The organism is Methanolapillus africanus, from assembly GCF_032714475.1.
GTDB lineage: Archaea > Halobacteriota > Methanosarcinia > Methanosarcinales > Methanosarcinaceae > Methanolapillus > Methanolapillus africanus.
The window spans coordinates 1-45,295 of sequence record NZ_JAWDKD010000005.1 but is presented as its reverse complement, the minus strand read 5'-3'; the positions used below and the strand labels follow the sequence as shown (position 1 = coordinate 45,295).

33 protein-coding genes are annotated in these 45,295 nt (G+C 43.9%); 13 read left to right on the top strand and 20 right to left on the bottom strand.

The window, feature by feature from the left end; all coding sequences use genetic code 11:
- Positions 1-594: 594 nt before the first annotated feature.
- Both MsAg5_RS01430 and MsAg5_RS01425 read right to left on the bottom strand, forming a co-directional pair.
- Entirely contained in the window at positions 595-3,573 is a 2,979-nt protein-coding gene (locus MsAg5_RS01430) for an STT3 domain-containing protein (protein WP_338098834.1), read from the bottom strand.
- A gap of 145 nt (positions 3,574-3,718) precedes the next feature.
- Positions 3,719-4,405, bottom strand: coding sequence for an IS1595 family transposase (locus MsAg5_RS01425; protein ID WP_338098837.1), 687 nt, complete (start codon positions 4,403-4,405; stop codon positions 3,719-3,721).
- Positions 4,406-4,675: 270 nt separating this feature from the next.
- Here MsAg5_RS01425 and MsAg5_RS01420 point away from each other — a divergent pair, with 270 nt between their 5' ends.
- Complete coding sequence (locus MsAg5_RS01420) at positions 4,676-6,217, top strand: flippase (protein WP_338098833.1); 1,542 nt, start codon at positions 4,676-4,678, stop codon at positions 6,215-6,217.
- Positions 6,218-6,327: 110 nt separating this feature from the next.
- Here the strand turns inward: MsAg5_RS01420 and MsAg5_RS01415 are convergent, their stop codons facing one another.
- The 3 genes from MsAg5_RS01415 to gdhA all read right to left on the bottom strand — a co-directional run bounded on the left by MsAg5_RS01415 (position 6,328) and on the right by gdhA (position 8,819).
- Positions 6,328-6,681, bottom strand: a complete 354-nt coding sequence (locus MsAg5_RS01415; protein WP_338098836.1) for a HEPN domain-containing protein — start codon at positions 6,679-6,681, stop codon at positions 6,328-6,330.
- A gap of 70 nt (positions 6,682-6,751) precedes the next feature.
- Positions 6,752-7,129: a hypothetical protein gene (locus tag MsAg5_RS01410; RefSeq protein WP_338098832.1), complete on the bottom strand. Its 378-nt coding sequence runs from the start codon at positions 7,127-7,129 to the stop codon at positions 6,752-6,754.
- Positions 7,130-7,475: 346 nt separating this feature from the next.
- A complete protein-coding gene (gene gdhA / locus MsAg5_RS01405; protein ID WP_338098831.1) occupies positions 7,476-8,819 on the bottom strand; it encodes an NADP-specific glutamate dehydrogenase in 1,344 nt (447 codons plus the stop codon).
- A gap of 489 nt (positions 8,820-9,308) precedes the next feature.
- Here gdhA and MsAg5_RS01400 point away from each other — a divergent pair, with 489 nt between their 5' ends.
- Together MsAg5_RS01400 and MsAg5_RS01395 are read left to right on the top strand one after the other, a co-directional pair.
- Complete coding sequence (locus tag MsAg5_RS01400) at positions 9,309-12,335, top strand: SpaA isopeptide-forming pilin-related protein (RefSeq protein WP_338098830.1); 3,027 nt, start codon at positions 9,309-9,311, stop codon at positions 12,333-12,335.
- Positions 12,336-12,809: 474 nt separating this feature from the next.
- On the top strand, positions 12,810-15,464 hold the full coding sequence (locus tag MsAg5_RS01395; RefSeq protein ID WP_338098829.1) for a vWA domain-containing protein: 2,655 nt from the start codon (positions 12,810-12,812) through the stop codon (positions 15,462-15,464).
- A 206-nt stretch (positions 15,465-15,670) separates the two neighbouring features.
- On the opposite strand, the gene MsAg5_RS01390 is transcribed toward MsAg5_RS01395, so the two are convergent.
- The 7 genes from MsAg5_RS01390 to MsAg5_RS01360 all read right to left on the bottom strand — a co-directional run bounded on the left by MsAg5_RS01390 (position 15,671) and on the right by MsAg5_RS01360 (position 24,925).
- On the bottom strand, positions 15,671-17,125 hold the full coding sequence (locus MsAg5_RS01390; RefSeq protein ID WP_338098828.1) for a right-handed parallel beta-helix repeat-containing protein: 1,455 nt from the start codon (positions 17,123-17,125) through the stop codon (positions 15,671-15,673).
- A 426-nt stretch (positions 17,126-17,551) separates the two neighbouring features.
- Positions 17,552-18,244 carry an HAD family hydrolase gene (locus MsAg5_RS01385; protein WP_338098827.1) on the bottom strand — a complete coding sequence of 231 codons (693 nt, stop codon included), beginning with the start codon at positions 18,242-18,244 and terminating at the stop codon, positions 17,552-17,554.
- 196 nt (positions 18,245-18,440) lie between these two features.
- On the bottom strand, positions 18,441-19,763 hold the full coding sequence (locus MsAg5_RS01380) for a right-handed parallel beta-helix repeat-containing protein (protein WP_338098826.1): 1,323 nt from the start codon (positions 19,761-19,763) through the stop codon (positions 18,441-18,443).
- A 599-nt stretch (positions 19,764-20,362) separates the two neighbouring features.
- Positions 20,363-21,769 carry a hypothetical protein gene (locus MsAg5_RS01375; RefSeq protein ID WP_338098825.1) on the bottom strand — a complete coding sequence of 469 codons (1,407 nt, stop codon included), beginning with the start codon at positions 21,767-21,769 and terminating at the stop codon, positions 20,363-20,365.
- A 704-nt stretch (positions 21,770-22,473) separates the two neighbouring features.
- The gene (locus MsAg5_RS01370) at positions 22,474-22,821 is read right to left on the bottom strand and encodes a nascent polypeptide-associated complex protein (protein ID WP_338098824.1); all 348 of its coding nucleotides are present in this window, start codon (positions 22,819-22,821) and stop codon (positions 22,474-22,476) included.
- Positions 22,822-23,080: 259 nt separating this feature from the next.
- Entirely contained in the window at positions 23,081-23,401 is a 321-nt protein-coding gene (locus tag MsAg5_RS01365) for a HesB/IscA family protein (protein ID WP_338098823.1), read from the bottom strand.
- Between the two features lie 279 nt (positions 23,402-23,680).
- A complete protein-coding gene (locus tag MsAg5_RS01360; RefSeq protein WP_338098822.1) occupies positions 23,681-24,925 on the bottom strand; it encodes a hypothetical protein in 1,245 nt (414 codons plus the stop codon).
- A gap of 506 nt (positions 24,926-25,431) precedes the next feature.
- Between MsAg5_RS01360 and MsAg5_RS01355 the strand changes: the two genes are divergently transcribed.
- From MsAg5_RS01355 to MsAg5_RS01345, 3 genes are all read left to right on the top strand, one after another.
- The gene (locus MsAg5_RS01355; protein WP_338098821.1) at positions 25,432-26,187 is read left to right on the top strand and encodes a mechanosensitive ion channel family protein; all 756 of its coding nucleotides are present in this window, start codon (positions 25,432-25,434) and stop codon (positions 26,185-26,187) included.
- Positions 26,188-26,528: 341 nt separating this feature from the next.
- The gene (locus MsAg5_RS01350) at positions 26,529-27,254 is read left to right on the top strand and encodes an NAD(P)-binding domain-containing protein (RefSeq protein WP_338098820.1); all 726 of its coding nucleotides are present in this window, start codon (positions 26,529-26,531) and stop codon (positions 27,252-27,254) included.
- A 271-nt stretch (positions 27,255-27,525) separates the two neighbouring features.
- Complete coding sequence (locus tag MsAg5_RS01345; RefSeq protein ID WP_338098819.1) at positions 27,526-28,845, top strand: glutamine synthetase family protein; 1,320 nt, start codon at positions 27,526-27,528, stop codon at positions 28,843-28,845.
- Here the strand turns inward: MsAg5_RS01345 and MsAg5_RS01340 are convergent.
- Positions 28,836-28,988, bottom strand: a complete 153-nt coding sequence (locus MsAg5_RS01340; protein ID WP_338098818.1) for a hypothetical protein — start codon at positions 28,986-28,988, stop codon at positions 28,836-28,838. The two genes, MsAg5_RS01345 and MsAg5_RS01340, sit on opposite strands and share 10 nt — an antisense overlap.
- A 308-nt stretch (positions 28,989-29,296) precedes the next feature.
- Between MsAg5_RS01340 and MsAg5_RS01335 the strand changes: the two genes are divergently transcribed.
- From MsAg5_RS01335 to folP, 5 genes are all read left to right on the top strand, one after another.
- Entirely contained in the window at positions 29,297-30,355 is a 1,059-nt protein-coding gene (locus MsAg5_RS01335; protein WP_338098835.1) for a M42 family metallopeptidase, read from the top strand.
- A gap of 149 nt (positions 30,356-30,504) precedes the next feature.
- Positions 30,505-32,208 (top strand): hypothetical protein, encoded by a 1,704-nt coding sequence (locus MsAg5_RS01330; RefSeq protein WP_338098817.1) that lies wholly within the window; start codon positions 30,505-30,507, stop codon positions 32,206-32,208.
- A gap of 916 nt (positions 32,209-33,124) precedes the next feature.
- Positions 33,125-34,375, top strand: a complete 1,251-nt coding sequence (locus MsAg5_RS01325) for a serine hydroxymethyltransferase (RefSeq protein ID WP_338098816.1) — start codon at positions 33,125-33,127, stop codon at positions 34,373-34,375.
- A gap of 180 nt (positions 34,376-34,555) precedes the next feature.
- Entirely contained in the window at positions 34,556-35,419 is an 864-nt protein-coding gene (locus MsAg5_RS01320) for a bifunctional 5,10-methylenetetrahydrofolate dehydrogenase/5,10-methenyltetrahydrofolate cyclohydrolase (RefSeq protein ID WP_338098815.1), read from the top strand.
- Positions 35,420-35,468: 49 nt separating this feature from the next.
- Positions 35,469-36,314 carry a dihydropteroate synthase gene (folP, locus tag MsAg5_RS01315; RefSeq protein WP_338098814.1) on the top strand — a complete coding sequence of 282 codons (846 nt, stop codon included), beginning with the start codon at positions 35,469-35,471 and terminating at the stop codon, positions 36,312-36,314.
- Positions 36,315-36,397: 83 nt separating this feature from the next.
- On the opposite strand, the gene MsAg5_RS01310 is transcribed toward folP, so the two are convergent.
- The 3 genes from MsAg5_RS01310 to MsAg5_RS01300 all read right to left on the bottom strand — a co-directional run bounded on the left by MsAg5_RS01310 (position 36,398) and on the right by MsAg5_RS01300 (position 40,928).
- Positions 36,398-37,951: a DNA-directed DNA polymerase II small subunit gene (locus MsAg5_RS01310; protein WP_338098813.1), complete on the bottom strand. Its 1,554-nt coding sequence runs from the start codon at positions 37,949-37,951 to the stop codon at positions 36,398-36,400.
- 101 nt (positions 37,952-38,052) lie between these two features.
- The gene (locus tag MsAg5_RS01305; RefSeq protein WP_338098812.1) at positions 38,053-39,273 is read right to left on the bottom strand and encodes an ATP-binding protein; all 1,221 of its coding nucleotides are present in this window, start codon (positions 39,271-39,273) and stop codon (positions 38,053-38,055) included.
- Between the two features lie 308 nt (positions 39,274-39,581).
- Positions 39,582-40,928, bottom strand: a complete 1,347-nt coding sequence (locus tag MsAg5_RS01300) for a tetratricopeptide repeat protein (protein WP_338098811.1) — start codon at positions 40,926-40,928, stop codon at positions 39,582-39,584.
- 219 nt (positions 40,929-41,147) lie between these two features.
- Between MsAg5_RS01300 and MsAg5_RS01295 the strand changes: the two genes are divergently transcribed.
- Positions 41,148-41,675 carry a S26 family signal peptidase gene (locus MsAg5_RS01295; RefSeq protein WP_338098810.1) on the top strand — a complete coding sequence of 176 codons (528 nt, stop codon included), beginning with the start codon at positions 41,148-41,150 and terminating at the stop codon, positions 41,673-41,675.
- Between the two features lie 122 nt (positions 41,676-41,797).
- On the opposite strand, the gene MsAg5_RS01290 is transcribed toward MsAg5_RS01295, so the two are convergent.
- From MsAg5_RS01290 to MsAg5_RS01280, 3 genes are all read right to left on the bottom strand, one after another.
- The gene (locus MsAg5_RS01290) at positions 41,798-42,067 is read right to left on the bottom strand and encodes a hypothetical protein (protein WP_338098809.1); all 270 of its coding nucleotides are present in this window, start codon (positions 42,065-42,067) and stop codon (positions 41,798-41,800) included.
- A gap of 255 nt (positions 42,068-42,322) precedes the next feature.
- Entirely contained in the window at positions 42,323-42,769 is a 447-nt protein-coding gene (locus tag MsAg5_RS01285; protein ID WP_338098808.1) for a hypothetical protein, read from the bottom strand.
- Positions 42,770-42,900: 131 nt separating this feature from the next.
- On the bottom strand, positions 42,901-43,176 hold the full coding sequence (locus MsAg5_RS01280) for a hypothetical protein (RefSeq protein WP_338098807.1): 276 nt from the start codon (positions 43,174-43,176) through the stop codon (positions 42,901-42,903).
- 345 nt (positions 43,177-43,521) lie between these two features.
- On the opposite strand from MsAg5_RS01280, the gene glmM reads away from it, so the two are divergent.
- Positions 43,522-44,958 carry a phosphoglucosamine mutase gene (gene glmM / locus MsAg5_RS01275; protein ID WP_338098806.1) on the top strand — a complete coding sequence of 479 codons (1,437 nt, stop codon included), beginning with the start codon at positions 43,522-43,524 and terminating at the stop codon, positions 44,956-44,958.
- A 151-nt stretch (positions 44,959-45,109) separates the two neighbouring features.
- Here the strand turns inward: glmM and MsAg5_RS01270 are convergent.
- On the bottom strand, positions 45,110-45,295 hold a 186-nt coding region (locus MsAg5_RS01270; protein WP_338098805.1), incomplete at its 5' end, for a hypothetical protein.

The window sequence follows — 45,295 nt, the reverse complement described above, 5'->3', positions numbered from 1 at the left end:
CCGTTTTGCATCATCTGTTTCTGAACAATACAGGTTTTTCCTGTTCCCGTTTTGCATCATCTGTTTCTGAACAATACAGGTTTTTCCTGTTCCCGTTTTGCATCATCTGTTTCTGAACAATACAGGTTTTTCCTGTTCCCGTTTTGCATCATCTGTTTCTGAACAATACAGGTCTTTCTTGTTCCCGTTTTGCATCTTCTGTTTCTAACAATACAGTTTTTTTCTGTTTCCGTTTTGTACCTTTCAGTTTCCAACAATACAGTTGTTCACTTGTTCCAATTTGTACCTACTATTAACTATTCCAATCTCAAAAGCGTGCGGTATCCGTTTAAACAGACGCAAAGCGTCTGTTTAAACGGGATGGTTTGCTTGGAATGATGAAAAAAGTGAACCTCAAATCTTAAAGAACAAAAATAAAAAAGCAGACACCTATATTTTAAAGAAAATTAAACAAAAATCACCAACGGGTTTTGAAATCCAAACGAAAAATGCGTGCCATAACGCGCGCGCCGCCCGCTCGCCACAAAAAAATGAAAAAAAGAAAAGAAGAAACCGGAAAATCCCGGTTTCATTTTTTAAATTTTATTCTTTGAATCAGGTCACTTGAACCGTTTGTCCCTGCAAAACCGCTTGCTCGGAAACCTCAACCTTTTTGGTTGCGCCGTCGGCTGTCAGCGTGTACGCGCCGGTCGGCTTGACGACGAAGTTGGTTTGTCCGGAAATCGGTCCGCTTGTGGAATACGGCACAGTGAACGAATATTGTCCGTTTGCGTCGGCTGTCGTTTCCTGAGAGTAGGTGAACGTCCGTCCCTGGTTAGTTTGAATCGTCGTGTAGATCGAAACCGTCGAGTTCGGCGTTGCCGTTCCGGTCACATTGGCGCCCTTCACGTATTCAAAGATTTTCACGTATCCGCTGCTCTGGTTGCTGATGTTTGCGGTGTGCAGGTAGTTGTACAAATTCTTGTAGTAAATTTCCTGCTGCCGCATGTTGCCGTTGTCCATTTCGGATTCGTAAACCATGCGGTATTGCTTCATGTGCTGGGCGTCAAACAAGTGCAGCTGAACAACTTGGGAGTTGAAGTAACGGTCGCTGCCGATTAAGGTGATATTTCCTTCACTGGTCGGCACCGTCACGGTGTAGCCGGTCGTGTCCAAAGTCCACGCGGTCATCGCATAGAATTTGCTCATCCCCGACGCCATCTCAATGTCCGTCACAATGTAGCGGGCGCCCGACATGTTTTCGCGCGGGTCGATGGCTTCCAAGTAGTAGGTGGCCATCGATTCGTTTTCCGCCGTAAAGTACGGGGCAGATCCCGGAATCATCGGGTCCGTCACATTGCCGCGGCGTCCACCGACACCGAACTGGAACGGATTGGAGTTGGGCATACGTTCGCCGATCACTTCAATCCAGTGACCGTAATCCCACCACGACATAATACCGTAACAGCCGTCCGGATAATCAAACGGCACTGTGCTGACTTGGTTTTCATAGAACTCAATACCGGATCCGGAAACACGGTCTGCTTTGCCGTCGCCGTCTAAGTCAACGAACGGTTGCGTGTATGTGCCGTACGGATCAAGCGTCGGCGTCGGCGTGTTGTTGGCCATCCAAGTGGTGGCGTTAATCCACGGCATGTTCGGGCCGCCGGTTCCGTACGTGTATTGAACGGTCATCAGAGCGGTCGGCACCAAAATGATCAGGAGCGCGACAACCATAATGACTGCGCCGGTGATCGCTTTTTCAGACGTCGATTTCTTCTTGGGTTTGGCCGGCTGGCGGGCCGCTTCGGACCGGGCAGCCTGCTTAGCAGCTTTGGATTCCGGGCGGTGGCCTTTCGAGTCGGCTTTTTCAGCGTGAACCGGTTCCGGTTTCGCGTCAGCCTTTTGGCTTTCGCCGCTGCCGTTCATCTTGCCCAAAATATCTTTTTTCCATTCGGCGGCCGCCACGTCTAACTTGTAGTAGTGGGCCAGCTCGTACAGAAGGTACATCGCCAAAATGATAATCGGAACAATGAAGTAGTACGCAAAACGGTTCTGCTGAACCAGCGCCCACAAAATGACCATCGTCCAAACGACCAAGAAGATGTGTTCCATCTTATTGTCTCGAATGGCTTTGTAAGTCAAAAGCGGAAGCGCGATCAGCCAAATGTATCCGAAAACGGAGAAGCTGCCGTAAAGTTTGACGAATCCGTCGCCGGAAACCATCATCAAAATCAAGAACGCCACGGTCCAGCAAATCAGATAAACCGCTTTGGTGTAGTCTTTCTTAATGTACGGCGTTCCCAAGAACGGCAGGACGATTAAGAAGACGGCGATCAATGCCGTAAACGCAATCGGCGGGATGGATGTTCCGAAGAACGGCGAAGCTTCGCCGATCGTCAGCGCGCCGCCTGTTCTCGTAAAGAAGCCGACGACGCCGAAAACCGCGTTTTTGACGGTATCGGAAATCAAACTGCCGGCAATAGCGGCCGCGGCGCCGAGAACGATCAAAATAACCGGGTAGTAGAGCCGGTTAAGGTTTTTCTTCTCCAGCAGGTAGGACAAAATCGCCATGGCGAGAATCGCAATCAATCCGGCGCTGAGCGCTAAAATGTGAAGGGATTTGTATTCGCCAATCTGCGGGGTGATGACCACCAAGATCAAGTTAATGGCAAAGATGATCATGCCGGTAATCGCAATGAAGACCGTGCTTTCTTTTCTCATGTGGTTGGCCATCATTTGAACGACCACGAAAAGGCCGATCATAAACGCAAAGAGAAGCGCGCCTTCCCAAATGAGGGCGTAAAGGCCGAGGAAAATACCCGTTAAGACCGCATACGGAATAATCGGTTTTAAAGCGGACACATTCTTGTTTTTCAAATCGGCATACGTAATGACCTTGTCTTTCGCCTTCAACAGCGTGACAATTAAGAAGAAAATGGCGATGGAGCTGAACAGAACTTCGGCAATGTGGTGGTCGGAGAATCCGATAATACTTCTGGACAAAATCTGTCCGGGCACAATCGCGACGAAGAACGCGGATCCGAGACCCACGGCGCGGCTGTTAAAGATTTTCTTCGCGACGAAGTAAATCACAATCACGCAAAGCGCTGCCAAAAGACAGGGCCAGTAGGCGAAAATTGTCATCGCGTAATCGGAAGACGTGTTGCCGGTCAAGAATTGAAGAATCTTAATAAAAGTCGCCGCCATCATGTCAAAAAGTGGTGCGAACGCTTGGTTGGTGCCGTACGGGTAAGTGGTGGACGGGTCGAACCAGGACATGTGCGGATAATTATGAAGCAGATAGTCGATGTTTCTCCAGTGGTACCAAGGATCGTTTTCACCGAGCCGGATGAACCCGTTGCTTAAAAAAACGCCCTCGCGGGGAGCGATACGGATGACAAACGCCAAAATTGCGGAAATCAAAAGCAAAACACCGTAAAAAACGCTTGTTAAGATGGAACTTTTGTCTCCGAGGTATTTGTGCGCCAAGTCATCAGATTTTGAATCTTTGTGAGCCGTTTCGGTTGAAACCGGCGCCGCCGGTTTTTCGTCAACCGGTTTTGCGGGCTCATGATTACTTTTCTGTGCCAATTTTATACCTCTCAAATCATTGGTATGATTAAAATTAAACCAATAAAATAAAAAATAAAAACAATATGAAGTCAAACTCCAAATAAAAAGCCAATATTCAGGCAAGTTATTTAATTCTATTTATTCTCTACGAATTTGTTTTGGGTCATGATAAGAATAGAGGATTTTCTCTGATAATTTCCAGGATTTTCAGATATAAATTCTCATTCCTATAATTGTACCTAAATTCACATTCTTTTAAGTAAAGATTAAAATATCTTTTATCAATCCCTCTGTACTTACTCATTCTGGTTTTAGAAAAACCCCAGAATCCTTCAATCCCATTAATATGGGATTTTCCATTGACAAATTCATCTTTTCCATGGTCCACACGATAGTGTTTATCATATCCCACATCAACCAATCCATCATATCCGTGCCAGTTGTCAGAGTAAATAACACTATCCGGCTCAACTTTTCCTTTAATGATTGACTGTAATGTTGATTTGGAACAATCCGGAACGATTTCCGTGTAAACCTTCCCTTGCCGTTTTACTAATCCAAATACGATTGTTTTGCTGCCGGCACCGCGTCCTCTCTTTCCCTTTACACGTTTTGGGCCAAAGTAAGACTCATCAACTTCAACTTCTCCCTGAAAAGGAGATTCCAATTCACAATATTCGGCAATCCGCTCGCGGATTGCCATCAAATATCGGTTGATGGTAACCCGACTTAAACCAACAATTTGGGATATTTGGGTTGCATCCAGATCTAAGGCAAAAAGCTTCACAATTTGCCGAAATTTGGATTCAGAAATTTTAGAACGGTAAATGTATTTGTTTTTCATCTGCATGATCATGATTTGAACACCATTTTATTTGGTTGTTCTTATCGTGACCCTTTGTTTTTACATTCTTTTGACTTCCGTTTCTATTTTTTTGATTTCTTTTTTCCCGCCTTTTCCATCTTTTCCATCTTTTTCATCTTTTTTATTTTTTTCATCCTTGTCCATTCTTTTGTTTCCTTTTCCATTCCTTTGACTTCTGCTTGATTTCTTTTGACTTTCCTTTTTGCCGGCAGCAATCCCCAACTGTTAAATACCTTCACGGCGGTTTAAAAATGGATGGCTCAGACGGCAGACATTTTTTCGAATTTCGGAAACAGAGACAAAAACAGAGGTCAAAGCGGCGGTTCCGGCCGCGACGACGCTTCCAAGCGTTCACAAACGCTTCGGACTCAATCGCTCGTGTCGCTGATTTCCCAATTCGGTTTGACAGCCATCGGGTTTCTAAGCACGATTTATTTTACAAGGACGGTCGACCCATCGATTGTCGGCGTTTACTTTTTATTTTTCTCTTACAACGCGCTGTTTTACCTGTTTTCCGAAAGCGGAATCGGTGAAGCCGGCGTCAAACTCATTAGCGAAGGCCGGACGAAAAACGAATATTATTCGGCGTCCATGGTCTTGCGTCTGGTTTATTTGATGCTGGTCGTTGCGCTGCTGCTCATCTCGTCGGTCCTGTTTCCGGAATCCACCATTGTTAAAACCGGTATCCTCTGGTGGATTATCGCCGCCCTGCTGATCGATTATTTCTACAACAGCCGGATTTACGCGGCGTACAGCGACGGCAAAGTCAACGCGTTTCAAGTGTCGCTTTTCTTGAATACGGCGGTCCGTTCCCTGTTCCAAATTGTTTTCGTCTGGCTCGGATACCATTCATTCGGACTGATGGGCGGATTTTTGGCCGGTATGATTGCGGCCGCCGTTTTCGCACAATTCTACACGAGTTTGAAGCTGGTGACATTCTCCAAAGATATTTTTAAGCGCTTGTTGACCTACGCCGTTCTCATCTTTTTAGTGATGAGCTGCTATCTGGTCTATCAAAATATCGACGTCGTATTCATCGGTGAATATCTGGGTGAAACCGAAGCCGGTATTTACCGGATCGTTTACCAGTTTTCCATGCTGGCCGGGCTGGCCGCCATCTCGATGAAAGCGGTCCTGTATCCGAAATTCAGCGCCTGGAATGAAAACGGCCAAATCAAAGAAATTACAATCGGTCTACAGGTGGGGACGAACATTTCTCTGATGTTGGCGATTCCGATCTTTTTCAGCTTTTTGGTTCTCGGGTCCGATTTCATTTCCCTTTTTTACGGAGCAGCTTACATGCCGGGCGTCGTTCCGCTTTACTTGCTGTCGTTTATTCAAGTCATTACCGTTTTTATGTATCTGCAAGGCATTTGCCTCAACGCCGTCAGCCACCCGAAATTCGCGTTCCTGTCCATTGCCGCCGGCATTTTGGCAAACATTGTTCTCAACGCGGTTTTGATTCCGGACTACGGTATGGAAGGCGCAGCAATCGCCACGATTATTGCCATGACCCTCAACTCGGTTTTATCGTACCTCTTCCTCAAAAAAGTGATTCCGGTGTCATACAACTGGAAATCGGCCGCCAAAATGGTTGCAGCGTCCCTTATTATGTGCGCATTCCTGCTGACGGTCACGTATTTCATCCCGGTTTCAAACATTCCTTGGCTGCTTGTCGTTTTTACGGCCGGCGGGCTCTTGTACGGTTTGATTTTGTTGAAAATAGACAAGCCGGTTCATGATGAAGTGGCAAGCATGGTGAAATCGTTTGGCGTTCCTTGGCCGAGATGGCTGTAAGGGTCAATTGTTTTCAATTATGAATAAAAATGACGAATAAAGTTGGAGCTGTAATCGTTTTTTAGAATGAATGTTTATGTTATGAGAAGGCATTTTTAACTGAAACGTAATTAATTGAGTTTTGAAAATATTTTCATGGAATGCGTAATCGCGTCTTTTGCTTGTTCTTTAATTGGCATTTTGAATTCTGCCGGTATGTCATAATCACTGATCGTTCTCCATTTTTTCAATTTAAACAAATACTCGCCGATATATCGAATCGTGCCATCTTTCGAATTTTTATAAAAATCAGCTAAATTCGTATGATCTTTTCCGGTTTTTGAGCAGACGAAATTCATGTTTTCAGATGCGTAAATTCTTGCTTCCAAAAACGCGGCGTAGTAAGCTCTTCCAATTGCTGTCCTGTAAGCGGAATCAGGCATGGGGTAATCATTTTGGGCTATTTTAAATAAATATTTGGCCATGTGCAAAAAATGAATCGGTTTAAATTCATTTTCTTTTTTCGCGTTTGTTTCTTTTTTCATCGTTTTTACCTCAATATTTTTCATATTGTGTAATCAAAAAAAAGCAACTTGCTGTCGTTCCGTACATTCTTCGTGCTTCTTCACAAATGCCGATCATTTCATCACTCAGTTCGATGCCACTCTCTGCAATCGGAATCTGAATCTCCAAAAAGTGACAATCATATTCCACTTCGATTTTCATTTGTCCCAACAACCGCGGCCCGTATTTTTCTTTGACGGCGCGGGTGACGTACCATAAAATCTCAGAAAAATTCGGTTTTTTGGAATAATAAAACCAAATCTGATCGACATCTTTCACAAAGAATTGCGTGTCTTTTTGCAGTTCGCTTAAAACCGATTTCAGTTTTAAATCGGCAGGCATATTTGATAATTCAAGTTCAATCGCCATTTTCTTTCCTCCTTATTTCGTGCATTAAACTTCAGCCGGCTTTGAAAGTTTAATAATCAGAAATATTTGGGGGAAGTATTTATTCTTTTGTATTTTTTTGCCGATGTTGGTTCCGAAATAATGCCTGCGGCTATCTATTATATATTTCCAAAAAGGTGAAATTCGGTATTTTTTTGTTTAAGCCGGCTGCTTGGTTTGAAATTTCTGCGAAAACGTGCTGCTTAACGCGCGCGCATGCCGCCCGCCAAAAACCAAAACAAAACAAGCAAAAAACGCAAAGAAAGAAAAAAATTGAAAAAAAGAAAAAAGGAAAAGAAATATTCTTTTCCGATTCGGTTGATTGATTTTAAATTAAACCTTGTCCCATCATAGCGGTGGCGACTTTCATGAAACCGGCGATGTTGGCGCCGACCACGAGATTGTCTTTGTAGCCGTATTCGTCGGCGGACTTCTTGGCGTTCTTGAAAATGTTTTTCATGATGCCTTGGAGTCTTTCGTCGACTTCTTCAAAGGACCAGCTCAACCGGAGCGCGTTTTGCGTCATTTCCAAACCGGAGCAGGCCACACCGCCGGCATTGGCGGCTTTGGCGGGTCCGAAGTAAACGCCGGCGTCGATGAACGCTTTCATGGCGTCTAAGGAACAGGGCATGTTGGCGCCTTCCACGACGTATTTTACGCCGTTTTGGATCAATTTTTGAGCGGCCGCCAAGTCTAATTCGTTTTGGGTGGCGCAGGGCAATGCGACATCGCATTTCACGTCCCAAATGTTGGCGCAGCCTTCGAAATACTCGCCGCCGCAGCGGTTGACGTATTCTTTAATTCTGAGGCGCTCGACTTCTTTGATTTGTTTGACGGCTTCCAAATCAACGCCGTCTTTACAATAAATATATCCGGCGGAGTCGCTGCAGGTGACGACTTTGGCGCCCATCTCTTGCGCTTTTTCAATGGCGTAGGTGGCCACGTTTCCGGAACCGGAGATGGCAACCGTCTTTCCTTTCATGGATTCGCCTTTGTCCTTCACCATTTCGTTGGTGAAATAAAGGAGACCGTAACCGGTGGCGGGGGTGCGTCCGAGACTGCCGCCGAACGTCAGGCCTTTTCCGGTCAGCACGCCTTGGCTGCTGGAGTTGGATAATTTGCGGTACATGCCGTACATGTAGCCGATTTCACGTCCGCCGACACCGATGTCGCCGGCCGGAACGTCCACATCGGGGCCGATGTGTTTGTACAATTCAGACATAAAGCTTTGACAGAAGCGCATGACCTCAGCGTCGGTTTTGCCTTTCGGGTCAAAGTCCGAACCGCCTTTTCCGCCGCCCATGGGCAGGCCGGTGAGGGAATTCTTGAAAGTTTGTTCAAATCCAAGGAATTTGATAATGCTTTGGTTCACGGACGGGTGGAAGCGGAGTCCGCCTTTGTAGGGTCCGATCGCGCCGTTGAACTGAACGCGGAAACCGCGGTTGACATGGATTTTTCCGGCGTCGTCCATCCACGGGACACGGAAGGAAATCGCGCGCTCGGGCTCGACAATTCTTTCCAGGATGGCGGCGTCCATTAAATCCGTTCTTTTCTCAAAGACCGGCGTTAAAGAGTGAAGCACTTCGGCAACAGCGTTGTGGAATTCAGTTTCTCCGGGGTTTCGGCGCTTAACTTCTTCCAAAACCGTTTCGACGTAATTTTTAGCGTCCATTTTTATAACCTCAAATTATACAGTTTTGTTATTGTTAATAAATGTAATCATTGAATCCCAAATATTAAAAATTATCAGGGATGATATTGTTAACCTTAACGTCAACTCGTTTCATGTATTCAAATGAAACGGTTTACATTTAATCTTCAAAATTATTCAATGTATGAAAACATATGAATGAGACACATATGAATGAAATACATATGAATGAGACACATAGTATGAGAACCATAGTATGAAAAACATATTTATGAGATAGATATGATTAATATACTCTCATTCTCAACGATGATTTAATTTTGATCTTGTTTTCGTTTTGGCAGATTTGGTCTGCTTCATTTAATCTTTTCCTTTTTCTGATCAATTTTCTTTTTTCTGATATCGAACTATTTATATTATCATTTATATATTTTTGAAACTTGGCAATTATACGAATCAACTACCAATATGTTTGAGATAATATTATATACTCTGGTGAAATGTTATTATTTGAACATTTGTTCTAAAAAAGGCATTCTCAAAATAAATTATCATTTATCAAAAAATATTCAAAATTTCTTAACAACGTCAAAACTGTGGGTTGACACAATGAAAAATACACTTCAATTAACAGCTTTATTTTTCGTTCTTTTGTTCCTGGCCGCGCCGTTGGCGTCTGCGGCCGGAACAATCACTGTAAACGATAATGGTGTGAACAAAAACACACTTATTCAGATGACAAATACATGTTCGGATCCGACATCCAGTGGTTATGATTTAGTCGGACCTGTGGCATCCGGGACGATTACCGTTATTGATAACGGAAATCTGACGAATGGTAAAAAAGCGACTTTGACAGATTTGGTGACGATCAATAAAGATGTCGTGAAGAACGGCACCGATTATGATGTTACAATGACGGTTGATGTTACGCCGGCTGAATTGACGTATAACCCGCCGCCGAAACTGGATGTCATTATCGTTCTTGACGTGACAAGCAGCATGACCAATAAGAGGTATATGGAATTTGAGGGAGAAACAAAAGTCCGAATGGATTACGCTCTCGATGCGCTGGTTAATGCTTCAGAGGAGATTTGGGCCGAAAATCCGGAATCTACTGTTACTATTATCCCTTTCCAAGCGGATTATTTTGAACCACTTCCTACAGGTGGATTGTTATTTAGGGGAGCAACAGCTCCGGTATATGATGGTGGTGGAATATTGGTCAGTGCCAATGATGGCAAGCTTTTAAATTACAACTATTATAAAGTAAATGGAAGTGTTGATCCTGTAACATTTAAAGCGGCAATCCAAGCACTTAATACAACCACATATAATCCTGTAGAAGATCAAAATGAAAAAATCTCCGGAGGAATTGTCGGAAGCGGTACGAATACAGAGTCGGGATTATGGTTAGCCAATGAATTTTTGACGGATGGCACTATCCCCACAACAGATGCAAATGGGGCAATTCCTCAGAAGAATCGTGTTGTTATTCTGATTACGGATGGAAATCCAAATTATGGTTATGACCATGGTAACAACAATGCTGTAATATGGAATAGTGGCAGGCCGAGTGTATTGAGATGGCATGATCAAGTTGGAGATTTGGCTACTTCCATTAAAGATCCGAGCGGTGGAAATGCTATTCTTTATGTAATGGGAATCGGGCACCTATATCCTATCTTTAATAATGATGGTTTTGCAGGGTATAATTCGACAAATACTTGTGCAGAGGGTGGAACTGGAGATCCATATACTGGCGGAACTGGTACGACAGATGCAGTTAATTATCCCGCATGTACTGAACTCGTCGATAATTCCGGATCATGGTTGCCGGCAAACGGCTGGACCTATTTTAATGTCACTAAAGAATTAAAAACGTTGGCAAGCAGTCCGGCTCACTATTCTGATCCGTCAGATTACAGCAGCATTGGTCCCCTGTTGCTTGGTGCTGTCACTTCATCAACACACTTCTGGGCGCCTGTTGACGATTTATATGTCTACGACAAGGTCAATGATGGCTCGTTTGATTACGTCGCTAGCTCTGTAAAGATTGAACGCATTGTTGATGGCAACGCACCTGTTAATGTTACATCATCTACAGCTTTCACAGATGCCGGTGGTGTATTGAATATCAGTCTCGGTGCAAATCCGATTTCAAGCGGTGTTCCATTGACATCGTCCTCTAAGACACAATACATTATTACTTACCAAATTACACCACAAGCCAGTGTTCAAGGAGATCACCTACACACCAGCATCGATAACAGAAGTTATGTGAGTTTCATTGCACCGGATCACATAGAGTCCAAAACAAATATCTCTGTTTACACAAACCTGAATAACATTTACTATGTTCCGTTTAATACGCCAACAGTTCCGATTGGATCTGTTTCCATCCAAAAATACGTCAGTACTGATGGAATCTACTGGGCGAAATCCATCTCTTTGCCGAAAGAAGGCGGTACGGCTTATTACAAGATCGTTGTGACAAACGGATATGATAGCACGATTACGTTAGATCGTGTCAATGACAAAGTAGGCGGAACAAATCAACTAACAATTTTCAACGATAAGATTGGCAGCAATTTGCTTGAAAAAGCAGGTGTCGAGATTGATGGTAATTCGGGTGCTTTGCCCGTCTTAGCGTTGGGCTCCGGTCAATCCAGTGTTGTTACTTACGAAACGGATTACACATCGTCGGGTACTTACAAAAATATGGTCGTTGTCAAAGATTGGGAATACTACAATTCGACACCATCCGGTGACTACGACGATCCACTAAACGGCACTCTTAAAAACTCAACCGCAACCGTCACAGTCGCTTCCCCCGGAGGCGGCGGCAGTGAAGGCAACGCGACTGTTGTTCCGACCGACAACACAACACCTCCGTCTGTGGCCGAAGGTTATGAAAGCGACAACAACACGACGCAATTGATCATTGAAAAAGTGGACGGCGCCAATACATCCAAGAAATTGACGGCGACGTTTGAAATCCGCGACGCCAACGGCAGCTCTTTCAATCCGAAAATGGTGTACACCACCAACCAATCCGGACATACCGAAAAGATCTACCTGACGCACGCCACGACGTACACCATCTTTGAAACATCTGCGCCGGCCGGCTATGTGCCGATTGACGGCAGCATCAAAGTTGTTGTCAATGACGATTTGACGATTGCGCCGATTGACGGTTACACGCTGACCAACAACAGCGGCGTTTACACGCTCACCATTCCGAATGAGGAAAGCTGCGCGCCGTTTGCCTACACGTGGGTCTTCTTGCTGGTGATTGCTTTGGCACTGGTTCAAAGCGCGTTCCTTTACAAGAAGTATAAGGCGGCTTTGCCGAACAAATGGTGGATCATTCTGGCGATCATGCTCGTCTTGGTCATTGCGACGTCCATCTTCATCTACGCCAACCACTGCGCTCTGAGCAATGTGTGGATTTGGCTGCCGGTCATTCTGGCCTTGTTGATGATCCCGGTGATTTATTTGTACAACAAATACGTCCCGGTCAAGTTCAAGGTGTAAAAACATCATGAACAATTCAATTTAAAACAAAAACGGTTTTTAAAAAACAAAAGAAAAACAGACGAAAAACAAAAACGACAGCAAAATCAACATAAAAGCAACTACAACATAAAAGCAAAATCAAAAAGAAAGTTGAACCGGCAATCATCCGACGGCCGGTTCTTTTTTTAATTCTTCTTTCTCTTCTTTTCTCTTCTTTTCCTCTCTTCTCTTTTTTTCTTTCTTCCTTTTTGAAAAGTTACGCATTTAATCAAATTATATTATATTAGTTTATTAATAATTGTTATTAATTAGTAATTATTTTATTAAACTATTAATATTTCGACGATAGCATTATATATTTCAAATATTTATTATCATTCTATCATTGGTTTTGAATTTAATTCCAAAATACTAGAAATGTAGGTTTGTAATATGGGTCTCATAAATATGCGTATCATTAGGTCTATCGCCTTATTTTTCGTTCTCTTGTTCTTGGTCACGCCCTTGGCATCGGCTGCCGGTTCCTTAATGGTTTACGACGATGCGAGCGATCCGTTGACGGAACATGCAACAGTCAGCGTTCCTTATATGGACTGTACGGATTTGACATCTTCCGGATATGATTTAACAGGTCCGGTTTTCTCCGGAACGATCACTTTGGTCGATAATGGAAGTTTAGCGACGAACAAAAAAATCAATGTCACCGATTTGGTTGTGATTAACAAAACTGTTTTGAAAAATACAACCAATGCCGACGAATACGATGTGACGTTGACGATTGATGTTGATCCGGTCGAAATGACCTACTACCCGCCGGAAGCCAAGAATTTCATTTTTGTTCTTGACATAACAAGCAGTATGGTTTCAGAAGATTACAAAGACTATGAGGGCGAATCTAACGTTCGCATGTATTATGCGACAAGGGCTTTGAAAAACGCATCAAAGGAGATCTGGGATGCAAATGCCAGTTCAACAATTACAGTCATTCCTTTCTCAAAAAATTATTATGAACCTCTCAAAAAAGAAAATACAGTAAACAAGGGATTAAGGAATAACAACGGCAACACTTTGTCGAATACACAATACAATTACTATAAAGTTGAAAGCGCTGACAAAGTTGAGTTCTATAAAGCAATTGATGATTTAAACAGAAGTTTCGATAACGAAGGTTCAACAGGCGTTGATCCCAAGTACGGTAAAGCGCTCATCGGAACGGGTGGTACAAACGCCGAATCCGGATTATGGTTGGCAAATAAATATTTGAATGATTCAGTTGAATTCTCCGGAGATAATGTTGTTATTTTAATTACCGATGGAAACTCGAATTATTATGACAAAGGGGCAAATACGAACTATAATAATCTCTATCCTGCAAGTGTTTCGGGTTTCGGTTACTCCCGGCGCGGAATTATTGAATGTCACAGGAGGGCCCAAATTCAGGCGGATATCATTAAAGATCCCACTCAGGGGAATGCATTACTTTATGTGATGGGAATCGGACATTTATATCCGGTATTTAATGAATCTGCTGATTGTGATATGGATGATATTCCGGTTCCTCCGGCTCAATATTACGATGACGCCAGATTTCAAGGATATAATACATCGCCAATCGAAAGCTGGGGAACAAATATTATGGGCGTTCGGACGTTCTGTAATATTTCTGAACTTTATTACAATAACAGTGATGGTCAATGGTGGCCGATTCAGGCGGTTAATGTTTGGACTTATTTGAACACAACCAAAGAACTCAAAAAATTGGCTTCCGATCCGTCTTTTTATATGGATCCAACGGAATACAGCAGCATCGGTCCTTTGTTGGTAAGTTCGGTTAACTCCGCTGCGACAAAATTTTACGTACCGGTAGACAATTTGTATGTGCAAGATTCAGCAGACCCGAATTTCACCTACGTTGCAGGTTCCTATTCCGCGATGGTTTATGTGGATGACAACCCGGCCGGCACGGATATTACAAGCGATTTTGATGGCGTGACAAGAGATGTGGTTTCCGTTTCCGGAAATACGCTGCAGTTCCAGCTTCGAGATGATTATGAAAATCAAGCCGTTGTTGAAAACATCCCACTCACAAAGAATTCGCATACGAAATACGTGATCACTTATCGGATTGAGTTGACCGGAACGCCGGCTTCCACAGATCATTTGCACGTGAGCGACGATAATATGTGTTTTGTCAATTTTACGGCGCCGGATCATACGGTTTCCGATTTGGCAGTTTACGACTATCCGTCCAAAAACACATACTACCTTCCGTTCAACACACCGACGATTCCGATTGACGCCGTCGCCATCGACAAAATTGTCAGCACGGATGGAATTCGCTGGGGGAAAGAAGCCGAACTTCCGAAAGGTGGCGGCGACGCTTACTACAAAGTGACCGTCACAAACGGATACCCGATTTCGAAAGATTTGGCCATGGTCGCCGATGAACTTGGCGGAACGGATCCGGTACTGGTTTATGTGAGTGCGAACGACTTGCTCGTTGATACAACAAACGTCACTTTAACAGGTGGCAATTACGTTGCCGGAACCGGGCTGACGCTCACCAGCGGTGAATCTGCCACGCTCACTTATACAAAAACATATACGTCCGCCGGTACGTACAAAAATATGGCTGTCATCGAAGACGACGACGGTTCCGGTGTTTTCAAAAACTCAACCGCAACAATCACCGTCCCGAAATCCGGCAGTGGCGGCGGCGAAGGTAACGCCACAATTATCCCCAAAAACGATCCGGTCGGTTTTGAACCAACCGTTGACCCCGACGTCAAACCACCGGCCGTTGATGAGCCGGTTGTCGTCGACGCCGGCTGTCCGGTGTTCCATTGGTGGTGGCTCTACGCCTTGCTTTTGGTTTTGCTGGCCGTCCAAGTCGGATTCCTGTACAAGCGGTACAAGGATGACCCGGACATTGACAACGACAGAATCAGCAACAAGTGGTGGATCATCACTTTGGTGTGGATTTTCGTTCTGTTCTGCACAGCGGTGTGGTTCTACGTTTACTACTGTCAGCTGAGCGATTGGTGGATCTTGCTGCCGGTCTTGTTGACGTTGCTGCTCACGCCGGTGATGTATTTGTACAACAAATACGTGCCCGGCCGCAGCCGGTATAACAAACCGCTGCCCTAAATTCAATAAAAAAATTCAAAAACGGATGACAACCATACAGGCAAAAAAGACCAAAGCCGGCGTCAAAGATGACGCCGGCTTTTTTTATTGAATTTTAGGATGAGAAAAGCTGAAATTGGTGTTGAAAATAATTGGTGTTGAAAATAATTGGTGTTGAAAATAATTGGTGTTGAAAATAAATAAAAAGAAAGGGAAAATCCCTTTCCTTAACTGTTTTTCGGTTTGTACACGTAGAAGTAATAGTATGCGCCGGCAGCGACAATCAAAATCACGATGATTGCGCCGATCACGTACCACATGTATTGGTCCCACCAGCTTTCGCTGCTCGGAGTTGATGTGTTATTGGGCGTGGTATTCGGCGACGTGTTGGATGTATCGGAAGTGTTTGTCGGTGGTGTTGTGTTGTTTGTTGTTGTATCGTTGGTCGTTGTGTTGTTTGTTGTGGTGTTGTTGGTTTGAGTCGTGTTCACAACAGTGGCTTGTCCGGTGCCGCCGCCTGAGCCGGCCGGCGGCGGAGTAACGGTAACGCCTTCTTCAACGGGCGGGTCAATGCCCGGGGCAGGCGTTAAAATTCCGATAATCGTCGGGTTTCCGGACCCCACAATTGTGATATTTGCAGGGATTGTGACGTTTCCGACATTGAAGTTTCCGGCCGGAACATTCACTTCATTTCCGTCAACGGATTCTTCTAAAAGTTTAGACAAAACGGAACCGTTTTGTGTTTCCGTATTGTTGATATTTAATGTCACAAGTTTTGTGGACATTGGGGTTGTTGTGTCGTCCTCAACTCCTCCCGGGCCGCTATTTGAAACAACGACGGACATATTATTCAAATCAATGTTTGAGGGGACGTCCGTATTACTCCGAATTTCAGATGCTGAAGACGTGTTGTATTCTTCAAGCGTAATCGGGTTTATTTCCAGGGACTGAATACCGGAGATGTCAATATCAGCCGTTGGCATATCATAGGCGTCTCCTTGCGGCTTGTTGTTGACGTTTACACCGCCCCACGAATTGTTTTGGGTAACGGTGTTTAAAACGGTGACATTATTTCCTTGAGTGATTGTCAGGCCAAAAGCGCCGTTGTTTATAGCGGTGAGATTTGTGTAACTGCAATTAGTGTTGCGGCTGAAATCAAAAGCTGTTTTATTCATGTTTGTGGCTGTGACATTGTCGAATATAATGTTGTGTCCGCCCAGTCCGGTGTTGTAATCAATTTGGACCCGGAATCCGTAATCTGCCGTATTTGTGCCGTCAAGAGTGACGTTTTTGATCGTCGTCCGGTTGGATTGGATTTTAAAACCATCCGTCACTCCGGTTAATTGAATCACCGGCGAAGCGCCGGCATCATTTGTTACCGTGATTCCTTCTTCGGATGACAAAATCAAATATTGAGTTGCGGTGTAGGGTCCGTTCGTCAAAAGAACAGTTGTATCGGACTGTGCGCTTAAAAGAACTTCGTCCAAAAGATCAAGAGCTGTTACTTTAACGAATTGGTTTGGTTGGGCAACGTCTTCCCATGCGGTTAAATTTGAATTGTCGTCGACGATATAAGCGGTGTCGGCGGATGTTCCGTCTCCCGAAAGAGCAGCGGCTGTTCCGGTCAGCGCCATAAGCGTCAATAAAAATATAATAATCGGGGTCAATCGTCTCTTTATCAATTATATCCCTCCTTTAAACTATAGGATTATATCTCTACTATTATCTCACAGATATAATTCTATGAATTATTCTATATTTTTAAAATTATATATATTTATTCAGATAAAATTTTTATTAAATATATACGTCATTAGTCACGGTTTTGATTTTTTTCTTTTAATATAGATTCCGTTTTTCGACGTTTATTTTTGACGCAATTTTTTGCCGATTTGAAATTTGCACGGCCTCTATACAACGTTTTTCAAAAATCAATATTATGTGGCTGTTTATTATTTAATTTTATATATATATATGTTAAAATGCTGTTGGTATTCATCTTTTTGAGGGTATATTCTTGAAAATGGACTTGAAGAAGAAAAGGCGGCAAACGCCGCATACTAAAAATAAAAAAGGATGTCGTTAAATTTGTATATTCGGTTGAAATTTTATCCCAAAAGATCAACCACTTTTTGAAAAACAGCTTTCCGATCGTCGACAACGTTCCATCCGTTTTTTGCCGCCAGTTCTTTCACTTTATCGTTCGGATGCACGTAAATCCCAAACTCGGTGAATTTCATCATCCCCGCGTCCGCCGTCGCGTCGCCGAACGCAATCGATCCTTTTTTCGGATATTTTTTCATGATGATTTCCGCTTCCCGGGACTTGTCGGCGGCGTACGACATGTCTTTGATGATTTCATTTTGATAGACGCCGTCTTTGGTTTTCAGCGTCGTCGCCGCATAGCCGGCCGCGCCGAAAATGTCGGCGACCGCCTGCACGGAATAATCAAAACCGCCGGAAACAAAATAAAAGTCATGCGTTTTTCCGTACCGGTCGATGATGGCCGGCAAAAAGTCGTTCAGCTTGTCGATATTTTTCTCAAAAACCGTTTTGGCGTGTTCGTACAAAATATTTCGGTCTTTTCCGGCCAAAATTTTCGCCATGTCCCGAACGTAAAGTTCCGCCAGCTCTTCGTACGGTTCTTTTTCCATGTATTTTTCCTTGAGGTCGGCAATCAAACCGTCCATTTCTTCTTTTTTGTAAAAACCGCCGGCAACTTCGGCTTTCATCAAATCGCCCGGCGAATAACCGTTGTAACAGGTGTCGTCAATGTCAAACAAAAATACGGCCTTTTTCATTTTGAATCTCCTCTTCTTTTAATTGATGTAATTATATTTTTATCAACATATATTTCTATCGGAAATCAAATGAAACGCTCCTTCATTTTTGATGTCGTCTTAAAAAGTGATTGCCATAACGCGCGCGACGGCTCGCCGCGAAGAAAAATGAAAAAAAGAAAAATGAAAAAAAAGAAAGTAAATCCCTTTCTTTTAATCATTTTTGTTTCGGTTTGACGTAGAAATAGTAATAAGCGCCCGCACCGATGACGATCAAAACGACAATCAATACAATGGATGTGGGATTGGGTACTGAATCGGTTTCGGGTTCAGGCGTGGCGTTGGGTGTGTCATTGGGCGTGGTGTTCGTTGATGTGTTTGATGATGTGTCGGACGTGTTGTCCGGAACGGCTGGGTCGGTTACATTTGTTGTATTTGCCGGCGCCGTTGTGTTCACAACGGTCGCTTTTCCGGTGCCGCCGCCACTGCCGTTTTCCCGGATTGTGTAATCGATCGGCTTTCCGTCTCCGTAAGTTAATTCACCGTTAATGTCTGTGCCGCCGGAAAGGCTGAGGGTGACGTTGTTCGGGACCTCGTCCGACGAAACATTAAATTCTCCCGGCGGGACGCTGATTTGAGTTTCTTCAGTTGCGTTTTCCAAGACGTTTTCCAAAATATCGCCGTTTGTCTCCGGATCATTGGCCGGATTCAATAAGATGATTTTTCCGAAAATCGTTCCTGCAGTGTTAATTCCGGCGGGATTTGAAATCATAAAGGCAGTGTTGGTCAAGTTGACGCCAAGCGACGGGGCGATAACCGATTGAACGGTTTGAGGTTCATCAACATCGTATTCTTCAAGGACAACAGGAATGTCATCTGTGGAGACCACGCCGGAAATATTAATGCTTGTTGTATTAATATCAGCTGAGTCTTTATGTTGTTTGTTGTTCACATTTATGCCGCCCCAGCTATTGTTTTTTGTATTTCCGGAGACGGTTACATTTTCTCCTTGGGTGATTGAAATACCGAATCCGCCGTTGTCCTGAGCGGTCAAGTTCGTGTAAACGCAGTCGATATTGCGGCTCAAGTCGAAGGCTGATTTAACCATATTTATTGCCGTCACGTTGTCCATCGTGATGTTCGTTGCATTTTGAATTCTGAAACCGTAGTCGGCTGTTCCGTTGCCGTCAAGGATGACGTTTTGGATCGTCACGCCGTCAAAGCCGTTTACTTTAAAACCGTCGGTCCGGCCGGTTAATTCAATGGTCGGAACATCACCTGTGGCGTTATTTGTGATGGTGAGTCCGTCGGCGGAAACTAGATATTGGTCAGCTGTGTACGTTTCGGTCACCAAAAGAATGGTTGATCCTTGTTCGGCGTTTTGAAGAACTTCATCCAAAAGGGTCGGACTCGTCACCAAAATAAATTGATTGGCCGCTTTGTGACTGTCATTCCACGCTGTATAATTCGTATTGTCGTTAATAACATAAGGATCGCCGTCAGCGCCTGTTCCGCCAATGGCTGCGGCCGATGTTCCCATGAATACAAAAAAAGTCAGTAAAAATAGAAATGTCGGGATGATTTGTTTTTTCATCAAAAATCTTTCTCCTTGTCGTTTTGTCGTGTTTCGTAAAACGCAAAATATGTCATTCACAATCGAAAATGGCCAAAAACGTACAACCTTTAAAAATTTTAGATTTATACGTTCAATAATGCGTTTTTAACAAAAATATTATTTTAAATGCGTTTTTGTTTTTCAGTCCTAATGCCGATCTTTACGGAAAATGAAAATCTGTTTAAAAAGCAGCACTCATTAACACGTTTTATATTTCTCCGATTTAGAAGAAATACTCGTTTTTCAGCATTAGCACAGTTTGAATTATGTAGATGTTATTTAAAATTTTTTAATAAATATATCTATATATTTATATTATGTGATTGAAAATACCTACCAGATCTGAAAAATGTCAAAATTTTATGATTTTTGAGACTTAAATTCCAAAAAAATGCTGTAACGCAGACACTTGCTTCCGATTCAATATGCGAAAAAATGAATGAACAACAACAGAAAAACAAAACAAAAAGAAAAAAATAAAGAAAAAAGAAAAACAGAAAGGAAAAAATCCTTTCCGTTATCAGTTATTGTTTCGGTCTCATATAAAAGTAGTAATACGCACCCGCCGCGAGGATAATCAAAATCACAATCGCGATAATGATATACCACATGTTTTTGCTCCACCAGCTTTCATTGCTCGGGGTTGAGGTGTTGTTGGCGGTGGTATTGACGGACGTGTTGGCCGACGTGTTGGATGTGTTTGTCGCCGGCGTTGTTGTGTTGTTGACTGTTGTATTGTTGGTGGCGTTGGTCGTTGTGTTGTTGGTTTGAGTCGTGTTCACAACGGTGGCTTGTCCGACGCCGCCGCCACCGGAGCTGCTTTCCGCTCGGACAACAGTATTAACTTCTCCGCCGCCCGTTGTTGTAATATTACCATCGTCGATGACCGTGTTTTTGGAAACGCTGAGTGTGACATTATTCGGGACAGTGACATCCGTGCCCAATGCAAATGTTTTCGGCGGAAGGCTTATTTGATTTTCATCTTCCGTATTTTTTGCGATCTCATCTTTCAAAATGGCACCGTTTGTCGCAGCGTCGTTGGTCGGGTTCAGCAAAACAACTTTTCCGAAAATGGGTTCGCTGCTGATGCCGTTGGAATTCGAAATAATAATTGAATTGTTGGTCAGGTTTCCAAACATTGAGCCGACAGCAGACTGAACTGCGGGTGCTGAATTGTTGTATTCTTCAAGAACAACAGGTACGCTTTCTAATGAAACGACGCCTGAAACGTTGATGTTGGATATTCCAATATCATGTCCATCGTAGTATTCTTTATTGTTTATATTTACGCCGCCCCAGCCGTTGTTGCTTGTGGTACCGGTAACAAAAATGTTAATTCCTTGAACAAATGTCATTCCAAAACCATCCGCACCGTTACCGATTGCGTTCAGATTTGTGTATGTACAATCTTTGTTGCGGTTGAAGTCAAAGCAAGTTCTTGTTGAGTTTTTCACCGTCACGTTATCGAGCGTGATGTTGTCGCTGGAAAGAATTCTAAAACCGCTTCTGGCGGCATCTGTTCCACTGACTGTGACGTTGTCAATTCTTATGTTAGATTTGCCGGTGATGTCAAATGGGCTGGTCAGTTCAATAATCGGGGCGTCAGTAGACTCGTTTATTGTAATAGTAGTGCTATTATTTCCGATAATGCACGTGCTCGCCGTATACGGCGCATCGTCTGTTAAATAGATTGTTGAACCGGGGTAGGCATTTTGAAGAACGTCACCCAAACGGGTCGTGCTCGTCACTAAAATATGTTGGTTGTTGCCTCTTAATGTGTTGTTCCACTCCGTATAATTTGTATCGTCGTCAATTCCATAAGCAGTTGCTTTTGTTAATCCGTTTCCGCCAATTGCTGCAGCTGCTGTTCCCATCAACACAAGAACAACCAGCAAAAGCAGAATTGCCGGAATAATTTGTCTTTTTATCAAAATCTATCTCTCCCTTTATTATTTATGGTAAAAATAAAAATTTATTTTATACAATAAATTATATATATTCTATATTCGCGCAATATCGTTTCAGTCAAAGTTATTATTTTAAAAACGTTTTTATTTTTCAAATAATAATGCTGATCTTTACGAAAGCCGATTTTAAAATCAGTAATCATTGCTTCATGTTGTCTATTTCTTTTCAGTTTTTGAGGAAACAACATTTTTTCACAGCATTAATATTCTTTCTATTATGTTTTCTTAAATATTTAAAAATTTCTATAAAAAATATATTTTCAATAGTCGTTGGGTATTTTGTTATATATCAATTAATAATTCTATAATGAAGACATAATTCTACTACTAAATATCAGTTATATTTGGAATCTATTGTTATATAAAAAATATAACAAGATTTATATATAAAATATTGGAATTATGATATTTAGATTAAAATTATTATTTTTAAAACATTCCAAGTTTCAAAAAAGATGAAAAATTTCCGGCGACCGTTCCGGAACTGAGAAAGTTCATCCTAAAAACGGTGGACGAAAGAAATCAAAAGTCATGATTTAATTAAAAATTAATTTAAAAAAAGTTGAAAATTCGGCTCTTTTGTTTTATTTCAGAGCCGCCTTCTCTTTTATTTGTTTTTTACTTCTCGTTTTATTATTTTCTGCTTTGGTTTTGCTTTTTTTTATGTTTTACGCCGACAGCGACAAAATGGCTTCCGCCAAATCGCCGTTCGCTGCTTCCAAAGCTGCTTTGGCTTCTTCCGCGCCGACGCCGGTTTGCTCGCAAACGAGACGGACGTCTTCATCCGGAATGGTCAGCTGCTTCGGCATCTTTTTGACGTCGCCGTTGATTTGATAGGTGTCGACGCCTTGCGCCCGCATGATCGAAACCGCCGGATTCTCAATAATAATGTCGCCGTCCGTTGTTTTAATAATCACTTGTTCGGCGTTTTCAATTTCAATCATGTCGATGCCTAATTGCTTCATCATTCCCTGAACCTTTTTCGGGTTCATGCCACGGCCCATTCCCGGAAACATATTTTATTTCTCCAAATCCTTATTTTCAATTCTAAACAAAAATGTGAATCATAATTTGACCTAAAATATAAAAGATATTCGCTTTTTTCAAATCCAAATCGGCAAAACCGTCTGCCGCTTTTATAGAAAGTCTTCAAAAATGAACGCCATAACGCGCGCGCACGCTGCCGCAGAAACGAAAACAAAAGAAGAAAATACAAAAAAGAAAAATAAAAAAAGAAAAAAGAACGAAAAGTCAGCCGCAGGCTGACGTTTCAAATTAATGGCATCCGGCGCATCCGCCGCCGCATTGCATGGCCGTCGGGTCTTCAACGATGAATCCGGTACCCATTTCGTTGTCGATGTAGTCGATGACCAAGTTTTCAATGGTTTTCTCAAGCTCGCCTTCGTAAACGAATTTGACGCCTTTGATTTCCGTTGTCTTGTCGTCGCTGCCGATTTCATTGTCCAGGGAGAGGCCGTAGGACGGGCCGCTGCATCCGAGACCGGCGATAAAGACGCGCAGGTAGTGATCCTTCTTGTTTTGTTCGTCCAAAACACCGTTCAGAGCCGTAATGGCTTCATCTGTAATTGTAACCATATTTTTACCTCGTTTTATTGAATTAGTTAATAAGAATAATAGTCATGACGGATTTAGTATATAAAATATACCGTCTTTGATCGGTACGGATTGTTTTATATGTCCTTTTAATCTATAACATTTTATATTAATGTTTCTATTAATCTTCGCCGTTACCGAAGATCAAAAATGAATAAAAAGTAAAAATGTGAAAGAATATAAAACTTTTCAATGCGTTTCGGCTGAATCAGTTTTCATTTCATCTATTTTATTCGTTTCACATTTTGATCAATCAAACATTTAAACAAACTCGGCGCCGTCGTCGGCCGGATTTGTCAATTGCTGAGAATTATAGGCGTTGATTTCAATGCAATCCTTTTTGCCTTTGACTTCCCAAACGGACGCGAAAACCTGATTGATCTTGATGTCAAAATCTTTTTCCAGCGGCTTAAACGTCTTGTTTTGGTAAATAATCGATTGCGCGTCGGTGTTGTTGGATTTCACCTGCTGCGTGTGTTCCTTAATCAATTTTTCCAAAATCTTCGCCTTGATTTCCTCTTTGGTCACTTTCGGCTGCTTGAGCACGTATTCAATGTCCGGAATCTCGGTTTGTTCAGTAATCTCTCCGAGTTCGATTTCATCTTCCATACCGGTGATCGCATTGTAAATACCGTCTCCGGACGCCGACATTTTAATTTGTTCGGAGCCCATCCGGCGGTCCACGCTGATGGTATAATCGTATTTCCAGTACGGAACAAATTTTAAAACAACGTCTTTCACTTCGCCGAATGATGATTTTCCGACGGCGACCGCCTTTTCAATCGGCATATTCAGCTTGGAGGCGCGAACGGCAATGATTTCTTTGCGTTCTGTTTTGAATTTGTCGCTGATCGGTGTTTCCGGTTTGGGCGCTTGCCGCATTTCCGGTTTCTTAGACTCGGCGACAATGTATTCGCTTTTCGGTTCCGGCGAATAATTGTTGAACGCCATTTCTTCCGCAGCGGCCGGCGTCATAAAACTCGGCAACCCGGATTCTTCGGCGGGCGGTTCAAAAACAGCGTCGTTGTGTTCGAAAAATTCAGGTTTTTCCGGCGCGTTCGGATTCTTAGAATTAGCAAAAGCGCTTACAGGATCAAAGTTTTTTTTTTGGTCGATGACGGATTCCAAACAGTAGCTGCCGACCACCATTTCCAAGGTTTCGCGGCTTAAATTCGCCAGCATAAACGCGCCGACGTTCTTGGCCAACTCGTCCCGGTCCCAAATCATAACGCCGGTGTCTTCCGCATATCTTTTAACCGTTTCGTCGCCGCCTTTGATCCGTTTGGTCGTAATATAGAGGCTGTTTTTGCCGTTGGATTGCTGGGTGAAACGCTCAAGCGTATCCAAATTTCCGTCCAGGTCGCACTTGACCCAAATTTCATAATCCTGCCGCTTGCCGATAATATCGCAAAAGGCGCCCTCGTCCGTTTTGTATCCGTAAGACTTGAACATTTCCGTTAAAAGCTGAACCAGTTCTTGTTTCATGGTATCCGTATCCGTTGTCAAAAATCTGTGAATTTAAATGAATAAGCTGAATTTAATGTGAATAAATTGAATTGAATGTGATGAATTTATTTAAAAATGGACCGATTATAATCGGTGTGGCTCTGCCGTTATAATAAACATGCGTCAGCGGTTGAATTATAACAGGCGTATAATAATATTGAATCTAATAATCACGAATCCGTTTTATATGTTTCGTTTCAATTCTGAACGAATCTGATTTCAAATGAATTGATTCTCAGAATCTGTTCTGAATGAACTGATTTTCAGAATCTGTCTGAGTGAACTGATTTTCAGAATCTGATTCTGAATGGATTGGTTTTCAGAATCTGATTCCGAATGGTCCAAAATCTGAACAAATCGGATATGTTATATATTTAGAAATTATTATATTATGTCTAATACTTTTATGATTCACCGCCTGTTATTGAAATTGCGGAACTGTTTATGAGAATCATAAAACTAAATAATATTATCTGAAATATTATCTGAATTGTTGAGGTTTTTTTATGCTTGAATTTTTAGAGATTTCAATTCCGTATACGGATTTATTGATCGCGGATTTGGTTTTCGCGCTCATTGTTTTAATCATCGGGTTCATTATCGCCCGGATCATTGTCAGCGTTTTCAAAAGAATGTTCGGCAAAACAAACTTGCCGGCTCTCGTCTCTTCTATTTTAATCCAGTTGTTAACGATTTTGTTATATGTGGCCGTTCTGCTGGCGACCGTCAGCGCGGTCGGCGTTTCCGTCGCGTCCGTCATCTTGGGACTTTCCGCCGTGATCGGTTTGATTTTGGGCTTTGGTCTTCAGGACACGCTCACCAATCTGGCGGCCGGCATCTGGATTGCGGTTTTGGGACCGTTTAAAGTCGACGACAACGTGACCATCGCCGGACAAACCGGTTCAATCAAAACCATCGGCATCATGGCGACGGAATTGGTCACAGCCGACAACGTTTTTATCATGGTTCCGAACAAAATGGTTTGGAACGCGCCGATCGTCAACACCACCCGCTTGCCGACCCGCCGCTTTGATTTGACGATGACCTTTAAACTCGTCAACAATTCGGACGGAACCGTCAAAGCCGTCATGGATGTTTTGAACAAAAATCCGGCCATTCTCAAAACGCCGGAACCGAAAATTTATATTTCAAACATCACGGACGCAACCGCCGATCTTCAAATCCGCGCCTGGGTCAGCCAGGAAAACTACGCCACTATTTTGAATGACGTCAAAGAAGAACTGCTGACGCATTTTGAATAATATTTTCTTCTTCGAAATACGGATGTTCATCCGTATTTTGAATCTTTTTTCTTTTTCATTTCTTTTTTCGCACCGCCGCCGCGTGCGTTATCGCGATCATTTTTGACGCCGCCGTCCAAAAGCAGACGTCGGTTCCTAATATATATTTATTATAAATCAATTCCAATCAAAAGCTATTTAACGAACTTCATTTTAATGTATTATTTTATTTTGATTCTTTTCCTCTGTTGTCGTTTTTTCTGTTTTGAATTTTTCGTCCTGAGCAAATCCTTTATATATTGCTTCGTTTTTGTTTGAATTTGATAATTTTCAAAAACGATAATTTATATTGGTGATAAATCATGAAAATTGCGATATTAGGTGGAACCGGAAACATTGGTAAAGGATTTGCGCTTCGATGGGGACAAAAACATGACGTTATCGTCGGCTCGCGCGACAAAGATCGTGCAGAAGCGGCGGCAGCGGAATACACCGCGTTTTTGAAAGAACGCTCGCTTCCGTCCAGCATCCGCGGCGATGAAAACAAAGCGGCAACCGAAGCCGCTGATGTTGTTGTGATTGCGATCCGTTACGACCAAGTGCCGGAAACGCTCTCCTACATCAAACCGGCGCTTTGCAACAATCAGGTCGTTCTTTCAGTCGTCGTTCCGATGATTAAAGACCGCTGTTACTTGAACATGGCAACCGACTCCATTAAAATTGAAGTCGATCCCGAAGAATACAACGCAGACTACTTCTGTTACGCTGTTCCGCAATCCGGCAGCGCCGCCAAAGAAATTCAGGCGATGCTTCCGAATTCCGTCGACCTTGTCGCGTCTTTCCACAACGTTTCTGCAAAAAGGCTCGAAGACTTCGACCAGCCGTTTAACTTGGACATTGCCGTCTGCGGCAACAACAAACAAACCAAAGACGTCATCATGCAGCTTGTTTGCGACATTCCCGGCCTGAACCCGGTCGATGTCGGACCCTTGGAAGCCGCCGCGCTCACCGAGCCGATCACGCCGCTTCTCTTAAACGTCGCCAAAATGAACAAAGCGTTAAGACACGCCGGCGTTAAATTCGTTTAAAAACAATAACGGAATCGGACGGGATGTTTCCCGTTCCTTTTCTTTTCAGACCCTGTTTTTATTTTATTTTATTTTATTTTATTTTATTTTTTCTTTTTTAATGCCGCCGCGCGCGTTATATCAATCGTTTTTCCGGCGCCGCTAAACCCCGCATCCGATTTTATTCTGAACCTCTGTGAATTGAGCGTTTTTATTTATACTTGTAATTCTTATTATTCCAGACATCAATTTTGATTTTGCAGGAACAGATATTGTTTTTACAGGTGATTTTATGGTTCAGTTTAATTCGATTTCAGATATTTTAGAAGGTGTTTCCGAAAACGGTATTGAGTATGTTCAGTTCCAATTTTCGGATTTGGACGGGGTTTTCCGTGAACTTGATGTTCCGGCGCCTTTTTTAGAAACCGCGTTCTCCAAAGGCGTTCCGTTTGACAACTCTGCCGGCGGCTTTGCATGGTCGGCCGGCGCGGACGTTGTTTTGAAACCGGATCCGCGCACCTTTTCAATCATTGATCTTTCGGAAGACGAAAAGTACGCGCGCGTCATTTGCGAACTCAGTTACTTAGACGGCCAGCCGTTTGAAGCCTGTCCGCGCAGCGCTTTAAAGACCGTCGTCCGCAAAATTTTCCAAGCCGGATACACGTTTTATGTTTCGTCCGCCGTCAGCTTCTTTTTGCTGGATGCCGGATTCAGCGCGGGCAACATGGAAAAATCAGCTTCCGACGTGACGAATTTCAAATACGGAAACGATGTTGCCGTTGAAAAAGTCAAAAAAGAACTTCTTCACTCGCTTTTCGCGTCGGAAATCGACATTATGTCTTTTCACCGGGGACATGAAATCGGGCAATACACCGTCGTTCTCAAAGAAGGCAGCGCGCTTCGGATTGCCGACAACATTCTCACCGTCAAACAACTGATCCAGGACGCGGCTCAGAAATTCGGCCTTCACGCCACGTTTATGCCCAAACCCATGACGTCCAAAGAAGGTCTCGGAATGCCGTTTACGCTTTCCCTTTTGAAAAACGACATCAATGAATTTTACCATCCGGACAAGGAAATGATGTTGTCCGACGCCGCCCGCTTTTTCATCGGCGGCATTTTCAAACACATTCGCGGCATTTGCGCCGTCGCTAACCCGAACGTCAATTCCTACAAACGTCTGGTCAAAAAAAGCGAGGCGCCGCACTACATTACCTGGTCGACTGCCGACCGCTGCTCGCTGATTCAAATCCCGTCGTCCCGCGGCCGTGCGACAAAAATCGAACTCAGAAGTCCGGACGCCTCCTGTAATCCGTATCTGGCGCTTTCCTTGATTCTGTCGGCCGGCATTTCCGGCATCAACGAACAAGCGATGCCAAACAACGCCGTCAACTTCGAAAACCACGATTATTCCGAATCCGAAAAAGAATCGTATTCGATGGGCACGCTTCCCGGCACTTTTATCGAAGCCGTTGAAAATTTCAAGTGCGACCGGTTCCTTCAAGATGTTCTCGGGGAGATGCTGTCCAAAGGCATTATTCAAAAAGCGGATGCCGAATGGGATAATTACATCAGCTGCGTCCACCAGTGGGAAATTGACCGCTACTTGTAACTTTTTTGAGGCGGGCAGTGCGCGCGTGTTATGGGCGTCATTTTTGACGAGTCGTCAAAAATGAGCTCCCTTTTCTTTTTCATTTTTTTCTTCTCTTTCTTCTTTCCTTTTCTCTTTTTTCTTCTCTTTTTGACTTGTACCAATTTCAAGACAAATCTTTAAAAATATTCAACCCCTTCATCTCTGTAATTCATATTTTGAATTCTATATAATTTAAGAAATATGCAAGGAATCAAACATGGTCGTTCAATCCAAAAAACCATCGACATCTGTCAAATCTGTTCCGTCCAAAACCGCAAAAACAACAACAAAAGCAGCTCCCAAATCTGCCGCCAAACCCGCTGTCAAAACAGCATCTGCGACGAAAGCGGCCCCCCAAACAGCACCCAAAACGACTGCAAAACCGGCAGCCAAAACAACCGCGACCAAAGGAAACCTCGCCAACGTTTCCATGCTTCTCGAAAAATATTCCAACGCTTACGGCGTTTCCGGCGATGAACACCGGATTTATAAAATGGCCAAAGACGATTTGAACGGCTGCGTCGATGAAATTCAGGAAGACCCGCTCGGTAACTTGATTGCTGTCCGCCGCGGCAGCAAAACCGGTCCGACTATCATGCTGGCGGCGCACATGGACGAAATCGGCCTCATGGTCAAAAGAATCGATGAAAACGGCTTCTTAAAGTTCGCCAAAATCGGCGGCTGGTTCGACCAAACGCTCTTGAACCAGCGCGTGATCGTTCACGGGTCCAAAGGCGACCTTTACGGCGTGATCGGCTCTAAACCGCCGCACGTGATGACGGCCGAAGACGCCAAACATCCGGTGAAGCACACGGACATGTTTATCGATATCGGCGCCAAAAGCACGGAAGACGCCGCCGGTATGGGCGTTGAAGCCGGAACTTATGTTTCGACCGATCGCGAATTTAAAAAATTGGCGAACGACCGCGTGACATCCAAAGCCTTTGACAACCGCGCCGGCCTCGTGATTATGATTGAAGCCATGCGCCGTCTGAAAGGCAAAAAGATTGAGGCGACCGTTTGTGCGGTCGGCACCGTTCAGGAAGAAGTCGGCCTCAAAGGCGCCAAAACCTCAGCGTACGCCGTGGACGCGGACGTGGCGATTGCGATCGACACGACGATTCCGGGCGACCATCCGGGCATTTCCAAGAACGACTCCGCGCTTGAAATCGGCAAAGGACCGGTTGTCACCATCGCAGACGCTTCCGGACGCGGTTTGATTGCGCACCCGACGGTTGTAAAATGGATTCGCGAGTCCGCCAAATCCAAAAAGATCGACGTTCAGCTCGGCGTCGGCGAAGGCGGCACAACGGACGCGACATCGATTCATTTGACAAAAGAAGGCATTCCGACCGGCACTATCAGCATCGCCACCCGCTACATTCATTCGCCGGTGGAAGTTCTGGATTTGAACGACATCGAGGCCTGTGTGACTTTGGTGGTGACGGCGGCTGAAAACGCGCACAAATATTTCTCAAAGAAAAATTAAATAACATGACAATGATATTAAATTCAATCAATTGAACAAAAACAGACAATTTGATCAATCAGATTTAATCCGGTTGATCAAAATATCATTCTTTTATTTTTCTTCACTTTTCATGTCGATTTTCTAAAAATGATTTCGGGAGAATTATTATGGGCTTATTCAATTTTGAAACGACGCCGGCGAAAGCCGTTGAGATGCTTGGGGCGGACAATCCGGCCAAAGTCGAGAAAGGCATTGATTTCTTAGTGGCCGGCGGCGCCGATATGGTTCCCTTTATGGTGGAAACCTTTTCAAAAGAAGTGCCGATGGCGGACAAATCCAAAAAGCACGCTCAGGTTGCCCAACATCTGTATGCGCTGCTCTGCAAATCGGAAGTGCCTTACCAGCTCAGTTCTGAAATCGTTTTGACACTGGTCCGAAAGCCGGCGACGGTTTCTTTTGATTTGTCTCTTCTTCCGCGGTCGATGTGCGAACACAGTTACACGCTGCTGGAAGAAACGTTTCGGACCGGCGACGTCGATACGAAAAAGCGCACCATTCCGTTTTTGAAAATGATCCGGCTTCAGCCTTCCTTTTTACCGATTCTTTCCCCGCTGCTCACACGGGATTCCGGCATCATGGAGGAAAGCCTTTCTCTGATTCCGCTGGTTGACGGCGATTTAACGCCCGTTTCCGACGCGCTTTACGGTGCGATGGACGTTTATCCGCACGGCGACGCCGCGATGAATGCGATTATTGCGTTGAAGGGACGCCTCCCGGCCAATGTTCCGATGTTGAACCGGTTCTTGGACGAAGTCAACACGCCGCTTCAAAAGCGCGCGATTTACACGACGATTGCTTTGGCCGAACCGGAAATGGTTTACAGCACCGGCGATGAAATCGGCGACGAAGCCCTTTACATGCTTCTCGAACGCCCGATTTTGGAAGACGAATCCGCCCGCGCGAACACACTCGAGCTTTTGGAAAAGAAACAGCAGCAAGGCGATCAGCTGAGCCCGAAACAATTGGATCTTTTGTGGATGATTTTGGTCAACACCGATTCCAATTTAACGGAAGAGCGCGGCATGAAATTTTTCGGCCGGATTGAAACGTCCGTCCGCTCCCTGGTCTTTTGGTATGCGCAAAACGGTACGCAAGACGAAATCATCTGCGCGCTCAAATGTACCAACTACATGAAAGAATCCGGTGCGCTCATTTGTGCGAACCTGCTTCCGATTTATTTGGGCGACGATTCTCTTCTGTTGGAGCGCGCCGGCTATCCCGCGTTTAAATTCATTGCCTTGGTCATGAAAAAGCATTGCGGCGACGAACCGTTGATCAGCGCTCTCGCCAAAAAGATGCGGGACTACTGCGTCATGGAAAACCTGGAAACGCCCTCCGAAGTCATGAGTATTCTCGGCACCGGCGACCTTTCCGACGTCATCGAGTGGTCGGTCAAACGCATTTTTGAATCTTACGGCGTCGGCTACGACATCACGTACGCGGATGAAATGTTGAAAGGTATTTCGGATTTGGTCGGCTTTGACAAAAACGTTCTCAACGCATTCATCCGGGCCGTCGGCTTCGCCTACGGTTACGACAGCTTTGAAAACAAGCCCGCGCCGAACAACAAAGAAGTGGTGGCGTCCATCAACCGGCTCCGAACCGTCAACACGCCGGCCACAAGCAATTTCCTGCACTTCATTTCCAAAAAGAAAGACATCATGGCGACCTGTTCGGACGACGAAGGCAACCGGATTTCAACCATCCGTTTGTCGTTTGAAGACCACCGGAAATTGGCGCAAGACGAGCTTTCCCGCCGCGAATTCCCGGGTTACAGCCCGCAGAATTATTTGAAACAGAAGAAGTATTAATCATTTGATTTGACGGGCATCGTGCGCGCAAAAATTCCTGCGCTTTGCTTCGGAATTTTTCAGGGCGGTGGGAGTCTGTTTCCGTAAGTTCGCTTCGCGAACGGCTCCCGCCGGTCGCTAAAATTTTGGTTTTGCTTGTTCCAATTCTCGTGCAAACCATCCCGCAAAATCAGACGCTTTGCGTCTGTATTTTGCGGATTCCGATCGGCAAGATGCATACCAATATTACAAAACTGAGTTGCACCTACAGTTGACTGTTTTTAGATTACAGTTTGCACCTTCAGTTTCCAACAATACAGGTCTTTCTTGGTACCGATTTGCACCCACTGTTTCTAACAATATAGGTTTTTTTGGTACCGATCTGCACCTACTGTTTTTAACAATACAGTCTTTTCTTGTTACCGTTCTGCATCTACTGTTTCTAACAATACAGGTTTTTCTTGTTACCGTTCTGCATCTACAGCTTCCAAAAATACAGTTGATTCCTGATCCGGTTCACAGCAACTGTTTCCACAAAACCTTCCCATATACGGTATCCGCTTAAACAGGCGCGGCACGCGCCTGTTTAAGCGGGATGGTTTGCAAGGGAGGGAAGGAGGCGGGAAAAACAGAAAAAAATTAAAAAACGATCGGATGGTTCTATAATACTCAAAAACAAAAATGAAAGACGCACTTTCTACGCTCGTCTCCAAAAAAGTGTCGCTATAACGCGCGCGTCGCCCCGCCGCCAAAAAACAAACAAAAAAACCTTGACGTCAAAAGGACCAAATCTGAACAAAATTATTTGTCATTTTATAATCCGAAATTTATATTCGCGTTTTCTCCGGTTATATATTTATATTTTAATCATTTTTTAGCACATATCATTTAAAATCTTATTTTTCGTCCTGTTTATAAACACAGAGGAATGAAATTCATGTCTTATTTTGATCTTGAAAATCTGAAAAAAGCAGACCCTGAAATGGCGCAAGTGTTTGCCAAGGAATTGGAACGCCAGGAAACACGTCTCGACTTAATCGCTTCCGAAAACTATGCCAGTATGGCCGTCATGGAAGCTATGGGCAGCATTTTAACCAACAAATACGCCGAAGGTTATTCCGGAAACCGGTACTACGGCGGCTGCGAAAACATGGACCTTGCCGAAAACTTGGCCATTTCCCGCGCCAAACAACTGTTCGGCGCCGAACACGTTAACGTTCAAGTCCACTCCGGCTCGGGCGCCAACATGGCGGTCTACTTCGCCGTTTTAAAACCGGGAGACACCATTCTTTCCATGAACTTGTCCGAAGGCGGCCACCTGTCTCACGGCAGCCCCGTCAGCTTTTCCGGCCAGCTTTACAACATCGTTCCGTACGGCGTCGACCGTGAAACCGAAATGATCGACTACGACGAACTCGAAAAACTCGCCAAAGAACACAAACCCAAAATGATTGTCTGCGGCGCTTCCGCTTATTCCCGCATTATTGATTTCAAACGCTTCGCCGAAATTGCGGCAAGCGTCGACGCCTACCTTTTGGCCGACATCGCCCACATCGCCGGGCTTGTCGTCGCCGGCGCTCACCCGAGCCCGGTTCCGTACGCCGACTTCGTGACCACCACCACCCACAAAACCCTTCGCGGTCCCCGCGGCGGTATGGTGATGTGCAAAGCCGAATACGCCAAAGCCATCGACAAATCCGTGTTCCCGGGCACCCAAGGCGGTCCGCTGATGAACAACATCGCCGCCAAGGCCGTCGCGTTCAAAGAAGCCCTCTCGGACAAATTCAAGAACGACCAAATCCAAACCGTGAAGAATGCCAAAGTTGTTTCCGACACACTCCAAGAGAAAGGATTCCGCGTCGTCTCCGGCGGCACCGACAACCACCTCATGCTCATCGACTTGACGGCTTACAACATCACCGGCAAAGACGCCGAAGCCGCTTGCGCCAAATCCGGTATCGTTTTGAACATGAACACCATTCCGTTCGACAAGCAAAAAGCGTTCATCGCCAGCGGCATCCGCGTCGGAACCCCGGCCGCCACCACCCGCGGCATGAAGGAACCGGAAATGAAAGTTGTCGCCGACGTGATTTCCCGCGCCGTCAAAAACGCCGGAAACGACGCCGAGCTTGAAAAAATCCGGCTTGAAGTCAAAGCGCTTTGCGAAAAATTCCCGGTTTACAAATAATTAAACCATTCAAAACCAACGAATCCGTTTAATCATTCAAACCGTTAATCATTCAAACCGGTCATGAGAAAGCCGAACCGGCTTTCTTTTTCTAATTTTTTTCTATCCGTTATTTTATTTTTCAAAAACAACAGTTGTTGTCATCATTTTATTTCAAATCATTACAATTTGGTAATTTTCATGTCTGATGCAATTGATTCTTCAAAGATTATCGACGGCAAAGCCGTCGCTCAGAAAGTGGAAGCGGAAGTCTCAAAAACGGTTGCCGCTCTCAAAGAAAAAAATATTTTTCCGAAATTAGTGACGGTCCTGGTCGGCGAAGACCCCGCGTCCCAAATGTATGTTCGGATGAAACACAAAGCCTGCGAACGCGTCGGCATTCTTGCGGAGGATTGCATTCTTCCGGCCACGATCACCGAGTCCGAGCTACTGAACAAAATTCAGGCGCTCAACGCCGACAAAACGGTATCGTCCATCTTGGTTCAGCTGCCGCTTCCGAAACACATTTCCGCGCAAACCATTATGAACGCGATTGATCCGAAAAAAGATGCGGACGGATTCCATCCGTTCAACATGGGCAACTTGCTGATCAATGAAGAAGGGCTTGTGCCGTGCACGCCCAAAGGCATCATCCGCCTTCTTGAGGAATACAAAATTGACGTGCAAGGCAAAAACGCCGTCGTGGTCGGCCACAGCAACGTCGTCGGAAAACCGATGGCGGCCATGCTTCTCAACCGCAACGCCACCGTCAGCGTCTGTCACATTTTCACCAAAGATTTAAAATCATACACCATCGAGGCCGACATTTTGGTGATCGGCGTCGGCGTCAAGCATCTCATCAAAGAAGACATGGTGAAACCCGGCGTCGTCGTTTTCGACGTCGGCATCAATCAAGATTCGACCGGCACGCACGGCGATGTTGATTTCGCCAATGTGATTCACAAAGCGTCGCTTATTACACCCGTTCCGGGCGGCGTCGGACCGATGACGATTGCGATTTTGATGTCTCACGTTGTGAAATGCGCTGAAACGATAGGTCAATAAGCCCATAAGATTGGATGAATAGATGGAAAACAAGCCTCGGGGGGATGAGTTGGCATTTCAAACGCGAATTTGCGGGTTAAACATCGGCGGTCAAAATCCGCCGCTTGTCATGGGCGTCCTCAATCTGAGTCCCGAATCTTTTTACAAAAAATCGGTGCAAGATAACAATTCTCTGTTAGCCGCCGCTCAAAAGATGGTGGATGACGGCGCTTCTTTAATCGATGTCGGCGCTCGCTCAACCGCGCCCAATGTGGTGCCCATCACCGTTGAAGAAGAAAAAAAACGCCTTCTTTTCGCCTTGGATATTTTACGGGACAACATTTCTGTTCCGATTTCCGTTGACACGATGTACGCCGAAATTGCGGCGGCTGCGCTTCACCGCGGCGCGTCGATGATTAACGACATTTCCGGCCTCAAGAACGATCCCGAAATGGCCGCCGTCATCGGCGATTTTGACGCCTGCGCGATTTTAATGGCGACCCAAAAAAAGCCGGGCGACCCGCTCGGCGTCAACGCCGTTTTGTCGGCGCTGTCCAATTCAATTTCAATTGCCGAATCCGCCGGCATTGATTCTCAAAAAATTGTTTTGGATCCCGGCATCGGTCATTGGGTTCCCGAAAAAACATCGGCATACGATTTTGATTTGATTCATCATTTTGAACGCCTCTCCGTTTTTGAAAAACCGGTTCTGGTTGCAGTTTCCCGAAAATCTTTTTTGGGCGACGCCACACAAAAACCGCCGGAAGGCCGTCTCATTTCAGGCGTCGTCGCCGCAAGCATCGCCGCTTACAAAGGCGGGCACATCATCCGGACGCACGATGTGGCGGAAACGATGGACGCTGTGAAAATTGTTCATTCGATTTTGACGAAAAAACCGGATGTAAAAAAAGTGTAATTCCTAAAAACCAATTACCGGTTTTGTTCGTTTTTGATAAAAATGAGTGCCGTAACGCGCGCGCATGGCGCCGCCAAAAATTTTCAAAGCGCGTCTTCATCGTACAAATTAAAATCTAAAATTCGCGTCTTCATCGTTTTTAAATCCACCATCGGAACCTTTGCCGGCGTCGGCATAATATTCACTTTTTTCTGGAAATCCGTTTGCGCCTGCCAAGTGCCGGAATTGATCAAAATAATATTTTTGTAACTGGTCACGCCAACCGTATGCACGTGCCCGCAGTGAATAATGTCAGGGACCTGGTCGATCAGCAAATAATCTTTCTTTTCCGGGGAAATCATGACTCGGCTGCCGTATGTCGGTGCCAGGTGCCGGCGTTTGACCATTTCCATCATGCCGGTCGTCGGGGCTTGGTAGGAAACGCCTTTGATGCTGGCCACCAAATCGTCCATGGAGCAGCCGTGGTAAATCTGAATGTAAACGTCGTCGAGCGACACAAGCGCCGGATTGCCGACAAAGGTTACGTTTTTCGGGAACATGTCCCGGATAATTTTCGGAAACGTCAGCTGCGGTTCCGCCCGGCGGACGGCGTCGTGGTTTCCGGGGGCGACGACGATGTGAATGTGCGGCGGCATTTGGTGGAAATAATCGGCAACCGCCCGGTATTGGTCATAAATTTCGGGAATCTCAAGGTCGGCTTCTTGGTTCGGATAAATGCCGATGCCGTCGACGATGTCGCCGGCCACAACCAAATAACGGACGTCAGCGGCGATTTCCCGCAAAACCGGATTCTCATTTTTGCCGTTTAAAAAGTCCAAAAAGAGTTCCCACTCCTCTTTCATGAATTCTTTGCTGCCGACGTGAATGTCGGAAATGAATAAGGCAATGCCTTCCGAATGTCTTTTGGAAGACAAACTGTTCGGAACGTCCGGCTGCGTGATCTTGGACGCCATTAAAATGCCGCCGTCGGGTGATAAATTTCCGGTGACGCCGATCACTTCGTCCAAAATTAACTTCGAAGCAATTTCAATCAATGCCGTATCTTTTTGGTTGATGAGAACCGGAAACGAGCCCGTCGGATCTTCAAGAACAATAATCATATGCTGGTTGTTGGTCGTGCTTTTTTCAGCGACCATCCCGATGATCGATATTTCGGACGATCCTTCGTCTCTAGACAGTGGTTTGATGTATTTTCCTTTGGAAATACTTTCGATCGGACGCGAGCTCACACGCGAGCGGATCATTTCGCTGAGCCGGGTGTAGCGGTCGCGGAAATATTGAACGAATTGATTATACTCGCCGACGCTGGTCGATTCGTCGCTGACGTCGACCATGACCTGAACTGTGTTTTGTTCAAAAGAATATTTGAATCGGAATGCGTTGGCGTTTGCTGCGTCCTGATCAAAACCAAGGTCCTGTGTTGGATCCTGCGTTTTTTCCGTGTAGTTCGGAATGGCGGCGGCAATATGCTGCGGCTCGATTACGAAAACGGATGTGTCGACTTCCGAAAAAAGAGAAATAAGGCAATTATCCGGGAACTTGCAGTCGATGAGTAAAGAAATCGCGTCCGGATTAATCATAAATCCGGCTTCTGATGCTTTTTCTAAAATGACCGATTCGTCCATGTTGCGCCTCATTCGTTTTTCTATTTTTGATCTTCTTTTCTGCTTTTTGTATTTGTTGAATTCTCTTAATATCTGTTTTGAATTTAAATGATTTTGCTTTTGAAATATTCTTTTTAATCTGACTTCTGACTGATCAAATATTCATAAACAGGAATTACCCGAATCATGTGTTGTCCTTTTCGAATCAAATCTTTTTGATTGACAGTGACGATTATTCCGTTCTCCTGCTTAAAATAATCCAATGCTTCGACCAAACCATCGATTTCGCGTTCTTCATTCTCGTGGTTCAGCTCCCAGCAAACCTGAATGATTTGTTTGACTTGACCTTTATTCATTTCAATAAAGTCGCATTCTTTTGAATTTTCATTGAAATAGTATATTTCCTTCCCGTGGCGGCGAAGTTCGCAGAAAACAATGTTTTCAAGCAAGCGTCCTTTATCTTCCGAAAACGACACACTTCCGGCTTTAATCAGGCCTGTGTCGTTAACGTACATTTTTTTAGGGGCAAGCATTTGTGATTTTAAGGAATATGAAAATTTTGGAACCATGTGAATCAGATAGCAAGATTCAAGGTGTGAAAAATAATCCAGAATGGTTGATGGGGATTTGATTCCGATCATTTCTTTTAATTTGCTGGGAGTTGTCAGTTTTGCGGCATTAGACAGCAAATACGAAAATAACTTTTTCACGGACGCTGCATCCTTAATGCCGTACCGGACGACAATATCTCTGTTGATAATATCTTCGATCAGAAAGCTCAGTATTTCATGATGACCGGTTTTGACGACTTCCGGAAAACCGCCTGTTTCCACATATTCGTAAAACGATTGTTCGGACGGATCGAGTTTTTTAAATTCGATAAATTCGGAATATGAAAACGGAAACAGTTCTTTGGTAATGTGCCGTCCAGTTAATTTGGTGCCGAGTTCTCGGCTCAATAAGCTGGCGTTTGATCCGGTAATGATGACTTTAAATCCTTGGTCTAATTTTTGACGGACATAAAGTTCCCATCCGCGAATGATCTGAATTTCATCAAAAAACAAAACTTTCAGTCCGGACGACTCAATGACCTGGTCTAAAATGATGAAATCTGATATTTGGAATTCATAAAGGCGAATGTCTTCAAAATTAAAATAAAAGGCATCTTGATTATTTTTTTTAACATACTGATGAAGCAATGTGCTCTTTCCGCACCGGCGAATTCCTGAAATAATTAAGGCGTGAGATGACAGATTTGGCAGCAAATCTAAAGTATCTCGTTCAAGTCCGGCATCCGAGATTGTCAGGTGTTCTTTTTGCTCAAACGCAATTTGTTCAAGGACGGATTGTTTCATTTTGATCTGGTGTTATTTAAGGAATAAACAATATATGTATATTTCGTTTAAAATGGAATATATATTCCATTTTAAACGAAATATTTATCTCATTGCAAATGGAATATTTTGTAAAACAATATCAATCTCTTTAATTTAATGTTTTAAAATTTAATCTGAATGTTTTATGTTATTTTATCTATTTATTCCAACATGAATGGAATACTTATTCCAATCCAAATGGAATACTTATTCCAATCCAAATGGAACATGTATCCCATTATGAATTAACTTTCTTTTCCATTTCAAAATCAATTTCTCAATCCGGATTATTCTTGCAGATACTTTTTAAATTCGTCAATGAAATTCAAAAGTTCGTCCGCTTCTTTCATTTCATAAACCGTTTTCAATTTGTCAGCAATTTCCAGCGCCTTGTCAAAGTTTTGCCGGAAAACTTCCGCCATCGCCATATAATAAAGGCTGTGCGATTGGATGACTTTGTCCGTTTCCGGATTGTCCGTCTTTATTTCTCCCAACTGGGACAGTTTTTCCATCCACGGTTCATACTGTTCCGGTTTTGTTTCCGGGTCGACGGACATCATCATGATGTGAATAATTGATTCGTACAGGCGCAGAAATGCATTGTCCGGCGCAATTGAAAGTCCTTTTTCCGTCAGAACCAAAGCGTCGTCAAGCTGGTAACTGACGTAAAGCGCCCGAACCCGCTCCAAAATGGCGTTCGGATCTTGTTCCATCTTTTGTTCCCAATCCAAATACGCTGTCAGCCACTCTTTAGCAATTGGCGGAACCTCGTCAAGTTCCGCTTTTGCGCCTTCCAGTCCCCGCATGAAGTAAAAATCGTTCTGCAGAGCTGAAAAAACGGCCGGTGTCCATAAAATTTTAGCAATTTCATCCAAAACAGCGCGGTCGTCGTCAGTCGCATCCCACAATTCGTAACCGATCAGCGTGGCATACCACTGCGCGGCGCAGTCCGCATCTTCCAGTTCCCGGCAAAGCGCTGCGACTTTTAATATAACATCGTACAAAGGCATTTCCTTGACCGGCAACGCCTGAACGCCTGTGAGCGTGCCGTTGTCAACCAGCTGCTGCCAAGTTTTGCTGCCGGCATCGCAATAAAATAAATTTTTGTTATCGGGGTTGGCTGTATTTGTTGTGCAGCTGCAATCGTTTCCACATCCGCATCCGTCGTCGTGGTTTTCACATTCACAACCGTCTTCACAGCTGCATTCGCCGCCACATTCGCAATCGTCATCACAGCTGCATTCGCCGCCACATTCGCAATCGCCATCACAGCTGCATTCATCGGCATCCTTGTCGCCGCATCCGCAATGTCCGCATCCGCACCCGTCATCATCTCCGTTTCCGTCATAGAAGCTGTCGTCCGTCAGCCATTCGGCATAATCGTTTTCGACCAGTGCGTCGAATTCTTCTTTTCGGGCGGCGTAGTCGGGGTGTTTTTCAATCGGGAGCGCAAACAGGTAATTGTATTTCAATAGAATATCTTTGACTCGGAAGTGCGTGTAGCCGGTGTCCCATTGCGCTTGAAAATTGTACAAATTGTACAGCAAATCCCGTTTCTCTTCAAGGGAAAGGTCGCTGTCGTCGATACAGTAAACGGAACATTCTACCACGGCTTCAATATCATGCATGCTCATTGTTTTTTCTCACGGTTTTGTTTGTGATTTCATTATTGATTCAATTTCAATATTTTACTTTTAATCCAATTAAAATATGCTGGTCATAAATTCTTCATTTTTTTGGCAAATCTTCTCAAAAATCGGACCTGTTTTTCCCTTATTTATTTTTTTTGATTTTTTCAAAATCAATATGTTTTTAAACGTTTAAGTTGTGGTCTTTATTCCAGAGGTTTAGAAATGGATGAAAAAATAAAAGACTTCGGAAAGGACATTTTAACGGTTTTGGCGATTGTCGCCGCTTTTTTGATTTTTTGTCAATTGGTCTTTGGCCTTTGGACGCCGATGTATGTCGTTCAATCCGGAAGCATGGAACCGCATATGAATATTGGGGACATTATTTTCATCAAAGATATTGACCGCGTAACGGTCCAAACCAACGAAGACGCGCTCACATCCGCCAATCCGAAAGAGAAGTTTGGCGGCTACGGCGATGTGATTCTATACCGCCCCAACGGCAGTAAAACAGCTGTTCCGATCATTCACCGCGCGATGTATTACGTGGACGCCGGAGAGCCGATGTGGGTCGGCGGACCGGCCGCGCCGCACGCCGGATACATCACAAAAGGAGACAATCCGGTCACGAATCCGCTTTTGGACCAGCAAACGCCCATCAGTCCGAATACGCCGGTCAAAGAAGAGTGGATCATCGGAGTTTCTAAATACAAAATTCCGTATATCGGGAAAATCAGATTGATTTTCTCGTAATTTTTTAATTTTTAATTTTTAATTTTTGTTTTTAATTTTTGTTTTTAAGTTTTCATTTTTGAGCTTTCTGTTTTGTTTTTTATGTTATTTTTTCTTTTTTTGATACAGGATTGGGTTGGTATTTACCAACCCAATGCTTTAACAGCTTCTTCCGGCGTCATATCTTTGGTTCGTTCATAATCGGCCCGGCTCATAAAAAGTGGTCCGGTTGGGACATTATCATCATTGTTGCCGCATTCGTCCATTATTCGGTCAAATTCTTCCTCGCTCATATTTTTTATGCAATTGATGATTTGATCCACCAATTCATCGCTCATAACAGTTTCATCGAGATCGTCATCAACTTGATATGTTTCAGCGGTTTCACGTATTTCCTTGCCGGTTTTGGTCATTTTTATTCTCTCCCGATTTTTGTAATAATTGATTTTATCAATCATAAACTCTAAACAATATCTAATATTTTCTAAGGATATATTAAAATTTTTATTTTTTCTAATTTTATGAATATTTTTAATACAATAAATTCTGTATAAAAATCCTCTAGATAATGGAAATGGGTATGTATCTTGGAATCTATCAAGTTTATAATAATTTGTTGTCAAAACAAACATGTCATATCGAGCCTTTACCTCTTCATTTTGATATAACTAATCATACACAGAAACATCCTTGTATTGATTTTTTAAATATTTTGTTTGGTAGATTGTATTGTATATTTTTGACAATGCCGCTTTGTTTTTTTCGTTATCTAAATCTAAATAGTTAATATTTTGGAAATTTGAGACAATAATTGCAAAATTTTCTTCAAAATAACGATATGTTTCACAACATATTTTTTCCCATTCAAGTTCGTCTCGTTCTCCTTTTTCAAATTCCAACAATCTTTTCTTCATATAATCTCGAAGCATCCACCACATGGCGTAAATTTCATTGTCATAAAAATAAACACCTTGTCCCAAATGCAGTGAACCTTTTGATGAAATCATAAAACCGCCAGATAGGATCTTTTCTGCATTGGTTTTGGTCGTCCCGTGATATAGTTCTCCGCTGTATTGGTTGACATTCTTAAATGGATTTTTAAAATTGAATACCATGATTTGCCTCCATAACCGGCAACATTGGCTTCGTTATTAAGTATTTTTATTTTATCAAAATCGGAATGTTTAAATAAAATGGCAATTGCTGATACTCATTTTTTGTATATTTTCGAGATTTGGGTTGGTAATTACCAACCCAATGCCTTAACAGCTTCTTCCGGCGTCATGTGCTTGGTTCGTTCATAATCGGCCCGGCTCATAAAAAGAAACCCATCCGGGATCTCGTCATCGTTGTTGCCGCATTCGTCCAATATTCGCTCAAATTCTTCATCGCTCAAATTTCTAATAAAGTCTAAAACTTCTTGCAGCAATTCTTCACTGATTGTTCCATCATCTGATTCGGTTTCGTTTTCAATCTGATGCGTATCAACTGTTTCATGCTCCCCATTATTCGTTTTTTTCATGCTTGTTCTCCTTATTTTTTTTAATAATTGATTTCTCTGTCATAAATTTTAAACAATAATCGGTATTTTCTAATGGTATATAAAAATTTTTCATTTGTTGATTTTTATGAATATTTTTAATAGAAAATATCCTGTATAAATTATCTCTCGTGCGTGAAACGGATGTGTATTTTGAAATTAATTGGGTTATAATAATTTGTTGTCAGAACAAATATATCATATCGGCTTCTTCTTTTTCAATTCGTCTGCAGGACTTTTATATTTCTTTGCTCTTATATTCAAGCACTTTAAGAATTTTAAAATACCAAATTGAATTAAAAGATTAAACTTAAAAGTAATCAAGGAATGATGATTTTGTCACTTTTCGGAACAAACGGCGTTCGTGCGCTGGCCAACAAAGAATTGACGCCTGAAATGGCGCTTCGCTTATCACAAAGTTTCGGCGCTTTTTTACGCCGCCGCAGCAACAAGAAAACGCCGGCTGTCGCCGTCGGAACCGACACGCGCATCACGGGCGCAATGCTCAAAAATGCCGTCATTGCCGGCCTTTTGTCTTCCGGCATCCGCGTGATCGATCTCGGTATCGTTCCGACACCGTCGCTTCAATATTATGTCAAAAACGCAACTGTCGACGCCGGACTTGTGGTCACCGCGTCGCACAACCCGCGCGAATACAACGGCATTAAATTGATTGCCGGCGACGGAACCGAGTTTTCGCACGAAGACGAAGCCGTTGTCGAGGAAATTTACAATTCCGGAAAATTCACGTATGCGGACTGGTCTCAAACAGGCGAACTACTGGCGGATCCCAATGCCAACGATTTGTACGTGGGCGGCATTTTGTCCCGTGTCGACCAAACTGCTATTTCCGGCCGCAAACTGCGCGTCGTCGTCGACACCGGATCCGGCGCCGGATCGCTCACGCTTCCGGTTTTGCTTCAACGGCTCGGCTGCCAAGTTTTAACCGTCGGCGCGCAGCCGGACGGCACGTTCCCGTGGCGCAACCCGGAACCGGTGGCTGACGCGTTGGGCGAGATGTCGGTTTTGATTCGCATGTTTAACGGCGATTTGGGAATCGCTCAAGACGGAGACGCCGACCGCGCCGTTTTCATGGATGAAAACGGCGAATTCATCGATGAAGAAATCATGCTGGCCATTATCGGAAAATTTGTGCTTCAAAAGGAAAAAGAGAACGGAACCAAAACCGGAACCAAAATCGGACCGGTCGTGACGACCGTCAGCACGTCCAACCGGCTCACCGACATCGCTAAAGAAGCCGGCGCAGACATTTTGTACACAAAAGTCGGATCGATTGACGTCGGCCGGAAAATGATGGAAAGCTGCGCCGTTTACGGCGGCGAAGGCAACGGCGGCATGATTTTCCCGAACCATCAGATTTGCCGGGACGGCGGAATGGCCGCCGCCTTTGTCATCGAATCCATGATCAAAAACGATGTCAAAGCGTCCCAATTCAAAAAAATGGTTCCCGAATATTTCAACGCCAAAACGAAAATTAAAACATCTCCGAAAGACCCGAAATCGGTCATGGAAAAACTGACGGCAGACATTTTGTCTCCCGCAACCAAAAAGGAAATCGGCTACGCTGACGCGGATACGATTGACGGCGTCAAACTCCGCTTCAAAACCGGCTGGCTTTTGATTCGTCCGTCCGGCACTGAACCGATTATCCGGATCGTTTCTGAATCGAAAACAAAAGAAGAAGCTGACAAGTTTTTGAAAATCGGTGAAGGGATTGTTTTGAAAAATTTGGAGAAAAAATAAATTTATTTTTCATTTTTAAACATCAAGCAAGCAATCCCGCAAAATCAGACGCTTTGCGTCTGTATTTTGCGGAATCCGATCAATAAGATGCATTCCAATTTACAAAATTGAGTTGCACCTACAGTTAACTGTTTTTAGATTGCATTTTGCATCATCTGTTTCCAACAATACACATTTTTCCTGTTCCTGTTTTGTATCTTTCTGTTTCTAACAATACAGGTTTTTCTTGTTCCTGTTTTGCATCTCTGTTTCTGACAATACAGGTTTTTCTTGTTCCCGTTTTGTATCTACTGTTTCTGACAATACAGGTTTTTCTTGTTCCTGTTTTGCATCTCTG

Coding starts and splice junctions, on each gene's coding strand:
- MsAg5_RS01425 (WP_338098837.1), bottom strand. CDS start 4,405: ATGCAGATGAAAAACAAATACATTTACCGTTCTAAAATTTCTGAATCC.
- MsAg5_RS01420 (WP_338098833.1), top strand. CDS start 4,676: ATGGCTCAGACGGCAGACATTTTTTCGAATTTCGGAAACAGAGACAAA.
- MsAg5_RS01415 (WP_338098836.1), bottom strand. CDS start 6,681: ATGGCCAAATATTTATTTAAAATAGCCCAAAATGATTACCCCATGCCT.
- MsAg5_RS01410 (WP_338098832.1), bottom strand. CDS start 7,129: ATGGCGATTGAACTTGAATTATCAAATATGCCTGCCGATTTAAAACTG.
- gdhA (WP_338098831.1), bottom strand. CDS start 8,819: ATGGACGCTAAAAATTACGTCGAAACGGTTTTGGAAGAAGTTAAGCGC.
- MsAg5_RS01385 (WP_338098827.1), bottom strand. CDS start 18,244: ATGAAAAAGGCCGTATTTTTGTTTGACATTGACGACACCTGTTACAAC.
- MsAg5_RS01380 (WP_338098826.1), bottom strand. CDS start 19,763: ATGGGAACATCGGCCGCAGCCATTGGCGGAACAGGCGCTGACGGCGAT.
- MsAg5_RS01370 (WP_338098824.1), bottom strand. CDS start 22,821: ATGTTTCCGGGAATGGGCCGTGGCATGAACCCGAAAAAGGTTCAGGGA.
- MsAg5_RS01365 (WP_338098823.1), bottom strand. CDS start 23,401: ATGGTTACAATTACAGATGAAGCCATTACGGCTCTGAACGGTGTTTTG.
- MsAg5_RS01355 (WP_338098821.1), top strand. CDS start 25,432: ATGCTTGAATTTTTAGAGATTTCAATTCCGTATACGGATTTATTGATC.
- MsAg5_RS01350 (WP_338098820.1), top strand. CDS start 26,529: ATGAAAATTGCGATATTAGGTGGAACCGGAAACATTGGTAAAGGATTT.
- MsAg5_RS01345 (WP_338098819.1), top strand. CDS start 27,526: ATGGTTCAGTTTAATTCGATTTCAGATATTTTAGAAGGTGTTTCCGAA.
- MsAg5_RS01335 (WP_338098835.1), top strand. CDS start 29,297: ATGCTTCTCGAAAAATATTCCAACGCTTACGGCGTTTCCGGCGATGAA.
- MsAg5_RS01330 (WP_338098817.1), top strand. CDS start 30,505: ATGGGCTTATTCAATTTTGAAACGACGCCGGCGAAAGCCGTTGAGATG.
- MsAg5_RS01325 (WP_338098816.1), top strand. CDS start 33,125: ATGTCTTATTTTGATCTTGAAAATCTGAAAAAAGCAGACCCTGAAATG.
- MsAg5_RS01320 (WP_338098815.1), top strand. CDS start 34,556: ATGTCTGATGCAATTGATTCTTCAAAGATTATCGACGGCAAAGCCGTC.
- MsAg5_RS01310 (WP_338098813.1), bottom strand. CDS start 37,951: ATGAGGCGCAACATGGACGAATCGGTCATTTTAGAAAAAGCATCAGAA.
- MsAg5_RS01305 (WP_338098812.1), bottom strand. CDS start 39,273: ATGAAACAATCCGTCCTTGAACAAATTGCGTTTGAGCAAAAAGAACAC.
- MsAg5_RS01300 (WP_338098811.1), bottom strand. CDS start 40,928: ATGAGCATGCATGATATTGAAGCCGTGGTAGAATGTTCCGTTTACTGT.
- MsAg5_RS01295 (WP_338098810.1), top strand. CDS start 41,148: ATGGATGAAAAAATAAAAGACTTCGGAAAGGACATTTTAACGGTTTTG.
- MsAg5_RS01290 (WP_338098809.1), bottom strand. CDS start 42,067: ATGACCAAAACCGGCAAGGAAATACGTGAAACCGCTGAAACATATCAA.
- MsAg5_RS01285 (WP_338098808.1), bottom strand. CDS start 42,769: ATGGTATTCAATTTTAAAAATCCATTTAAGAATGTCAACCAATACAGC.
- MsAg5_RS01280 (WP_338098807.1), bottom strand. CDS start 43,176: ATGAAAAAAACGAATAATGGGGAGCATGAAACAGTTGATACGCATCAG.
- glmM (WP_338098806.1), top strand. CDS start 43,522: ATGATGATTTTGTCACTTTTCGGAACAAACGGCGTTCGTGCGCTGGCC.